This is a genomic window from Pseudoalteromonas sp. APAL1 (genome assembly GCF_021532475.1).
GTDB classification, from domain to species: domain Bacteria; phylum Pseudomonadota; class Gammaproteobacteria; order Enterobacterales; family Alteromonadaceae; genus Pseudoalteromonas; species Pseudoalteromonas lipolytica_C.
Window position 1 is genome coordinate 1 of record NZ_JAKGAW010000009.1, and the last position, 56,373, is coordinate 56,373.

The 56,373-nt window shown below is 41.7% G+C and carries 60 protein-coding genes and 1 pseudogene (1 of these 61 only partly in view); 36 read left to right on the forward strand and 25 right to left on the reverse strand.

The features are described from left to right. Positions 1-88, forward strand: a pseudogene (locus tag L1264_RS06080) (elongation factor Tu); the annotation flags it as partial. A 393-nt stretch (positions 89-481) separates the two neighbouring features. Here L1264_RS06080 and L1264_RS06085 read toward each other — a convergent pair. The 7 genes from L1264_RS06085 to L1264_RS06115 form a co-directional block, all read right to left on the reverse strand. Next, complete coding sequence (locus L1264_RS06085) at positions 482-1,390, reverse strand: hypothetical protein (protein ID WP_199527087.1); 909 nt, start codon at positions 1,388-1,390, stop codon at positions 482-484. 121 nt (positions 1,391-1,511) lie between these two features. After that, positions 1,512-2,705: a dipeptidase gene (locus L1264_RS06090; RefSeq protein ID WP_199527088.1), complete on the reverse strand. Its 1,194-nt coding sequence runs from the start codon at positions 2,703-2,705 to the stop codon at positions 1,512-1,514. A gap of 58 nt (positions 2,706-2,763) precedes the next feature. Beyond that, positions 2,764-3,021 carry a YheU family protein gene (locus L1264_RS06095; protein ID WP_135922943.1) on the reverse strand — a complete coding sequence of 86 codons (258 nt, stop codon included), beginning with the start codon at positions 3,019-3,021 and terminating at the stop codon, positions 2,764-2,766. Further along, complete coding sequence (locus L1264_RS06100) at positions 3,018-3,998, reverse strand: hydrolase (protein WP_199527130.1); 981 nt, start codon at positions 3,996-3,998, stop codon at positions 3,018-3,020. The genes L1264_RS06095 and L1264_RS06100 overlap by 4 nt, the downstream gene beginning before the upstream one ends. 146 nt (positions 3,999-4,144) lie before the next feature. Beyond that, entirely contained in the window at positions 4,145-4,285 is a 141-nt protein-coding gene (locus L1264_RS06105; protein WP_074989877.1) for a DUF3149 domain-containing protein, read from the reverse strand. A gap of 233 nt (positions 4,286-4,518) precedes the next feature. Next, the gene (locus tag L1264_RS06110) at positions 4,519-4,950 is read right to left on the reverse strand and encodes a TIGR02444 family protein (RefSeq protein ID WP_199527089.1); all 432 of its coding nucleotides are present in this window, start codon (positions 4,948-4,950) and stop codon (positions 4,519-4,521) included. After that, on the reverse strand, positions 4,937-6,856 hold the full coding sequence (locus L1264_RS06115) for an ATP-binding cassette domain-containing protein (protein ID WP_199527090.1): 1,920 nt from the start codon (positions 6,854-6,856) through the stop codon (positions 4,937-4,939). The genes L1264_RS06110 and L1264_RS06115 overlap by 14 nt, the downstream gene beginning before the upstream one ends. Positions 6,857-6,985: 129 nt before the next feature. Here L1264_RS06115 and L1264_RS06120 point away from each other — a divergent pair, with 129 nt between their 5' ends. Beyond that, entirely contained in the window at positions 6,986-7,189 is a 204-nt protein-coding gene (locus tag L1264_RS06120; protein WP_135922940.1) for a YheV family putative zinc ribbon protein, read from the forward strand. Between the two features lie 22 nt (positions 7,190-7,211). On the opposite strand, the gene L1264_RS06125 is transcribed toward L1264_RS06120, so the two are convergent. Both L1264_RS06125 and L1264_RS06130 read right to left on the reverse strand, forming a co-directional pair. Beyond that, the gene (locus tag L1264_RS06125) at positions 7,212-7,424 is read right to left on the reverse strand and encodes a SlyX family protein (protein ID WP_135922939.1); all 213 of its coding nucleotides are present in this window, start codon (positions 7,422-7,424) and stop codon (positions 7,212-7,214) included. Next, the gene (locus L1264_RS06130; RefSeq protein ID WP_135922938.1) at positions 7,411-8,409 is read right to left on the reverse strand and encodes a WD40 repeat domain-containing protein; all 999 of its coding nucleotides are present in this window, start codon (positions 8,407-8,409) and stop codon (positions 7,411-7,413) included. Before L1264_RS06130 ends, L1264_RS06125 begins: the two co-directional genes overlap by 14 nt. A 202-nt stretch (positions 8,410-8,611) precedes the next feature. Here L1264_RS06130 and fkpA point away from each other — a divergent pair, with 202 nt between their 5' ends. Next, a complete protein-coding gene (gene fkpA / locus L1264_RS06135) occupies positions 8,612-9,367 on the forward strand; it encodes an FKBP-type peptidyl-prolyl cis-trans isomerase (RefSeq protein WP_135922937.1) in 756 nt (251 codons plus the stop codon). A gap of 55 nt (positions 9,368-9,422) precedes the next feature. On the opposite strand, the gene L1264_RS06140 is transcribed toward fkpA, so the two are convergent. Beyond that, entirely contained in the window at positions 9,423-10,469 is a 1,047-nt protein-coding gene (locus L1264_RS06140; protein WP_199527091.1) for a S66 peptidase family protein, read from the reverse strand. A gap of 209 nt (positions 10,470-10,678) precedes the next feature. Continuing rightward, positions 10,679-11,149 carry a sigma D regulator gene (rsd, locus tag L1264_RS06145; protein ID WP_135922935.1) on the reverse strand — a complete coding sequence of 157 codons (471 nt, stop codon included), beginning with the start codon at positions 11,147-11,149 and terminating at the stop codon, positions 10,679-10,681. 607 nt (positions 11,150-11,756) lie between these two features. On the opposite strand from rsd, the gene hemE reads away from it, so the two are divergent. Beyond that, positions 11,757-12,821: a uroporphyrinogen decarboxylase gene (gene hemE, locus L1264_RS06150; RefSeq protein ID WP_054562901.1), complete on the forward strand. Its 1,065-nt coding sequence runs from the start codon at positions 11,757-11,759 to the stop codon at positions 12,819-12,821. A gap of 46 nt (positions 12,822-12,867) precedes the next feature. Here the strand turns inward: hemE and sthA are convergent, their stop codons facing one another. Both sthA and L1264_RS06160 read right to left on the reverse strand, forming a co-directional pair. After that, positions 12,868-14,298 (reverse strand): Si-specific NAD(P)(+) transhydrogenase, encoded by a 1,431-nt coding sequence (gene sthA / locus L1264_RS06155; RefSeq protein WP_135922934.1) that lies wholly within the window; start codon positions 14,296-14,298, stop codon positions 12,868-12,870. Between the two features lie 13 nt (positions 14,299-14,311). Then, positions 14,312-15,445, reverse strand: a complete 1,134-nt coding sequence (locus L1264_RS06160) for an acyl-CoA desaturase (RefSeq protein ID WP_199527092.1) — start codon at positions 15,443-15,445, stop codon at positions 14,312-14,314. Between the two features lie 115 nt (positions 15,446-15,560). Between L1264_RS06160 and fabR the strand changes: the two genes are divergently transcribed. The 6 genes from fabR to L1264_RS06190 all read left to right on the forward strand — a co-directional run bounded on the left by fabR (position 15,561) and on the right by L1264_RS06190 (position 22,222). Further along, positions 15,561-16,178, forward strand: coding sequence for an HTH-type transcriptional repressor FabR (fabR, locus tag L1264_RS06165; RefSeq protein WP_135922932.1), 618 nt, complete (start codon positions 15,561-15,563; stop codon positions 16,176-16,178). A gap of 371 nt (positions 16,179-16,549) precedes the next feature. Further along, entirely contained in the window at positions 16,550-18,097 is a 1,548-nt protein-coding gene (gene leuA, locus L1264_RS06170; protein ID WP_063702502.1) for a 2-isopropylmalate synthase, read from the forward strand. Further along, positions 18,094-19,170 carry a 3-isopropylmalate dehydrogenase gene (gene leuB / locus L1264_RS06175; protein ID WP_062568366.1) on the forward strand — a complete coding sequence of 359 codons (1,077 nt, stop codon included), beginning with the start codon at positions 18,094-18,096 and terminating at the stop codon, positions 19,168-19,170. The genes leuA and leuB overlap by 4 nt, the downstream gene beginning before the upstream one ends. A gap of 58 nt (positions 19,171-19,228) precedes the next feature. Continuing rightward, positions 19,229-20,629: a 3-isopropylmalate dehydratase large subunit gene (gene leuC / locus L1264_RS06180; RefSeq protein ID WP_063702498.1), complete on the forward strand. Its 1,401-nt coding sequence runs from the start codon at positions 19,229-19,231 to the stop codon at positions 20,627-20,629. After that, positions 20,629-21,228: a 3-isopropylmalate dehydratase small subunit gene (leuD, locus tag L1264_RS06185; RefSeq protein ID WP_135922929.1), complete on the forward strand. Its 600-nt coding sequence runs from the start codon at positions 20,629-20,631 to the stop codon at positions 21,226-21,228. Before leuC ends, leuD begins: the two co-directional genes overlap by 1 nt. Before the next feature lie 400 nt (positions 21,229-21,628). Continuing rightward, positions 21,629-22,222, forward strand: a complete 594-nt coding sequence (locus L1264_RS06190; RefSeq protein WP_199527093.1) for a hypothetical protein — start codon at positions 21,629-21,631, stop codon at positions 22,220-22,222. A gap of 2 nt (positions 22,223-22,224) precedes the next feature. On the opposite strand, the gene L1264_RS06195 is transcribed toward L1264_RS06190, so the two are convergent. Further along, on the reverse strand, positions 22,225-22,590 hold the full coding sequence (locus L1264_RS06195; protein ID WP_199527094.1) for a hypothetical protein: 366 nt from the start codon (positions 22,588-22,590) through the stop codon (positions 22,225-22,227). Between the two features lie 127 nt (positions 22,591-22,717). Here L1264_RS06195 and L1264_RS06200 point away from each other — a divergent pair, with 127 nt between their 5' ends. Next, positions 22,718-23,164, forward strand: coding sequence for a tellurite resistance TerB family protein (locus L1264_RS06200; protein WP_235403802.1), 447 nt, complete (start codon positions 22,718-22,720; stop codon positions 23,162-23,164). 3 nt (positions 23,165-23,167) lie between these two features. On the opposite strand, the gene L1264_RS06205 is transcribed toward L1264_RS06200, so the two are convergent. Further along, positions 23,168-23,737 carry an NADPH-dependent FMN reductase gene (locus L1264_RS06205; protein WP_199527096.1) on the reverse strand — a complete coding sequence of 190 codons (570 nt, stop codon included), beginning with the start codon at positions 23,735-23,737 and terminating at the stop codon, positions 23,168-23,170. A gap of 115 nt (positions 23,738-23,852) precedes the next feature. Between L1264_RS06205 and L1264_RS06210 the strand changes: the two genes are divergently transcribed. Next, positions 23,853-24,746, forward strand: a complete 894-nt coding sequence (locus tag L1264_RS06210; RefSeq protein ID WP_138558513.1) for a LysR family transcriptional regulator — start codon at positions 23,853-23,855, stop codon at positions 24,744-24,746. Here L1264_RS06210 and norR read toward each other — a convergent pair. Further along, positions 24,743-26,305 carry a nitric oxide reductase transcriptional regulator NorR gene (gene norR, locus L1264_RS06215; RefSeq protein WP_199527097.1) on the reverse strand — a complete coding sequence of 521 codons (1,563 nt, stop codon included), beginning with the start codon at positions 26,303-26,305 and terminating at the stop codon, positions 24,743-24,745. The genes L1264_RS06210 and norR overlap by 4 nt on opposite strands. 156 nt (positions 26,306-26,461) lie before the next feature. Between norR and L1264_RS06220 the strand changes: the two genes are divergently transcribed. Beyond that, positions 26,462-27,694, forward strand: coding sequence for an NnrS family protein (locus tag L1264_RS06220; protein ID WP_199527098.1), 1,233 nt, complete (start codon positions 26,462-26,464; stop codon positions 27,692-27,694). Positions 27,695-27,714: 20 nt separating this feature from the next. Beyond that, a complete protein-coding gene (gene hmpA, locus L1264_RS06225; protein ID WP_235403804.1) occupies positions 27,715-28,878 on the forward strand; it encodes an NO-inducible flavohemoprotein in 1,164 nt (387 codons plus the stop codon). A 39-nt stretch (positions 28,879-28,917) separates the two neighbouring features. Here the strand turns inward: hmpA and L1264_RS06230 are convergent, their stop codons facing one another. The 3 genes from L1264_RS06230 to L1264_RS06240 form a co-directional block, all read right to left on the reverse strand. Next, positions 28,918-29,292, reverse strand: a complete 375-nt coding sequence (locus L1264_RS06230; RefSeq protein WP_138558517.1) for a hypothetical protein — start codon at positions 29,290-29,292, stop codon at positions 28,918-28,920. Further along, positions 29,282-30,907 carry a S41 family peptidase gene (locus tag L1264_RS06235; RefSeq protein WP_138558518.1) on the reverse strand — a complete coding sequence of 542 codons (1,626 nt, stop codon included), beginning with the start codon at positions 30,905-30,907 and terminating at the stop codon, positions 29,282-29,284. Before L1264_RS06235 ends, L1264_RS06230 begins: the two co-directional genes overlap by 11 nt. Before the next feature lie 100 nt (positions 30,908-31,007). After that, the gene (locus L1264_RS06240; RefSeq protein WP_199527100.1) at positions 31,008-31,661 is read right to left on the reverse strand and encodes an endonuclease; all 654 of its coding nucleotides are present in this window, start codon (positions 31,659-31,661) and stop codon (positions 31,008-31,010) included. 115 nt (positions 31,662-31,776) lie between these two features. Here L1264_RS06240 and L1264_RS06245 point away from each other — a divergent pair, with 115 nt between their 5' ends. Then, positions 31,777-32,130 carry a VOC family protein gene (locus L1264_RS06245; RefSeq protein ID WP_135922917.1) on the forward strand — a complete coding sequence of 118 codons (354 nt, stop codon included), beginning with the start codon at positions 31,777-31,779 and terminating at the stop codon, positions 32,128-32,130. On the opposite strand, the gene L1264_RS06250 is transcribed toward L1264_RS06245, so the two are convergent. Next, positions 32,047-32,829, reverse strand: coding sequence for a hypothetical protein (locus L1264_RS06250; protein ID WP_235403805.1), 783 nt, complete (start codon positions 32,827-32,829; stop codon positions 32,047-32,049). The genes L1264_RS06245 and L1264_RS06250 overlap by 84 nt on opposite strands. Before the next feature lie 158 nt (positions 32,830-32,987). On the opposite strand from L1264_RS06250, the gene L1264_RS06255 reads away from it, so the two are divergent. Continuing rightward, the gene (locus L1264_RS06255) at positions 32,988-33,368 is read left to right on the forward strand and encodes a hypothetical protein (protein WP_135922915.1); all 381 of its coding nucleotides are present in this window, start codon (positions 32,988-32,990) and stop codon (positions 33,366-33,368) included. A gap of 7 nt (positions 33,369-33,375) precedes the next feature. Here the strand turns inward: L1264_RS06255 and L1264_RS06260 are convergent, their stop codons facing one another. Further along, positions 33,376-33,813: a PaaI family thioesterase gene (locus tag L1264_RS06260; protein ID WP_135922914.1), complete on the reverse strand. Its 438-nt coding sequence runs from the start codon at positions 33,811-33,813 to the stop codon at positions 33,376-33,378. Between the two features lie 160 nt (positions 33,814-33,973). Between L1264_RS06260 and lexA the strand changes: the two genes are divergently transcribed. From lexA to L1264_RS06285, 5 genes are all read left to right on the forward strand, one after another. Continuing rightward, positions 33,974-34,591 carry a transcriptional repressor LexA gene (gene lexA / locus L1264_RS06265; protein ID WP_063702469.1) on the forward strand — a complete coding sequence of 206 codons (618 nt, stop codon included), beginning with the start codon at positions 33,974-33,976 and terminating at the stop codon, positions 34,589-34,591. A 437-nt stretch (positions 34,592-35,028) separates the two neighbouring features. Next, positions 35,029-36,174: a cytochrome c oxidase subunit II gene (gene coxB, locus L1264_RS06270; RefSeq protein ID WP_135922913.1), complete on the forward strand. Its 1,146-nt coding sequence runs from the start codon at positions 35,029-35,031 to the stop codon at positions 36,172-36,174. Next, a complete protein-coding gene (ctaD, locus tag L1264_RS06275) occupies positions 36,171-37,763 on the forward strand; it encodes a cytochrome c oxidase subunit I (protein WP_135922912.1) in 1,593 nt (530 codons plus the stop codon). Before coxB ends, ctaD begins: the two co-directional genes overlap by 4 nt. Continuing rightward, positions 37,763-38,293: a cytochrome c oxidase assembly protein gene (locus tag L1264_RS06280; protein WP_135922911.1), complete on the forward strand. Its 531-nt coding sequence runs from the start codon at positions 37,763-37,765 to the stop codon at positions 38,291-38,293. Before ctaD ends, L1264_RS06280 begins: the two co-directional genes overlap by 1 nt. Positions 38,294-38,328: 35 nt before the next feature. Next, positions 38,329-39,204 carry a cytochrome c oxidase subunit 3 gene (locus L1264_RS06285; protein WP_135922910.1) on the forward strand — a complete coding sequence of 292 codons (876 nt, stop codon included), beginning with the start codon at positions 38,329-38,331 and terminating at the stop codon, positions 39,202-39,204. Here L1264_RS06285 and L1264_RS21490 read toward each other — a convergent pair. After that, positions 39,104-39,415: a DUF2909 domain-containing protein gene (locus L1264_RS21490; protein ID WP_135922909.1), complete on the reverse strand. Its 312-nt coding sequence runs from the start codon at positions 39,413-39,415 to the stop codon at positions 39,104-39,106. The genes L1264_RS06285 and L1264_RS21490 overlap by 101 nt on opposite strands. Before the next feature lie 14 nt (positions 39,416-39,429). On the opposite strand from L1264_RS21490, the gene L1264_RS06295 reads away from it, so the two are divergent. From L1264_RS06295 to L1264_RS06355, 13 genes are all read left to right on the forward strand, one after another. Next, positions 39,430-40,179, forward strand: coding sequence for an SURF1 family protein (locus L1264_RS06295; RefSeq protein WP_199527102.1), 750 nt, complete (start codon positions 39,430-39,432; stop codon positions 40,177-40,179). Further along, entirely contained in the window at positions 40,160-40,654 is a 495-nt protein-coding gene (locus tag L1264_RS06300; protein WP_138558524.1) for a transmembrane cytochrome oxidase associated protein, read from the forward strand. Before L1264_RS06295 ends, L1264_RS06300 begins: the two co-directional genes overlap by 20 nt. A gap of 20 nt (positions 40,655-40,674) precedes the next feature. Next, positions 40,675-41,664, forward strand: a complete 990-nt coding sequence (locus L1264_RS06305) for a COX15/CtaA family protein (protein WP_135922906.1) — start codon at positions 40,675-40,677, stop codon at positions 41,662-41,664. 9 nt (positions 41,665-41,673) lie between these two features. Further along, positions 41,674-42,582, forward strand: coding sequence for a heme o synthase (gene cyoE, locus L1264_RS06310; RefSeq protein ID WP_199527103.1), 909 nt, complete (start codon positions 41,674-41,676; stop codon positions 42,580-42,582). Continuing rightward, positions 42,579-43,196, forward strand: a complete 618-nt coding sequence (locus L1264_RS06315) for an SCO family protein (RefSeq protein ID WP_199527104.1) — start codon at positions 42,579-42,581, stop codon at positions 43,194-43,196. The genes cyoE and L1264_RS06315 overlap by 4 nt, the downstream gene beginning before the upstream one ends. Positions 43,197-43,364: 168 nt before the next feature. Then, positions 43,365-43,637, forward strand: coding sequence for an STAS domain-containing protein (locus L1264_RS06320; protein WP_135922903.1), 273 nt, complete (start codon positions 43,365-43,367; stop codon positions 43,635-43,637). Between the two features lie 9 nt (positions 43,638-43,646). Further along, complete coding sequence (locus L1264_RS06325; protein WP_135922902.1) at positions 43,647-44,009, forward strand: response regulator; 363 nt, start codon at positions 43,647-43,649, stop codon at positions 44,007-44,009. A 15-nt stretch (positions 44,010-44,024) separates the two neighbouring features. Continuing rightward, positions 44,025-46,103: a chemotaxis protein CheA gene (locus L1264_RS06330; protein WP_235403806.1), complete on the forward strand. Its 2,079-nt coding sequence runs from the start codon at positions 44,025-44,027 to the stop codon at positions 46,101-46,103. Next, positions 46,100-46,585, forward strand: a complete 486-nt coding sequence (locus L1264_RS06335; protein WP_135922900.1) for a chemotaxis protein CheW — start codon at positions 46,100-46,102, stop codon at positions 46,583-46,585. The genes L1264_RS06330 and L1264_RS06335 overlap by 4 nt, the downstream gene beginning before the upstream one ends. Before the next feature lie 29 nt (positions 46,586-46,614). Further along, positions 46,615-48,942 (forward strand): methyl-accepting chemotaxis protein, encoded by a 2,328-nt coding sequence (locus tag L1264_RS06340; protein WP_199527106.1) that lies wholly within the window; start codon positions 46,615-46,617, stop codon positions 48,940-48,942. Between the two features lie 72 nt (positions 48,943-49,014). Then, positions 49,015-49,833 carry a CheR family methyltransferase gene (locus tag L1264_RS06345; protein ID WP_199527107.1) on the forward strand — a complete coding sequence of 273 codons (819 nt, stop codon included), beginning with the start codon at positions 49,015-49,017 and terminating at the stop codon, positions 49,831-49,833. After that, positions 49,830-50,447 carry a chemoreceptor glutamine deamidase CheD gene (gene cheD / locus L1264_RS06350; RefSeq protein ID WP_135922897.1) on the forward strand — a complete coding sequence of 206 codons (618 nt, stop codon included), beginning with the start codon at positions 49,830-49,832 and terminating at the stop codon, positions 50,445-50,447. Before L1264_RS06345 ends, cheD begins: the two co-directional genes overlap by 4 nt. 8 nt (positions 50,448-50,455) lie before the next feature. Next, a complete protein-coding gene (locus L1264_RS06355; protein ID WP_235403807.1) occupies positions 50,456-51,487 on the forward strand; it encodes a protein-glutamate methylesterase/protein-glutamine glutaminase in 1,032 nt (343 codons plus the stop codon). On the opposite strand, the gene L1264_RS06360 is transcribed toward L1264_RS06355, so the two are convergent. Beyond that, the gene (locus L1264_RS06360) at positions 51,477-52,508 is read right to left on the reverse strand and encodes a polysaccharide deacetylase family protein (RefSeq protein WP_235403808.1); all 1,032 of its coding nucleotides are present in this window, start codon (positions 52,506-52,508) and stop codon (positions 51,477-51,479) included. The genes L1264_RS06355 and L1264_RS06360 overlap by 11 nt on opposite strands. Here L1264_RS06360 and dinF point away from each other — a divergent pair. Continuing rightward, positions 52,485-53,819 carry an MATE family efflux transporter DinF gene (gene dinF / locus L1264_RS06365; protein WP_135922895.1) on the forward strand — a complete coding sequence of 445 codons (1,335 nt, stop codon included), beginning with the start codon at positions 52,485-52,487 and terminating at the stop codon, positions 53,817-53,819. The two genes, L1264_RS06360 and dinF, sit on opposite strands and share 24 nt — an antisense overlap. A 1-nt stretch (position 53,820) precedes the next feature. Here dinF and L1264_RS06370 read toward each other — a convergent pair whose 3' ends face one another. Together L1264_RS06370 and nfuA are read right to left on the reverse strand one after the other, a co-directional pair. Beyond that, positions 53,821-54,090: a hypothetical protein gene (locus L1264_RS06370; protein ID WP_199527108.1), complete on the reverse strand. Its 270-nt coding sequence runs from the start codon at positions 54,088-54,090 to the stop codon at positions 53,821-53,823. Between the two features lie 14 nt (positions 54,091-54,104). Next, positions 54,105-54,680 carry a Fe-S biogenesis protein NfuA gene (gene nfuA, locus L1264_RS06375; RefSeq protein ID WP_063702428.1) on the reverse strand — a complete coding sequence of 192 codons (576 nt, stop codon included), beginning with the start codon at positions 54,678-54,680 and terminating at the stop codon, positions 54,105-54,107. Between the two features lie 144 nt (positions 54,681-54,824). On the opposite strand from nfuA, the gene L1264_RS06380 reads away from it, so the two are divergent. After that, positions 54,825-56,373, forward strand: partial view of a M14 metallopeptidase family protein gene (locus L1264_RS06380; RefSeq protein ID WP_199527109.1) — the 5' portion only. Its footprint extends 1,001 nt past the window's final position; the window shows 1,549 of its 2,550 coding nt (coding positions 1-1,549); the start codon lies at positions 54,825-54,827; the stop codon falls past the right edge of the window.

Consider the following 56,373-nt stretch of genomic DNA (forward strand, 5'->3'; position numbering starts at 1 on the left):
AATCGCGATGGACGAAGGTTTACGCTTCGCTATCCGTGAAGGTGGCCGTACAGTTGGTGCTGGTGTTGTTGCATCTATCGTTGAGTAATATCAACAGATAGAGCTTCACAGCTTATAAAAAGGTCGCTCTAGGCGGCCTTTTTTAATGCCTGTAGAAAAGCTGAAAGCTTTAAGCTGTATAGAGCGAAAGGTTAATCTGCCGCCTTCAAACTCCCAATGGGCGAAGGTTTACGCTTCGCTCTCCGTGAAGGCTGAAAGCGGGGTGTTCGGGAGTGAAACTCCCGCCGCTTGAAGGCAAAGAGCTCTGCGATGAGCCGGAGGCCGTACAGTTGGTGCTGGTGTTGTTGCATCTATCGTTGAATAATCAACTATAGTGATGCATTAAGCATTGAGAAAAACCCGAGCTTAGTCTCGGGTTTTTTTATGGGTGAAAAAGCTGGAAGCTTTGTGAAGTATAGAGTGAAAGGTTAATCTGCCGCCTTTACTCGCCTGCTGATTTCTTTAACTCATCGAGCATATTCGGGTCACCAATCATTTCATCAATAATGCTTTTTACACTCTCGTTTATAGGGTGCCTATAAATAGTTAAAATTTGCTGCGCCAGTTGTTGGCTATTATCAGCTTGCTCATTTCTTGCTATGAAATATTGCGATAGTATCCCTTGTGCTGCTAAGCGGCGTATATATTCGTTGTCATCGCGTTCGAGTATTTGTGTATATTGTTGAGTTAATCTTGAGTCTAAAATAGGAGATTGTGAAACTAACTCAATCGCTTGAACGCGCAGTTTATTATCTTGGCTATTGGCCGCGATATTTAGCATGCTATTAGCAATATCGTAGTCATATTCTGGCAGCGTTTGCTTGCCAAGCATAAACATATTCATTTGTAATTGAGCCATGGCTTTGAGGCGGTCTTTGTCTGATTGGTATGGATCAATAATTTGCTCACGTAGTTGTTTGTTTAGACTGTCAGCATAATCGGGTTCCGATTTTAATCTCAATTCGTAGTCATCAGGTAGGCTATTATAAAAACCATAAATCGGGTTATTCTGCTCGGCTTTTTCAAGCGCTTGTTGCTCTTTCTCTGCGAGGATTGCGAGTACAGATTCTTTTAGATCTGGGGTGATAGTTTGGTGCGATGCGCTACCTTGCCTGAGCTCGGCAACTTGTTTTTTTAGTGAAATAATACTTTTATTCAACCTTGCTAAGGTTTGCCCATCATCATGCTCAACATCATCAAAATCACTGCTGGCTAAGTTGTATTGTTGCTCTGAGTCGGTCGCTAACTGATTTATTTGTGGCTGCTTGGTTTGAAAAAAGGCGCCGTAGCAAGAGATTACAAGAGCTGCTCCAGCTAAGCAAAGTGATATGTTTCCTTTACTAAATAGCATAGTTAAATCCTTCCTAAAAAAGGTAATTTAACCTTTTCCAATAAAAAATACCAATAGCTATAAAGTAGAAGTTGTAGTCGCCAATAAGCACATAAAAATAAGCGCTTATTGGCGGTAAGAATTAGTGATTAGCTGCGTATTGCTCAGCTTGCTTCCAAACACGAAGCATATTGCCACTTAAAATCTTTTTAATATCTGCATCACTGTAACCGCGATCCATAAGCCCTTGTACTAGGTTCGGGTAGCTCGATACGTCTTTTAAGCCTACAGGTAGTGAATCCCCTACGCCATCGTAGTCAGAACCAATACCAACATAATCAATGCCAATTAGTTCAACTACATGGTCAATGTGATCAAGAACTTGTTCTAGGCTTGCAAATGGAAATGGATTTTTTGCGCGATAAGCTGCATCAAAATCTTTGCTTAGCTTAGTGCCTTCTTTTTTCTTATCTGCTTTCGCTGCTTTGAGCTGGTTATACCAAGAGCCGGCTTGCGATGTAACAAAGCTTGAGCCAAAATTTATTTGAATAACGCCGCCATTCTTTTTTAGGGCTAATAACATGTCGTCATTCATATTACGCTCAAAGCCCGGTGTATATTTACGCAGTGATGAGTGCGAAGCAATCACAGGTACTTTTGAGATTTCCATTACTTGATAAAACGCGTCATCAGAAATATGCGAAACGTCGACAAGCATGCCAATATTGTTCATTTCTTTAACTAGCTCTTTACCAAATGGACTAAGGCCTTTCCATTTACGGCGAAGGTCATATGAAGAGTCAGAAATATGGTTGCTTTGAGAATGAGCTAGCGTGATGTAACGAATACCACGGTCATAAAAATGCTTAAGGTTTTTAATCTCGCCTTCAATCGGTGAGCCGTTTTCCATACCCATTGCAATAGACATTTTGCCTTGCTGAAACTGTGCTTTTACATCGTCTGTTGAGTCGGCAATCGCAAACTTTTCTGGTGCACGCTGTACAACGGCTTCCATACTGTCGATTAACTGATTTGCAAGCTGGTAGCTCTTACCTTTGCCTTCAAATTCAAGATTTGCAGGAATATAAATCGACATAAAAGGCACATTTAAGCCACCTTTTACGGCTCGAGGGTAATCAAAATCGCCATCGCTAGTCGCTTTAGTAACATCTGCCCATTTATCATGAATGCGGTACGGAACGTCGATATGGGTATCAATTAAAATAGTCTCTTTAGTAAGCTTGATAGCTTTTGCTGAGGCTGTTACTTCCTCGGCATGGGCTTGCCCAATTAAGGCAAGCGAAACAGCGGCAAATAAGGAGCTTAGTTTTTTCATTTTAATGGCTCTTTAAGTTAAAAAGCCATTGTGAAGGGTTGCGATAAAAGTTACAAGTTTAGTCGTTGAATGACGCTTGGTACTCGGGATCAGCTTGTAGGGCGATGAACTCTGCTTTTGAAATAATTGTCACAGACTCATGTAACTCAGAAAAGAACACCATGGCTTCTCCCGATTTTAATTGCTGCTGAACTTGGGCTACCTTACTTTCAATGCTGAACTCTTGTTCACCGTAATCAGTGCCTTCACGCAATACATAGCTTTCGATTAAATTGTAAAGGGTTTCTTTATCGAGGCGTTCGTGTGGAATGATCATAACTGCTCTTTTGTTACTAACTGTTGAAAATAGTCAGGTACAACACGCTCAAGCCAGTAAATAGGTTTAAACGGGTTATTGCCACTAATAAAACCAACATGGCCACCTTTTTCGGAGATACGCAGCGTAACATACTCGCTTACATCAGTGCTATTTGGTACAGCTTTAATTGATAGCATTGGGTCATCTTTGGCGTGTACAATAAGTGTAGGCGTAGCAATCGCTTTTAAAAACGGTTTGGCACTTGCTTGCTGATAATAATCTTCAGCATCGGCAAAGCCATGCAGAGGTGCAGTCAGCATGTTGTCGAATTGCCATAAATCATCAATTGCCATCAGCTTTTCTGGTGTTAGGCTAATTTGCTGTTCGATTTGTGGCAGCTTTCTATGCATTGATTTTTTCATACGATCGAGCAAATACTTTTGATAAATTTTACCTAAGCTTTTGCGGATCACTTGGCAAGAGGATGACAAATCAAATGGTGCAGACACAACCGCAGCGCCATTTAAATTTGATTTACTACCTTGCTCACCTAAATACTTTGCCAGTACATTACCGCCCAATGAAAAGCCGACAGCAAATAAAGGACGCTTAGGAAATTTACTTTTCAGATAGTTGATAAAAAAGCGTAAATCTTCGGTCTCACCACTATGATAAGCGCGAGCTAAACGGTTTGCTTCGCGTGAGCAGTTTCGAAAATGCATTAACACCACAGCAAAGCCTTGCTGCTTGAGTTTTTTCATCATGCCTTTGGCATAAAAACTATTAATATTGCCCTCAAGGCCATGCAATACAATGGCTAAAGGAGCCTGTTCGTTGTGAGGCGTTGCCCATGCCAGTTCTAAAAAGTCACCATCAGGCGTGTTAATTGTTGATAAGTCGTAGCGAGTATTATGAAAAGGGCGAAAGAAGCGCGGCATTATGGTTTGTAAATGGCGATTGCGCATCCACCACGCAGGCTTAAACTCAGGTAACATAGCTAACACTTTAAAGACAATACAGGCCGCTATTGTAGCAAGTTTTTGCATTTTTAGAACACTTTAGCAGATTTTGCTTATCTGCTGAAAATAAAAAGCCCCTAAACAATAAATTGGATAGGGGCTTTGTGCGTCGTGCTTAATTCTTACTTAGGAACTTCTGCGTCGTGAACTTTTTTAATAAAGTAACCAACATAGAAAAGGCATAAAACGATAACAACTGCCAATATGCCGAATGACATAAATAAAACTGGGTCGCTAAAAAAATCTCTAAAGAATACGTTCATGGTTGTGCCTCCTAATGTCTATGGGTTAATCATAGGCTGGCTTTGCATACCCTGACATGATCCAGATCAAGCATTTTTCCTGATGTGAAATAAGGCGATTTAATAGTTGATTTGGATCAAGTTTATTAAGGTAGGTTGGTTTGAGCGCAGCGAAACCCAACATAAATAGAAGTGCCGAATTAGAACCGTCCTTACAATTAGGCTTTATCTCGACTCTTTAAACTTTACCCCAGCTAACTCGCTAGCTCGCTACCAACATAAAGCCTTATATTTTTAGTATTTGTGTGCTGAGTGAATATCATGGTATTCGCTGTGTCTATTAGTAATTGTTGTTGTTGTTTTTCGAGTTTTATTTCTGCGCTAAGTAGCTCTTTTCGAATGGTGGGGTAGTCTGAAATTTCGGTTTGAATGGTTTTAAGATAGGCGCGTGTGGCTCGTAGGGGCTTTAAAGCCTGTTGATCAAACTCGGCAATGCACGACTCAAGTTCACTCAGTTGAGAGAGTGTTACAGCCAGCTCTAAAGAATCAAGATAATAGAGCAGCAGGCAAAGGTTAACATTTTTACCTTGCTGGTTTTGATAGCCTAATAGCTTTGCTTGCATGCCATCTTCGCTATAAAGATGGCATGCAAACTGCCAAAATTCCTCGCTATTAAGCGGTTTCATCGGCAAAGGCCTGCTCTTTTTCTTCAAGCTCTTCAAGTGCCATGAGCAGCTCTTCCTCAACGTCATTAAGCTTTGGAGTTAAGCTTGCTTGCTTAGCGAGTAGCTCGGTTAGCTTGGCTTTATTCTCATCACTGTATAAGTCATTATCGGCAAGCGCGCTTTCGATTTCCCCAAGCTCTGTTGAGTACTTATCAAGTTGCTTTTCAAGCTTGTCGATTTGCTTTTTCAACGGCTGCACTGATTTTCTGAATTCGGCTTCTAAGCGTTTTTGCTCTTTGCGGTTAACGCTTGAATGGGCTTTAGGGGCATTGTCTTCGTTGCTTTTAGCTGCTTCTTTGTTGGCGTTGAGTAGCCATTGGTAATAGGCATCAAGGTCATAACCAAATTGCGTTACTTCGCCGTTATCAACGAGATAATACTCATCAGCGGTATTTTTTAACATATGACGGTCATGCGATACAGTAACCATTGCACCTTCAAAACCTTGTAGCGCCATCACTAGGGCATGGCGCATTTCTAAATCTAGGTGGTTAGTTGGCTCATCGAGTAACAGTAGATTTGGCTTTTGATACACTAACATGGCTAACACTAAGCGGGCCTTTTCACCGCCAGAAAACGGTGCAACTGGCTCAAGCGCTTTATCGCCAAAGAATGCAAAACCACCTAAAAAGTCGCGTAATGACTGCTCTGTTGCCTGCGGATTTAAGCGTTGTAAATGTGTTACTGCGCTAGCTTTTAGATCGAGTGACTCCAGCTGATGCTGCGCAAAGTAACCAATGTTTAAGCCCTGATGCTGAAATACTTCTCCAGCTTGTGGTTGTAATTCGCCAGCTAATAATTTGATTAATGTCGATTTACCTGCACCATTTCGGCCAAGCAGCGCAATACGGCTACCCGGAACTAGGTTTAGCTTAATGCTATGCAAAATAGTGGTATCGCCGTAGCCAGCTTTAGCTTGGTCGAGCGTCATTAATGGATTTGGCAGGGCTGTAGGCTCAGCAAACTCAAAATCAAAGGGTGAATCAGCATGGGCTGGGGCCAACTTTTCCATGCGTTCTAAGGCTTTTACTCGGCTTTGTGCCTGCTTAGCCTTACTGGCTTTTGCTTTAAAACGCGTAATAAACTTTTCTAGATGAGCAATTTGTTCTTGCTGCTTTTCGAACATGGCTTGCTGTTGTAATAAACGCTCTGCTTTTTGGCGTTCGAATTGCGAGTAATTGCCTTTATAAACATTTATTTTTTGTGCGTCTATGTGCCAAATTTGGTCAACGACGGCATCTAAGAATTCGCGGTCATGAGAAATCAGTACTAGGGTACCTGTGTAGGCACGTAAGAATCGTTCTAGCCAATAAACAGCATCAAGATCTAAGTGGTTGGTTGGCTCATCCAGCAGTAATAAATCGGCATCACGAATAAGTGCTTGTGCTAAGTTTAAACGCATACGCCAACCACCTGAAAAGGCACTCACCGGGTTGTCTATTTGCTCATTACTAAAACCTAAACCGTGTAATAGTTCACCCGCTTTTGCTTCAATGCTGTAGCCTTGAATATGTTCTAGACCAATATGTGCTTTTGCTTGCGCATCACCATCGTTATTTTGCTCGGCTTCACGGAGTGCGATTCTTAATGTGTAGTACTCAGGGTGACCTTGTAATACGTAATCTATGGCGCTTATTTCAAGGGCTGGTGTTTCTTGTTTAACAGAGGCTATTGACCAATCTTTTGGTATTTGGCATTCACCAGCATCAAGCTGTAACTCAGACTTTAATAGCGCGAACAAGGTTGATTTACCACAACCATTGGCGCCCACAAGGCCAACCTTATGTTCTGGGAATAAGGTTGCAGAGGCACCTTTTAATAAGGCGTTGCCACCTCGTAGTAGCTCGATGTCTGAAATTTGGATCATGAAAGTTTACTTGCACTGCATAGATTAAATTTTGCTTATCATAACACGGATCACATTAGGCTTCGCAATCGTATCAAACAAAGAATTATTAGGCTAAAATAGCCGCCTACATGCCACGGGAGATCATTTATGAGACAAAAGAAACGCTTTATCGCCGGTGCATCATGCCCTGAGTGTAAAGCTATGGATACTATGATGCTATACAAAGAGCACGATGTTGAAAAAGTAGAATGCGTACAGTGTGGCCATAAAATGACGCAACCAGAGAAAGCGGTGCAAGCGTCAACCCGCCAGTTTGAGCAAGTAATTGGTGTATTTAAGCCGGGCGAATAACACCCGGCTTGTAACCCTCACATTAATAGTGTGGCGGAGGCGGCTCTTGCATCTGCGACATCAATGAAGGCTGTTGTGCTTCTTTGATTTTTTCTGCCAGCAACTCAGTCTGGCGTTTCATTTTTGCCAGCTGCTGTTGGTGTGCTTTAAGCTCATCATTCAATATTTCAATTGTTTCATCTTGAAAAGCGACTTTCGCTTCAAGTTCCATTAGACGATTTTCAATTGTGTTCATTCGATTCTCTTAAATTAAAACTTTCAGCAAATCCGCTGGAGCTTTCGGTTAATAACGCTTGGCTGTTATCAGTAAACGCAACATCTAACACCACGGCCGATTTTGGGCGACTTCCCTCACGAGGAATGACCTGCCACGTTTGTAACTTTTTACCTGAGTTTAGCTGCCATAATTCGACGAGTCTATTTGGTGACCCAGTTGCAATTAAACTGCCTTCATCATTAAAGCGAGCTGCGGTAAAAATTTTCTGACGCGCAATATACTGCAGTTTGCTAACAAGATCACCTGTAGTCAGTTGCCATACATTTGCTTGCTTCATACTGTCTGCTGTAAATGCATAACGACCTTGTGGGTCAAGGGCAACTTGCGTGACGCGAGTCGGGTGATTAAAGCGGTGAATGACTTGCCCTGTACGGGTATCCCAAAAGTAGGCCACATAGTCATTAGAGCCACTAATGGCGAAATGGCCGTTAGGGGATAAATCAACAACATTTACTTTTTCTTGGTGACCAAGGAACTCTATACGACGTCCGGTCTCTAAGTTCAGGTATACAACAACACCATCGGCGCGACCATATAAAACACTCTGGCCTTGATTACTAATTGCGATATCTCTGATTGTTGAGGCGTGTATTTTGTAATAACCTGAGTTTTCACCTGTGGCGATGTCCCATACAGCAAAGGTTGATTTTTCTGCGGTAACAGCATGGCTGTTGTCATAGGAAATTGCCACGGTATGAACAAGGCTATCTTGGTTTTGCTGTTGGAACCATTGGTATTTTAATACGTGCTGTTGATTATCCCACAGCGCGACCCCATGGTGTATTGATGAGATTAAGCTGTATTTACCATCGTGCGAAAGTGCAGAGGCAAATGCTCCTTGTGCAGCATGCTCGTAGCGTGCTGTAGATTGCTCATGTTGTTCTGAGCAAGCAACAACCAAGCCAAGGCTCAGTAGATACAAAAAAGTACGAAATATCGACATATTACGGGTATTTCCCCTTAACTCTTAGTGATTGAGAGGTTAGACTAGGTCTCATGGAAGGCCTAGGTTGTTAGTCTAATCACTAGCTTATGCATTTGCATGACGTTTAGTTATTAGACAAGCAGCCTACCACGTAGGTCGTAACTCTTTAACTAGTAATAATACAATAATTGACAACTGCAAAGTGTGTCGGAGATATAAAATGAGAAAGACGATTAAATTGTCATTGATTGCAGCGTCAGTTTTAGCGCTTACAGCCTGTAATCAGGAAGCAAAAAAAGAGCAGCAAGCTGAGGTTAAACTAGAGACTGAAGCACAACAACAAGCATACGGTATTGGTGCATCTGTTGGTAACTTCTTAAACCAAGACCTAGCAGAAAAGAAAGAATTAGGTGTTGAGCTTGATGAAGCGCTACTTAAGCGCGGCTTCGAAGACGCACTTGCAGGTAATGCTAAGCTTGATGATGAAAAAATTCGTGAAGTGTTAACTGCGCTTGATCAAAGCATTCGCACTAAACAACAAGAAAAAGCGAAAGTAGAAGCTGAAAAGAGCAAAGCTGAAGGCGAAAAATTCTTAGCTGAAAACGCGAAGAAAGAAGGCGTTACAGTAACTGAGTCTGGCCTACAGTACGAAGTGATCACACAAGGTGAAGGTGAAAAGCCAGTAGCAACTGACGTTGTTAAAGTACACTACAAAGGTACTTTACTAGACGGCACTGAGTTCGATAGCTCTTACTCACGTAATGAACCAACTACGTTCCCACTTAACCGTGTGATCCCAGGTTGGACTGAAGGTTTACAATTAATGCCAGTTGGCTCTAAGTACAAGTTCACTATTCCATCTGAACTTGCATACGGTGAGCGTGATCTTGGTAAGATCCCTGCTAACTCAACGCTTGTTTTCGAAGTAGAATTACTTGAAATCCAAAGCGATGAAAAAGCAGTACCAGCTGAGTAATATTTAACTCAATAAAAAAGGGCCGAATGGCCCTTTTTTTATGCGCGAATTGGTACTAACTAAATGCCGTTTCTGTCATTTTTAATGTGCCACCATCTGCATCAAGCTCAACCAAAGTGCCAACAGGCAAGATAAATTGGCGCTTAATATGGCCAATCATAGCCCCACGATAAGCAGGAATCCCCAGCGGTTTAATATAGTCTGCAAAAATATCATCTAGGGTTAATGAACCATAACCACGACCTGGCCTACAGTCATTACAATCGCCAAATACAAAGCCTGCAATCTTATCAAGTGCGCCCATAAGTTTTAGTGTGCTCATCATTCTGTCAATTCGATAGGGCGCTTCATCAATATCTTCTAAAAATAAAATTGCGCCGTCAAAATCGGGTAAATAGCTTGATCCCGCAAGTGCGGTCAGTACCGTTAAATTACCTCCAATTAACTGTCCTGTAGCCTTTCCTGAAGTAATTGTTTGGATCAGGTATTGTGTGTTAACGAGCTCATCATCGGCTTTCGGCAAATTTTGAAAATGCATTAGTTTACGCGCTTCGAACATGTCTTTAAATTGCGCGACATGAAACGGATTCCAATCACTCGATGCATTGGGACCATGAAAGCTGATCAGCCCTGCTTTAGAGAGTAACGCGTTATGCAATGCTGTAATATCCGAATAGCCCATCAATGGCTTAGGATTGTTACGGATCATTGCGTAGTCGAGTAAAGGTAAAATACGGGCAGCCCCTGAGCCGCCGCGTAAACACAAAATAGCATCAACATCGTTATCACTAAATAAACTGTTTAAATCGCCGGCTCGCATCGCATCAGTGCCTGCTAAATGCCCTCGTCTTGCCAAAATGTTTGGTGCAAGCTTAGCTTTGTAACCCAGTGCCTCTATAACGCCTTTTGCTAGTATGATATCAGCCTGTTCAGCAGTGGCAGCTGACGGGCTACACACACCAATTGTGCCGCCTTTAGGAAGAGCTTTTGGCTTAATTAATGTTTGGGTACTGCTATTCTGAGCAGCCATTAAGGGAGCGGATGTTAGACTTGCGCCAGCGGCAAGGATTGAAAGTGACTTTAAAAATGACCGTTTGTTCATAGCGAACCTCATGTTTTTATAATATGAGTATCGCATTGAAAGAATTATTTCAAATTTTTGTTACGAAATGGAATAGTTGATTCTTTTGGAGGATGAAGTTTTACCACCAATCAAGCCGTTTTTAGACTTATATGGCGCAAGGTATTTATGGTTGGGTGCAAATTACTAGTACTTTCAGCAGAGAAATGCTTCTCTGCTGTCATCGCAAATTAGCTTGTATGATTCGAATAAAGGTTATCGATTAACTCATCTTCTAATTCAAAGCGTAACTCAAGTGCCTCACCTAATGTAGACAAGTCTTTATCAAACTCATCAAGTAAGTCATCTTTGTCAACTTCAGCATATTTATCATTAAAGTCGAGAGCGACGTCAGTTGTTTCTGAAATACGCGGGTAAAGAGCATTTGCTAGGTTTTGGCTTTCAGGGCCTTTCTCTTTGCAGGCTTTTGCGATGTCGTCATATATTTCAAAGTGACCAGCAGAAAGATAATCCATTAGAATTTGGCAAAAATTCTGAATTTGCAGTTGATCCGGTAGGGCGTGATCTTTCTTCTCGTACGGTGAAAAGCCAGCAATACGACAGAATAACACCAATAATTCTTGGCGCTCTGTTAGCCATTTGTCTATTACAGAGTGACTGCCACCCCATTTTTGTTGAGCTTTTTCCAAACGCGTCAGCATATTTCATCTCCTCGCTGAGTAGGTTTTCCTTTGTATATATAAAAAGGAAATATGACACAAAGATCAACTAAATTCTTAGTGTCTAATTGCAACAGATTGTAAAAGCCATCCTAAGCACGTAATTTTTTACAATGAAATTGCAACGCAACGACACCTGAGGCTAGCTTTTATGCTCTAACAGCAGTGTATGGGAAATAAATCAAAACTACTAGTGTTAATTTTGCATTACTTATCTAATGGGAGAAGGGGGTAATATGCTGATTCTAAAAAGAAAAAACCACCTATAAAGGTGGTTTAATTCTTTTTCTATGACTTGTTAAAACAAGCGTTCTTATTGTTATGGGAAGATTATTGTTCTTCTTGTTATAAGATTTTTATTGTTGTTATTGTTAACGCGGGATAAGTTATACCAAGCTTTTTGGTATGTTGCAAATTTATTAATGAAAAGTTTTAAAATTATTTTATTTTCGCTCAAAAAACGCACTATAGGCTTAGGCTGACCTAAAAAACATGATCTATATCTAGCCATGATTATCTATCCATAGTGAGACGTGTAATATGGTGGTACAATCTGCACAATTTCATTCAGTTCTAGGATTCTATACGCATGAGCGAATTAAAAAACGATCGTTATTTACGTGCACTACAAAAGCAACCTGTTGATGTCACACCGGTATGGATGATGCGCCAAGCTGGCCGTTATTTACCTGAGTACCGCGCTACACGTGCCCAAGCAGGCGACTTTATGAGTTTATGTAAAAATGCTGAACTTGCTTGTGAAGTAACGTTACAGCCATTACGTCGTTATCCGCTCGATGCTGCTATTCTATTCAGTGATATTTTAACTATTCCTGATGCTATGGGCTTAGGTCTTTACTTTGAAACAGGTGAAGGTCCGAAATTTGAACGTCCGATTTCTTCATTAGCAGATGTTAAAAAAATCCCAAATATCGATCCAACTGATGAGCTTGGTTATGTGATGAATGCGGTAAGTACGATTCGTCGCGAATTAAAAGGTGAAGTACCGCTAATTGGCTTCTCTGGTTCACCTTGGACACTTGCCACTTATATGGTTGAAGGTGGCAGCAGCAAAACATTCGGTAAAATCAAAAAAATGGCCTTTGCTGAGCCACAAACACTGCACTTACTACTTGATAAATTAGCTGACTCAGTTATTGACTATTTAAACGCGCAAGTTAAAGCGGGCGCGCAATCGTTAATGGTATTTGACTCATGGGGCGGTGTATTAAGCCCACGTGACTACAATGAATTTTCATTACAGTACATGCACAAGATTGTTGATGGCTTAATTCGCGAACACGATGGTCGTAAAGTGCCAGTGACGTTATTTACTAAAAATGGTGGTCAGTGGATTGAAGCAATTGCAGCAACAGGCTGTGATGCAGTAGGTCTGGACTGGACTATTAACATCGGTGATGCAAAACGTCGTGTTGGCGATAAAGTAGCGCTGCAAGGCAACATGGACCCAGCAATGCTGCATGGCACGCCTGAGCGTATTCGCCAAGAAGTTGCCACTATCCTAGAAGACTTTGGTACAGGCTCTGGCCATGTATTTAATCTAGGTCATGGTATTACACCAGATGTTGATCCAGAAAACGCAGGTGTATTTATTAACGCCGTTCATGAGTTCAGCGGTAAATACCACAAATAAGCAACAGCTAATCGTAAAAAAGCCCGCATTAAGCGGGCTTTTTTATTTATTTAAACAAACGATTTAAACCATTTAATGCGGCTACGCGATAGGCTTCGGCCATGGTCGGGTAGTTGAACGTGGTATTTACAAAGTAATCAATGTTATTGCCGCCGTTCTTTTGTTCCATAATTGCTTGCCCGATATGAACGATTTCAGAGGCACGCTCACCGAAGCAATGCACACCCAGTACTTCTTTGGTATCAACATGGAATAGAATCTTTAAGCTACCTACCTCGGTGCCAGCTATTTGCGCACGCGCTAAATGCTTAAATTGAGCACGGCCTACCTCATAAGGGATTTTTGCTGCAGTTAGCTCTTGCTCTGTTTTACCCACTGAGCTCATTTCAGGAATTGTATAAATACCTGCTGGAATATCAATGATCAGCTTCTCATCGCAATTACCACATGCAATCGCATCGGCAGCAATACGGCCTTGGTCAAATGCTGCACTTGCAAGGCTTGGGTAACCAATTACATCACCTACAGCATAAATATTATCGACTTCTGTTTGGTATGTTTCATTTACTCTAAGCTGGCCACGACCATCCGCTTTTAGGCCCACAGCCTCAAGGTTTAACGTATCTGTATTACCAGTACGACCATTAGCAAATAAAATACAGTCAGCTTTTACTCGCTTGCCTGATTTTAAGTGCATCACCACACAATCATCACGGGTTTCTACTCTATCAAACTCTTCGTTATGACGAATAACAATGCCGCTATTCCAAAAGTGATAGCTCAGAGCATCTGAGATTTCTGCATCCATAAAGGCAAGCAGGCGGTCGCGGGTATTCACTAGATCAACTTTTGCACCTAAACCTTTAAAGATAGAGGCGTACTCACAACCAATTACACCTGCACCATAAATTAGTACGCGATGAGGGTCATGCTCAAGGCCTAAAATTGTATCACTGTCGTAAATGCGTGGGTGGGCAAAGTCTACACCAGGTGGACGGTAAGGGCGCGAGCCAGTAGCAATAACGATTGTTTGTGCGGTGATAGTTTCAAATGAACCGTCTAAGTGAGTCACCTTAATGGTGTGTTTATCAATAAACTCAGCATCGCCTTGATACATATGAATGCGATTACGCTCATAAAAGCTGCTACGTAAATTAGATTGCTTTGAGATGACGTTACTTGCATGGTGCAAAATATCAGGGAAAGTTAAGCGGTTAGGACGCTCGCTGATATTAAATAGCGGGTTTGCTTTATATTCAATGTAACGGCTTACTGAATGACGTAATGCTTTAGACGGGATAGTACCCCAGTGCACACAGCCGCCACCGACCGCTTCTTGACGCTCAATAACAGCCACTTTCTTGTTACTTTTAGACAGGTTCATGGCGGTACCTTCACCGCCAGGACCTGTGCCTATGATGATCGCATCATATTGATAAGATGGAGTATCTTTTTGCTTTACTTGTTGTTTGGCCACAGCCGCTCCTATGTTAACTAAAAGAGGCTTTTAACAACCTCGCATTTAGTGCAAGCCAAGCCTGCTTTTGGTTTTCCCAAGCGGCTTCAAGCTCGTGATATTGTGTCATTAATGCTGATTTTTCGCATTGTTTCATCATTTTGCTTTTCTTGATGTCTAACACGCGTTTTTGCAAGGCACAAAAATGCTGCAACTTCTTCAGCAATAAATCATATTCAGATTGTAGTAATGTAAGCTTATCTTGCGCTAAAGGCAATTTTGCAAGGCGAACTTGGGTTTTATTCATTAAGGTTTCGGCTTTGGCTTTTTCAATACGTTCCACAGGGGTGCGTTTTAGTTTTGAAGCCAGGCCTAGCGCTGCTAATGAGCGGATCATCCACTTTGTAGGATCATAGTGATACCACTTAATGCCATTGCGATAGTCACTAGCAAAAATATGGTGGAAGTTATGGTAGCCTTCACCGTAGGTGAATAATGCTAAAAAGCCATTATCACGTGCCGTGTTTTTTTCGGTGTAAGGGCGAGAACCCCAAATATGCGCAACTGAGTTAATGAAAAAAGTAAAGTGCTGGCTTAATACTAAACGCAGTAAACCGGCTAGTAATAACATACCCCATACATCGCCAAGCATTAAACCTAGCAATAAAGGAATACCAAAATTAGTCGCAATAACTAATTTCATATAATGACGATGTTGCCACATTACTATTTTATTTTTTTGTAAGTCACGGCAGTTGTTGTAGTTACTGTATTCTTCACCTTGATAATCGCGCAGCATCCAACCAATGTGGCTATACCAAAAGCCATTTGTTGCAGCGTAAGGGTCTTTGATTGGATCATCAACTTGACCATGGTGAATACGGTGATCGCTACTCCAGTGCAACGCACTGTTTTGTAATGCAAATGCGCCACCAAAGGCAAAAATCACTTCAATAACTGGGTGAACATCATATGCTTTGTGCGCCCATAAGCGGTGATAACCTGCAGTAATCGATAGTCCTGCATAAAACATACAGCCAACAAATGCGATCCAGTGTGTACTGGTAAAACCGTAAGTCAGACCATACCAAGGTACAAGAGTGATCGCGGCTAAAAATGTCAGGCTAAAAAAGAGGACGTTAGTCCAAATAATAGGTGGTTTTTTCATCTAAATTAATCTCGGCGTACAACTGTACGCTAAAATAGTATTTCAAACTCTTCGCGTCAAGTATTAGACTGTCTCATTAACCGAAAATCATTAAAAGTTCACGCTGGGAGTTTCCATGTCGGGTGTTAGGGCACAACAGAAACAAAAAACACGACAAGCACTAATTGAAGCTGCATTTAATCAACTAAGTGCAGATCATAGTTTTTCAAACCTAAGCTTACGTGAAGTTGCCCGTGAAGCAGGGATAGCGCCAACCTCTTTTTATCGCCACTTTAAAGATATGAATGAACTTGGTTTAACCATGGTTGATGAAGCCGGATTAACGTTACGTCAACTAATGCGTCAAGCTCGTCGCCGAATCGCCAGTGGTGGCAGCGTTATAAGTACTTCCATAGTGACTTTTATGGAGTTTATAGATAATTCAAGTAACCAATTTAGGCTGTTATTACGTGAGCGCTCTGGCACTTCAAAAGCATTTCGTGCTGCAGTAGCACGCGAAATTAAACACTTTATTTTAGAGCTTGCCCATTATCTTGAAAGCGAAACTCCTTGCGATGCGACTCATGCTTATATTCAAGCAGAAGCCATGGTTACGCTCGTTTTTAATGCAGGTGCTGAAGCGTTAGATATCGAAGGCCAGCAACGTGAAGAATTAGTAGAGCGACTGATCTGGCAATTACGTTATATTGCCCGCGGTGCAACTTTGTATGTACGTGATAACCATCAATCTTAAAAGTTAATCTAAACAATACAGTGATTGCTGAACGAATATTTAAACGCCGTTCTCATTAGTTTTGGATATTATATTCATTTTCAATGATTCTTTAGGTTTGTTTTTTCTATTTTGTGTAAATAAAAATGTGATTTTTGAAAAAATTATGCTTGCAAGCTGGTTTTTTGAATGTTAAAAATACAGCTCACTGAACACACATTTAGATAAATACAATGCAAATGATTCGTTTAATTACATTAAAACTAAACCTCTTACTGCTTAAATCAGTGAGCGGGGCTTAGTGTATTTGCATTTGTAGAACATTAAAAAACCCCGCAAACGCGGGGTTTTTTTTATCTCGCTAATGGGTCATTGGGAACGAGGACAGTTTTATGAAAGATAAGGTTTGGATTTTTGACACAACGTTACGTGATGGTGAGCAAGCATTAAAAGCAAGCCTAACCGAAGACGACAAAATTCAACTTGCGCATACCATTAGCCGCTTAAATGTGGATGTAATGGAAGTAGGTTTTCCGGTATCAAGCCCGGCAGATTTTCGCTCTGTACAGCGAATTGCGACTGAAGTGAAAGGGCCAATTATTTGTGGTTTAGCTCGCGCTGTAGCAAAAGACATAGAAGCCTGTGGTGAAGCACTTCGCCCGGCAGAGCAAGGCCGTATCCATACTTTTATCGCAACCAGCCCATTACACCTTGAACACAAATTACGTATGAGCTTAGACGATGCAACAGCGATGGCTGTTAAGTCGATTAAACTTGCGCGTAACTATACGGATGACGTTGAATTTTCTTGTGAAGATGCTGGCCGCACACCGCATTGGGATTTATGTCGTATCGTTGAAAGTGCTATTGATGCGGGTGCATCAACTATCAACTTACCTGACACCGTAGGTTATGTAACGCCAGACGAATACGCTGCGATGATCCATCACTTAATGAACAATGTGCCAAATATCGACAAGGCGCGTTTAAGTGTGCATTGCCATAACGATTTAGGCTTAGCGGTTGCTAACTCAATTGCTGCGGTACAAGCCGGTGCTCGCCAAATCGAATGTACTATTAATGGTATTGGTGAGCGTGCAGGTAACTGCTCGCTTGAAGAAGTGGCGATGATCATGAAGATGCGTGAAGACCACTTAAAAGTGCATACCGATATTCGCAGTGAAGAAATATACCGTGCTTCGCGCCAAGTCGCGAAGATTTGTAATATGCCAGTGCAGCCAAACAAAGCAATTGTTGGTGAAAATGCCTTTGCACATAGCTCAGGAATCCACCAAGACGGCGTATTAAAAGCGCAAAACACTTACGAAATTATGTCGCCAGAAAGTGTCGGTGTACCAAATAACCAATTAAACATGACCTCGCGTTCAGGTCGTCATGTTATTGAGCATCGTTTAGAAGAGTTAGGCTATCAAAAATCTGATTATGATATGGATAGCTTGTATGAAAGTTTCTTAGCATTAGCAGACCAAAAAGGCACTGTGTATGACTACGACTTAGAAGCGATGATTTACTTTAATCAAATCAAAGATAAAGACGAGAAGTACCAACTTGAGTTTGTTAACTCTACGTCTAACTCGCAATCAGTGGCGAGCTCAACAATCGGCATGACAATTGATGGCGAGTCTAAGCAAGAGGCAGCAACGGGTAATGGCCCTGTTGAAGCATCATTCTTAGCAATTGAGCGCTTAACGGGTATGTCGGTCGAAATGATTGAATACAACCTAGAAGCAACAGGCCAAGGTGCCAGCTCACTAGGGCAAGTGAATATTATCGCTAAATACGATGGCCGCCCTTATCACGGCGCGGGCATTGCAGCGGATGTGGTTGAAGCGTCGGTACGCGCCATGATCCGCGTTTATAACTTAATTTATCGTGCACAAAAAGTGTCTGATTTAAAACAACAGAGGAAAGCAGGATGAGTCAATCGAATTACAGTATCGCAGTATTAGCAGGCGACGGGATTGGTCCAGAAGTTATGGCAGCAGCAGAAACCGTCTTGGATGCTGTAAGCGAAAAGTTTGGTTTTACATTGACTCGTCATCACCACGCGATTGGTGGTGCTGCCATTGATGAGTTTGGTCAGGCACTGCCGCAAAGCACTCTTAGTGCTTGTGAAAATGCCGATGCGATTTTATTTGGCTCGGTAGGTGGTCCTAAGTGGGAAAACTTACCACCGAACGAGCAACCTGAACGAGCTTCGTTGTTGCCACTTCGTAAGCACTTTGGTTTGTTCTGTAATTTACGCCCAGCACAATTATTACCAGCACTAAGTGCTGCATCACCGCTGCGTGCAGATATCAGCGCACAAGGCTTTGATATCTTATGTGTGCGCGAGTTAACCGGTGGTATTTATTTCGGTGAAAAAGGCCGCAGTGGCGAAGGGGAGCAAGAAGCCGCTTTCGATACCCAAACATACTCACGTAAAGAAATTGAGCGCATCGCCCGCTTTGCATTTGAAGCCGCTAAGCTGCGTAGCAATCACGTTACTTCGGTTGATAAAGCGAATGTGTTAGCGTCAAGTGTACTTTGGCGTGAAGTGGTCACTGAAGTGAGTAAAGACTACCCAGAAGTGAGCCTTGACTACATTTATGTTGATAACGCGGCGATGCAATTAGTAAAACAGCCAAGCCAGTTTGATGTACTACTTTGCGATAACTTATTTGGCGACATTTTGTCAGATGAGTGCGCGATGATCACAGGTTCTATGGGCTTATTACCATCAGCAAGTTTGAATCAGTCTGGCTTTGGTTTATATGAGCCAGCTGGTGGCTCAGCACCTGATATCGCAGGTAAAGGGGTAGCAAACCCTATCGCACAAATTTTAAGTGCTGCGCTTATGCTGCGCTACTCACTAGGGCAAGATGAAGCGGCTCGTACCATTGAAAAAGCGGTAGCAGAAGCAGTTGAAGCCGGTGTGGGTACGCCAGATATCTACCCAAATGCAGGGTATACCACCAGTGATGTTGCTGCGGCAATTGTGGCACGTATTTAATTAAAAATTGTTTGCGCTGAGCTCGTCACTCAGCGTAACTAAAATGAGGGAATAGCAAGTGGCCCAAACCTTATACGATAAAATCTGGCAAGCTCATGTAGTCGCCAGCATTAATGATCAAACCGATTTGCTTTATATCGACCGTCACCTAGTTCATGAAGTTACATCGCCGCAAGCCTTTGCTGGTTTACGTGAGAAAAACCGCAAAGTACGTTGCCCAGAAAAAACCTTTGCGACCATGGACCATAACGTTTCAACAAAAAGCCGCTCATTAGATGCTGCGAGTGAAGTGTCGAAAAATCAATTAATGGCACTGGATGCAAACTGTAAAGAGTTTGGTATTCAACTTTATGATTTAAATTCGATTAATCAAGGTATTGTGCATGTAATGGGGCCTGAGCAGGGCATTACTTTGCCGGGCACAACCATAGTGTGTGGTGACAGCCATACCTCTACCCATGGTGCATTTGGCGCACTAGCGCACGGTATTGGTACTTCAGAAGTTGAGCATGTTCTAGCCACTCAAACGCTACAGCAGAAAAAAGCCAAGTCGTTAAAAATTCAAATTAATGGTCGCCTGCGCCCAACCGTTACTGCTAAAGATTTAATCATGGCGGTGATTGGTAAATTAGGCACTGCGGGTGGTACTGGCTATGTTGCTGAGTTTTGTGGCGAAGGGATCGAAGCGCTGTCTATGGAAGCGCGTATGACGCTTTGTAATATGAGTATTGAAATGGGCGCAAAAGCGGGTTTAATCGCACCAGATCAAACAACTTATGATTATTTAAAAGGTCGCCCATTCGCACCACAAGGTGCTGACTTTGATAGTGCCGTTGCCTATTGGCAAACTCTAAAAACTGATGAAGGCGCAGAGTTTGATCATGTTGTTGAATTGGAGGCTGCTGACATTCAACCGCAAATTACTTGGGGTACCAGCCCTGAGCAAGTGATTGGCGTAGATGAATGCATTCCTGATCCTGAGCAAGAACCAGATCTAATCAAAGCTGATGCAATTCGTAGCGCACTAAAATATATGGGCTTAAAAGCGGGTGATAAATTATCTTCAGCGACTGTTGATACCGTATTTATTGGCTCATGTACAAATAGCCGTATTGAAGATTTACGTGCTGCCGCGCAGATTGTAGAAGGCAAGCAAGTTGCAGCGGGTGTTGAAGCTCTGATTGTTCCAGGTTCTGGCCTTGTTAAAAAACAAGCCGAAGACGAAGGCCTTGCTGATATCTTCAAAGCGGCTGGTTTTGAATGGCGTGAGCCGGGTTGTTCAATGTGCTTAGCAATGAATGATGACAGATTAGAAGCTGGTAAACGCTGTGCATCTACTTCAAATCGTAACTTTGAAGGTCGCCAAGGTCGCGGTGGACGCACGCACTTAGTGAGCCCAGCAATGGCTGCGGCAGCGGCTATTCATGGTCGTTTTGTTGATATCAGAGGAGAAGCCTAATGAGCGTATTTTTTAGTGGCTTAATGGCCCCGTTAGATAAAAACAATGTTGATACTGACCAAATAATTCCAAAGCAGTTTTTAACGTCGACCAGCCGTGATGGCTTTGATGCGGCGCTTTTTTACGATTGGCGTTATTTAGATAACGGCGAGCCAAATCCTGAGTTTATTTTGAACCGTCCTTGTTACCAAGGTGCGCAAATTCTTTTAACTCGCGACAATTTTGGTTGTGGTTCATCGCGTGAGCACGCGCCATGGGCATTAAAGCAATATGGTTTTGAAGTGATCTTAGCGGAAAGCTTTGCCGATATTTTCTTTAATAACTGCGGCAATAACCAAATGCTTGCTATCGCATTACCAGCAGAAACACTTGAGCAATTATTTGTGCTGAGTGAACAGCATGATGATATTCATATTGAAGTTGATTTAGAAAACCAACAGCTTCGTAGCGATAAGTTTGACACTATTCACTTTGATATTCGCCATGATATTAAAGAGCGCTTATTAAGCGGCTTAGACTTTATCGGTGTGACTGAAACACTTAACAGCCAAATTGATGCCTTTGAGCAGCAACTTAAAGCTGAGCGTCCTTGGCAATAAGTAGGTTTTACATGTGGAACTTAAACGCGGCGAGAGCCGCGTTTTTATTTTTGGGAACATTTTAGCCAATAATTATGTAAGGTTATGATTGATAGAAGCTTTGCTTTTGGTGATTGGCACTCTTTATTAGTCTAGTAGTCAAAATTAAATAACTCAGCTGTTTAAATTGTCTGTGCTATTTCTGCATATGATACTCATGTGTTTAAATCCTTTTAAGAATTAATGATTTAGTTGTTTTGTATGAGCGCAGTCATTTTTAGTGGTTGTTTTATATTGCAATTTGTTGGCGGTATATGAGCGTGCTCACCAGATGGTTTTAGGTTGTTTAGCTAATTTATTTCCTTTCTGCTTAGGGGCAGGCTAGGCTAGCGACATCATAATTTAAATAAAGGAACACACCATGAAATACTTAGTGGCATCGATACTCGTAGCAGCATCATCAGTAGCGGCTGCACGACCTGCGCCGTTAGTGTCAATTCCAAGCCATGACGGCTTTTTTGAAAACATTGCGGCCCATTGCGGTAAAGCTTACGAAGGTAAAGTGAGCGTTGATAACGCTGCAGGCCCTAGCTCGTTTGCGGGCAAAAAGTTAGTAATGCATGTACGTCGTTGTAACGAGCGTGAGTTACAAGTGCCATTTCATGTGGGTGATGATGCATCTCGCACTTGGATCATCACAAAAACGGGCAGTGGACTTAGTTTAAAGCATGATCATCGCCATAAAGATGGCAGCGATGACAAATCAACCATGTATGGTGGTCATACCCTTGATGCGGGTTTTGCTAATGCGCAGTCATTCCCGGCTGATCAATATTCAAAAGAATTGTTTGCAAGCCAAGGTATTCCCCAATCAATGGGTAACACGTGGCAAATGTATATTTATCCAAAGCAATTTACGTATCGCTTAGTACGTGAAGGACGTGAGTTTCGCGTTGATTTTGATTTAACTAAACCTATTACGCCGCCAAGCGCACCATGGGGATATGAAGACTAGTACTATTTAGCTTCGTCTTCACATTGCAAAACAACCGTTAAAGGTGGCTGATAGGCACGTGGTTTAGTTGGAAAACGTTCATACTCCTGCACCCCATCAGTCACTCTTAACATAAACGGTTCATCTTTACAGAGCCGACTTGCGTGACGTAATAAAAAAACGCTTTGGTTTTTGAAGTGTGCGTAATCATCCGATTGAATTTCTAGATGATAGCGGCCATCTGCTAGTTTGGTTTGATAGTAGTGCACCTTTTCGTCGAAATCGTAGAGCTTTTCTGTTTCGTCTTTTGCTGCGTGCGCATTACTGCAAACCACTAACACTAAAAAGGCGCTAATTAATAGTGCTGGTGTACTTCTCACTTCACTCATAAACACTTAACTCCATGTGATTAAAACCTTGTTTCATAATGATGTTGAACCTGAATTAGCATCCATAGTCAAACTAAGGTAACGTAATGTCTTATACGTAGTCTAACACCCATAGGGGACAAATGTGATGCTCAACAAAATAAAACAACTTTTTTCAACTATGAGTGAGTCGCAATCTAGTATCAGTGAGCATGATCTCAAAACTGCTGTTGCTGCGCTGTTAATTGAGGTTATGCGTGCCGATGATGAATTACAGGATGATGAGCAACAGACCCTGAATGAGACCTTAAAAAAATATTTTTCTTTAACAGATGAAGCTGTTGAAGAGCTTATTAATGGTGCTTCACAAAGCTTAGATGATGCTATTGATTACTTTCAGTTTTCTAAGCAAATTAATGCTCAGTGCAGTGCCGAGCAACGTATTGATATTATCGAGCTGTTGTGGCGTTTGGCCTACGCTGATGGCAATTTAGATAAGCATGAGGAACTGGTTATTCGCCGCGTCGCAAGCTTACTGTATGTAACCCATGAAGACTTTATCGCTGCTAAGCTAGCAGCGACAAAACTAAGTTAGCAATTACTTATTTAATTTGCTCGCTACGCTGACAAGTTGCTGGGCAAGGCTAGCAACTTTTTCGGCTGTATCAGCATCGCTGATGCGGCCTTGCTCATCTAATTTAGTGTGGATAGCAGCCACTGCGAGTTGATCGGCAAGCACTAAACTACCAATACCCGATAGAATATCACGTACGTGATTTAAACCACGTAAGCCACCTAAACCACCCGGCGAAGCTGCATAAAGTGCTATAACTTTATTGCGAAATGCAGGTACTGCACCTTGCTCTGTACGAGATGCCCAATCGATTGCGTTTTTAAGTGGCGCTGTAATTGAACCATTATATTCTGGGCTTGCTAGTAAAATGCCATCAGCTGCGCGAAGCTTATCTTTTAATAATTGTGCGCCAGCAGGTGTACCTTGCGCTTCAATATCTTCATCAAATAAAGGTAAGTCTAAATCACTTAATTTAATCACTTCTACTTCAGCACCACTTTCGAGGGCGAAGCGTGCAGCTTCATTAATCAGTTTTTGATTAAAGCTGTCTTTACGTAGGCTGCCTGCTAGGGCAATAATTTTTGGTGCTGTCATGATGGCTTCCTTTTTTAAGCTTCACTGTTGATATACTCACTGTAGCAAAAAACAGCTTGCAGAAAAGCCAAATAAACGCAAAACTTATGTGCGTATATGCACACAAGGAGCCGTTATGGCGATTCAATTTGATGATTGGCAAGATGTAAAAGTCGCTTATGAGGTGGCAAGGCTCGGCACGTTAACCGCTGCTGCCGAATCGTTAGGTGTTCATCACAGCACAGTGCTTAGAAGAATCAACAATTTAGAAGATAACCTTGATGCGCGGTTATTTCACCGTCATGCTCGGGGTTATACAGTGACAGAAATTGGCGCTAAGTTGTTTGCCACTGCAAAATCGATTAACGCTGAACTTGAAAAGCTTCATAACGATATTGTTGCTGCAGATAGCCAATTGCGAGGTAGTTTATTATTAACTACGGTCAGTGGTTTTATTGATGTGCTGAGCGATGTGTGTGAGCAGTTTCAAAGTTTGCACCCGCAAGTGCAACTCGAAGTTATTCTTGATCAAAACCGTTTACGTCTTGACCACGGTCAAGCGCATATTGCTGTGCGAGCGGGCCCTCGCCCTGACGAAGGTGACTATATTGCCCAGCATTTAGCTGAGCTTTCATCAGGATTTTATGCTTCTAAGAGCTATATTGAAAAGTATGGTATGCCAAAAAACCTTCAGCAGTTGCAGCAGCATAGTTTTGTATCTGGGGTGGCTGGCTATAACGGTAAAGTACCTTATTTTGCATGGGTAGATCAGCACATTGAGCCGGCGCAAATTAAGTTAAGGGTGTCTGAAACATCAGAAGCAACACGGGCGATTGTCAGAGGCTTAGGAATTGGTGGTCTACAGCATGAAGTGGCAAGCCAATACCCTGATCTGCTTCCAGTGCTTCCTAAAGAGCTAAACTGGCCAACAGACCTTTGGCTGGTGACACATCACTTGGTGCATCGCACAGCCAAAGTACAAGCATTTAGTCAGCTTTTAAAAGCGTATTTTAAAGCGTTAAAAGCTTAAACAGACTTTTTAACGCTAATGCCTAGCCGTTTGGCTAGGCGCACAAGGTTGGCTCTATCAACGCTTAAGCTGCGTGCTGTGGCTGCCCAGTTGAGGTTATTTAACTCAAGCTGTTGCATAATCAACTGATAGCTAAACGCATCGGTTGCCTCTTTCAGCGATAAGCGAGCGGTTTTTTGTTCGTTAACAGCAATTGGACTTGGTGTTGCAACCGCTGTTTTAGCAATATCACAATGCTCAGGCTCAATAGTGACAATGCTTTGTTGCCATTGCTGTTGCTTGGCTTTGAGTGCTGCGCGGCTGATCACATGTTCAAGCTCTCTCACATTGCCCGGCCAATTATATTGGCGCAGCAGTAATTGTGTATCGCTACTTAGCTTAAGTTGTTTAATCCCTAGTTTTTTAGACGTTTGTTCAACAAAAAAGCCTGCCAGTAAAATAACATCGTTGTCGCGCTCTTTTAATGGTGCAACATGCAATGGGTAGACGCTTAATCGGTGATAAAGGTCTGCACGAAAGCGTCCTGCAGCGACTTCTTGTTTTAAGTTTCGGTTGGTTGCTGCAATCACTCTAACATCGACATAACGGCTTTGGTCTTCTCCCACCGTTTGTACTTCACCACTTTGTAAAACGCGCAATAACTTACTTTGCATCGCAAGCGGAAGCTCGCCGATTTCATCTAGAAATAGCGTGCCGCCATCGGCAAGTTGAAACTTACCCTGGCGCGCAGTATGTGCGCCAGTAAACGCGCCTTTACTATGACCAAAAAATTCACTTTCGGCTAAGTTCTCTGGTAATGATGCGCAGTTTAAGTGGATCAACGGCATATCACGGCGTTTTGAGTTTAAATGGATATTGCGTGCAACCAGCTCTTTACCGACGCCTGTGTCGCCTTGTATCAATACGCTAAATTCTGAGGCAGCTACGAGCTGGATATCATTTTTAAGGGTCTGCATTGCTTGGCTATTGCCAATAATTTCGACACCTTCTCGTGTTAGCGCTTCAAGATTAAGCTGTTGTGCAACTTGATGACTGTGCTGTGCGTGTTGCATAAGATGCTGCAAGGTTAGGGCATGCTCAACATAGCCTGCTGCTAGCTGTTTTAGTTGATTGAGCTCGTTCACTGTTAAAGCATCAAAGGCATGTTCATCTAAACTATCAAAGGTTAAAACACCGAGTAATTCAGTGTTGTCTTTGCTGCTCTGCAGCGGCACACCCATGCAGGCATGAACAGGAAAGTCTCCATGCTGGCTTTGTAATAAACCATCGTAGGGATCGGGTAGGCCACAATCTTTGGCAAATTTAAGCGGCTCACTGCCACGGCATATTTCAAATAAGCGAGGATGCTCTGCTATTTTAAAGCGCCTTCCTAACGTATCGTCCGACAATCCATGCTGGGCTACGGGCTTTAACACATCACCTTGTTTCAATAACAAGGCAACGGCATCACATTCAAGCCAATCATTAATGCAACTCAACAAATAACTGAAATTGTGATCAACTCTGCTTGCTGTGGTAAGGGCAAGAGCAACATCAAGAAGAGATTTTTTGAGCGCCATGTCAATTTGACCTGAATGTGTTTTTTTGATGTTTTTAATGGTGTGTCATTTTGACTTTTTTATCAAGCGTAAAAGTTTAATTAACTGATATTTAATGGTTTTTATTTCTGGCTTGAACTGTGCAATAGCTAGGGAAATTAAACCCTGAGAGCACTAATGAAAGTCATTAATTTAACTGAACCTATGCCAACTAAAATCAAATTTTATCAACTCAGCCAGTGGCCGTTATGGGCATTAGCATTTCGGCCTTTTTTCTTGGCAGCGGGTGCCTTAGCTGTGTTTGCAATGAGTTACTGGTTTTTAGTCTTAGCGGGTTATGCACAGTGGCACCTAACAATGCCCGCAACACTTTGGCATGCCCACGAAATGCTGTTTGGCTTTGCAGGGGCCGTTGCTATGGGCTTTTTGCTCACCGCTGCACAAACTTGGACAGGTGTGGCGAGTGTAAGTGGCATAAAGCTCTGTTTGCTGAGCATAATTTGGCTTGCTGCGCGACTTAGTTTTTTTATTGATATTGCAGGGTACGAGCAGCTAAACCTTTATATTGTATGTGCATTACAACTCGTTTGGTGGCTGGCTGGAATTGTTATTTTAGCTGACATGCTGATACAGGCGAAAAGCCGCCATAACTATTTATTTATTGTCATCGCATCTTTGCTCTGTGCACTCAATGTGATTTTTTTGAGTTTAGTTGTGCTTAATAAAATGCCGCTGGCACTGGGGGTTGTTGATACTGGCGTACTTATCATGACGCTGCTGGTTGGTGTTGTCGCTGGGCGAGTTGTGCCATTTTTTACCGCGCGCGGTCTTAACTTAAGTGAACAAGTTAGAATCCCCAAGCTCGATAAATTAGTCCTATTTAGCTCATTGTTTGCCATTGCATGGTTCTTTATGAGTCAGCTATTTTTTAGCGCAATGAGTACTGGTTGGGTTTTTGCTTGGCTTGCTTGTTTACATGGTGCTCGGTGTGTTGTGTGGTGGCATAAAGGAATTTTAAAAGTGCCTTTGCTATGGTCATTACACTTGGCTTATTGGGCTTTATCGGTTGGTTTAGTGCTTATCGCGCTCAGTTATTTCAGCCCTATTATCTTATTCAAAGACGCGCTTCATCTGATCACTGTTGGCACCATCGGTTTAATGATCATCGCCATGATGGTACGTGTCTCTCATGGTCACACAGGGCGCATATTACAAGCCCCTGCGTTTATTAGTTTGGCATTTTTACTCATTGCGTTAGCTGCCATTGTACGTTCGTTACTTCCCGTTTATTTAGGTCATCACCTTGCATGGCAGTTAAGTGCGTTGCTTTGGATTGCTGGCTTTAGCTTATTTTTATTTCATTGTGCGCCCATTTTAGTCAATCGTCGTGTTGATGGTCGCCGCGGTTAATCTCTCCAATAGGAAAAACTATGTTATCTGAAAAAACGATCCAGATTGTTAAAAGTACTTTGCCTTTGCTTGCACAAGCAGGACCTCAAGTTACGGAATATTTTTATGATCGTATGTTTAGCTACAACCCAGAGCTTAAAAATATTTTTAATATGACACATCAGCAATCGGGCACTCAGCAATTCGCGTTGTTTAATGCTTTGGCGGCCTATGCTGCAAATATTGATAACTTGGCAGTGTTAAAAGGAGCGCTTGCGCGCATTAATCACAAACACACCAGCTGTCATATTTTGCCAGAGCATTACCCTATTGTTGGTGGGCATTTGATTGCGACTTTAAAAGAGTTACTGCCTGAGCAATTTACCCCTGAAGTCGAGTACGCATGGCGTGAAGCTTGTTCTTTATTAGCGGATGTATGTATTAATGAGGAGATGGCGTTATACCAAACGACCAAAAAGGCGCCGGGAGGCTGGTTCGGTACCCGTACTTTCACCATTACAGAAAAACGGATGGAATCAGCGCAAATATGTAGCTTTACATTAACACCTGTCGATGCAAAACCTGTTGTGGCGTATTTACCGGGTCAATATTTAGGGATAAAAGTAACGCCAGCAAACAGCGACTTAACTCAAGTTAGGCAATACTCACTGTCGCAACAAAGTAACGGTCGAAATTATCGAATTAGCGTGAAAAAAGAAGGCTTAGTATCTAATTACTTACATAGCTTAACAGAGGGAGATGAGGTAGAGATTTACCCACCTGCTGGAGACTTTGTGCTTCGCGAAATTGATTTTCCTGTCGTGTTGATTTCGGCAGGTGTTGGTCAAACCCCAATGATGGCCATGCTCGAGACATTATTAAGTAATCAACATAACCAGCCAATTCATTACCTGCATGCTTGTGACAGTGAGACGCAGTTTGCCTTTAAAGAGTATTTATTAAAACAACAGCAAGCGCACGCTTCATTACATTGTGTTACTTGGTTTAAAGATGGCAAGGGGGGAGATTTTGCGGGTTTGATGGATATAAATCACATTGCTGCTAGCTTACCAATTAGTAAAGGTGATTTTTACCTGTGTGGTCCAATCGCATTTATGGCAATGATAAAAGAGCAGCTACTTAGTTTAGGGGTTGCAAGTGAGCGAATTCATTATGAGGTGTTTGGCCCTCATCAACAGTTATAAAACAACGAAAGGCGCAGTGTGTTACTGCGCCTTTATTGTCTATTCTGCTTCACATTCTACATTCGGTAGTGGTACTCGCAGCTCTTTTTTTGGGTAATAGAGCAAACACTGTTCACCCATTTTTTGCAGCACAAATTTTTCTGAAGGGATACTATGCGCCCCCATAATTGGCAATCCATCGGGCCCTTTATTTGTTCCATGATCTATCAATAGTTCAGCACTTTTAGTAAACACGTTATCAGCTAAAGTAACCAATGGGCCCCCTTTAGCTGATTGAATCGCTTGTTGTATTTCAGTGATTACGCCAGGATTTACGCGCGTTAACGTGGCGTTTTGTGGCTCCTCTGCTTGGGTGCTTTTACAGCCCGTTAAACTCACTAATAGTGCGCAAGTGAAAAGTGCTTTATTGTTCATTGTTGTCGTCCTTAGCCGGTGATGGACGTGTTAAGTCCATGTTTTCCTTATAAAGCGGTTGTTTATAAGAAAGTGGGATTCCACTGGCTTGTTCTGCTTGAGAGGCATAGCTTGGTTGTTTGATGCTATTTGTTTGTACAACAATTGGACAGCTGCCATTCTCAATATGATGTATTGCTGTTGAAAATAAGCGTTCTTGTGTATCACCTAGTTTGTTATCAAAATCATCAGCAACTACACAGCCTTTAACATCTGCATCAAACTGAGGTGAAGGAGTTGGTTTAAAACCGTCAGCATATTCCCCAAAGCCTTTATCATTAGCTCCAGAGAATTGGATAGTGTAGTAAGTGGTGGCGCAATTATGAGTGGGTGTAAAGCCATAAGGCTTGCCGCAGGTCGTATCACCAATAAGTATGACTTCTGCATCTATACCTTTTAAACCATTTATAAACGCTTCTGACGCAGAACAAGTTCCTGCTGTACTTAGTACATATACTTTAGATAAGTTGAGATCAGGAAGTCGGCTATTGGTTGTTTGAAATGTAGAGTAATCTATTTCACGGTCAATAAATGGGTAAGGAGCCTCTTGTGGTTGCTTGTCGTTTTTGATGGTTTGATAGTAGTAATAGTCATCAGTATTAGCTGGGCCGGCAACCATATAAGCTAGCTGAGATGATAACGCTAATAAGCCGCCACCATTATACCTAAAGTCAATTACTAGCTCGTCAATGTTATCGCTTTTAAACTTATTAACAGCGCTTATTAGCTCTGGTTGAGCAATACTAATAAAACTATTAAATTGCATATAGCCGACTTTTGTACCATTGGCGGTAGTGATGGTATTAACATTCTGAACAGGTGTTTGCGCGATATTGCCCGCTACAAGTGTGAATGATTTTTCACTGCCATCGTTACTGCGCACAACAAAGTTATGCGAATCACCCGCTGTTGGTCCAAAAAGCGCTTCATTTAAAATATCTACGCCTTCTTGGGTATTAGTGTTAATACTAACGCCATCGACCATTAAAATAGTATCACCGCGCTGTAATCCGACATTTTTAGCTGGTGAATCATCTTCTAAATAAGCAATACGTAATTCACGAGGGGGGACATTGCTTAAAAATGCCCAGTTAATACCGTAGCCAGAAACCACGCCTGATTGTGCTTCTTTATAGTACTCTTCGGTTGGGCGACTGAAGTGGAAGTTATCTTTATATGCCCCTGAGTCAGTTGTTTGATATGTTTTTAATTGCGCAAAATAAGCGGCGACAGAGTTGAAGTTGTCTGGGTCGTTATCTTCAATCTCATCGTACCAAAGGTAAGTTTCATCACTCCATGAACGTAACCACATTTTTTCTGTAAACTCACTGCCAGCAGTATCTGGGTAAGGTCTATTATTATTGTAAGGGTCATTGCCTGTTCGAGGAACCGCACATTGGTTTTTAAATTCACTTGATGGGGCGAAAACTCCTGCCGTCCAAGATGGCTCAGAAGTTGTTGGCGGTGGCGGATTAGTTGTACTATCAGACGAGCCACTTCCTCCTCCGCATCCTGTTAATGAGAAGCCAGACACTGCCAAAAACACCGCTAGAGCAAGTTTATTACAATTAAACATATGAATTACTTTCCTGTAAATATTTGCTTAAAACGTATCAATAACTATAGTCCATAGCAATAGATAGCCGCCCCTTTTTTATGAACATTATTGCTCTAAACTAGAGTGCTTTACGGTCATTTACTTGAGCCACTTCAAGTCGTTGCCATGCCTCGAATAGCTGTCGTTGTTTATCTGAAATTTTTAATCCGTAGGTTTGCTGCATGTAGAAATAGGCATCAGCAATACGTTTTCGTGCATAAATAGGAGGCTCAAACACCCGTTGCTTAAAATCTATTTTAATAGGACAAGCACCGTATTTAGGACTATGGGATGTGACCATTCCATAGCGAAAATTAGAGCGATCAGCGTTGATTTCACCTATTGCAGGTGCCAGATTATTGATATCAGCTTCCATTTTACGGAACTTTTCGCTGACTTTTCGGCAATTTTTGCGTCCGCCGTTTTGCCAACATTGTAACTGATGGCCGAATTCCCACGCAGGTACTATGTGCTCCCACTCAATTCGTTTTGCGCGAACATTTTCTTTGCCTGAACGTGTCATTGCATTTCGAGGTATATAGCCACATCCACTAGGATCTGGTACAAGTTTCTTACCTTGGCGTTTTATGTCACATCCACAGTAAAGGCTTTTACTATTGTCTGGTAGGGTTTTTATTAAGTGCTTTTTGGCACTAGAAAAGCTTGAAAATTGCTCTGCATTTACAGAGAAATTGATTATTAGACAAAGGGTAAAGTAGAGGAACAAACGCATATCCATCACATCAGTGAACTACAGGAAAGCTCATTTTAGAGTGACTATTCTAAAAGGAAAAGTTTTTCAACTCAGCTATAGTTGTTAGGCCGTTTTCATTAAAGGAATTACTACTATGTTACTAGGTGCTTTTTCTGTGAGTTTAAATGTAAAAGATATCCATGCCTCTAAGCTGTTTTATGAAAAGCTGGGTTTTAAAGAGTTTGCCGGCGAAATAGAGCAGCATTGGCTAATTATGAAAAACGGTGAACATTTAATTGGTTTGTTTCAAGGAATGTTTGATAAAACCATGCTGACCTTTAACCCCGGTTGGGATCAAAATGCTAAAACGTTGGCTGAGTTTGCTACTTTTGAGCAATTAGCTCTGCATTTTCAGCAGCAAGGTTTAGCAATACAAAAGGCCGGTGAAGCGAGCTTTATTATCACCGACCCAGATGGCAATCCTATTTTGATAGACCAACACGTGTAGCTGGTTTTTACGCTTTATACGAACGTTTTGCAGTAACAAAACAATTCCGGTAATACAAAACAGCACGCTGGTGGCTGAGAAGCTGATAAGCAGTGGGTTATTAAAGTTTTCTCGCTCGTCGTAATCCATAATATGCAGCATCCAGAAAAAGTCGAAAATACGCCACAGGGTGCTGCGCACAGTGATGACTTTACCGTTTTGGCTGTCTAAATATATGGTTGTCGCAAGCCAATCATCGAAACGAACTTGCCATATGTTTTGTTTATGGGCAGCTTCGCGGGGTCCTTGTTTTAATTGCTGTACTTGCAAAACATTGGCATCAATCAGTAAGTGTGCTTTGGCGTTCGCGATAATTTCAGCCTCACTGGGTTTTGCCATGGGAGCTCCAGTATGACCATTAAAGCTGACAGTGCTTTGCTCAGTAGTAACTTCAATGATTGGTGCATTTAAAAAGTGACTATAGTTAATCGCTTTTATTTGTTGAAATTGGGCGGTTATCCGATCAACTGATGCTGTGTAATCAGCCATCATAAATGGATTATCTAAACTGCGTTTTGCTAAATGTTTACCATGGACTTTTTCGAGGGGGAGTGAACTCATTACTAAGCCTCCCGATAGCCATAGAAGTAGCTGAATGGCTAGCAGATAGCCAAGCCATTTATGCCCTTTGCGAGCATATTTGAACATGCGTTTATTCATCATTACTCCGTTATTATTGTTGTATGGGAGCTATTTTAGGTTGTTTAACTGTATTGCCAATGCGGCATAATGTCGCATTAACTGTATTCTAGATTTGGTATATATACAAAACTGAGTTAAAGTTTCAGTCGATATCAATAGAGGGTAAAAACGAGAGTATGTCGGAAATTCAATTTTTAAATGTGGATCTGGAGCTTGAATCAAAGCACGATATTAGTGCACTTGTTGCTGATTTAAAGAAAAATGCCATGGTTTTACATTACGACCAAGATGAATACCGTCAACTAGCGCGTATTGAGGCTGCTGCTGATATCAGTACACCAGACAAAGCGATTAATCAGTTGTGTGAATTAATTGAATCGTGTTCACGAAATGCTCTTAAGCAGTGGTTGTCGTGCTCTAAACGTACATTTGATATTGGCTTTGAATCAGGCGTTTCACCAAAATGTTTTAATCAAGCCCTGCATGCTGATACCTTGTTGCGTATTTCAGCGATTGGCGCAGGGGTTGAAATTACGATTTATCCAGTCGAAAAATAGCCTGAGCTTAGCGCTCTACAACAGCTGCGGTCATTCTTGATACGCAGCAAAGCTCTCCTGCGGCATTGGTAATTTTAATATCCCACACTGAAGTGCGCTTACCTAAATGAAGAGGCTTTGCTGTAGCCGTTAATACACCCTTACGAGATGCTTTCATATGGTTGGCATTAATTTCTTGGCCAACAGCATAAAATTTATTGAAATCAACCACAAAGTTAGCCGCATAGCTTGCCACTGTCTCGGCTAACACAACGTTCGCTCCGCCATGTACCATGCCCATAGGGTTATGATGCTCAGGAATGGCAGGCATAGTCGCCACTAAATAATCATCACCAATTTCAGTCACCTCAATGCCCATGGTTTTCATTAAAGTACCTTGCCCGGTGATCCCTTGCTCTAAACTTTTACAAAGCTCTAGTGTGATTGGTTGATGCCAAATACTCATTGTATTTCCTTGCCTGCAAATTAAAAATAATACCTTATGGCATCTTTATACCTGGTTCAATGTTAGTTTTGTAGCAATATGATGGCGTTAATTTAAATTTGCGATTTTCAGATAACTGTATATACTCACAGTTAAATGTACTGTATGGAAAACCAGTTGTATGCGCCCATTAACAAAACGCCAATCGCAAATTTTAGAACTAATTAAAGTCTTTATTAAAGATACAGGCATGCCACCTACGCGTGCTGAAATAGCTCAAACATTGGGTTTTAAAAGTGCCAATGCTGCCGAAGAGCATCTAAAAGCACTGGCAAAAAAAGGCATGATCAAAATGAAGCCTGGGGCGAGTCGTGGTATTCAATTAATTGAAGAAGACGAACCTGAGCAATTAGGTTTACCTTTAATTGGACGAGTTGCAGCGGGTGAGCCCATTTTGGCGCAAGAACATGTTGAAAGTCATTGTCAGGTTGATCCTTCACTATTTAAACCTGCGGCTGACTTTTTACTGCGTGTAAATGGTATGAGTATGAAAGACATTGGCATCATGGATGGTGATTTACTCGCAGTACATAGAACGCAAGTTGCTGAAAATGGTCAGGTTGTTGTTGCTCGTGTTGATGAAGATGTAACTGTTAAGCGTCTTGAAAAAGCTGGGCGTAAAGTATTTTTACATGCTGAAAACGAAGAATTTTCGCCAATTGAAGTTGATCTTGAGCATGAATCTTTCAATATTGAAGGGTTAGCGGTGGGTGTTATTCGTAATGCCGACTGGATGTAACTGTTTCTAGAATAGTGCACCAAATTGCTGTAATTTGGTGCGTTGCTTGTTTTTTATTATTTAGCATTGATTTGTAAACCCTTACTCTTTGTATAAAGCCTTATATGGCGCAGTTTTTCACTCTTTTTTTACTCTCACTCTGCCTCTCATTTTAAAATAACGCGCTGATTATAGTTGTTATTTTTGCACCAAAATAAACATTTATTACTACTAAAACTTGCTTATTGCTCATTTTTTAACTAATTGGTTAATACAGTGTATTAACACCTGATTAATAAAAATACACTCAAATGTGCTAGGTGTTAAACATAGGGTTGGTATCATCGCTGGGTCAAAATGATACGTAGTCGCTCTGAACAATAAAAAAAACGAATGGGCACCTTGTTGTATCGCCTTTTCGCTTTGCGTCTTGCAATAGCATTAAAAGGAGCCGTCACATGGGTAAACTGCGTTATGCCTTGTGGCTTATATTACTCTCACCTGTGCAGTTAGCATTGGCAAATAGCCAATTTAATATGCGTAAAGGGGTGACTGATATAAGTAATAGTGTTTATGAATTACACATGACGATATTTATTATCTGTTGTGTGATAGGCATCATCGTTTTTGCGGTGATGTTTTGGGCTTTGATCCATCATCGAAAGTCGAAAGGAGCCAAGCCTGCGCAATTCCACGAAAGTACCAAGGTTGAAATTCTTTGGACTGCCATACCATTTGTGATCTTAATCGCCATGGCAATTCCAGCTACAAAAACACTGATAGCGATGGAAGATGCTTCTAAAGCCGATATTACAATTAAAGTAACGGGCTCACAGTGGAAATGGCATTACGAGTACATGGGCGAGGAAATTGCTTATTACTCAATTCTATCTACTCCAAAAGACCAAATAGATAACCAAGCTGACAAAACAGAACATTACTTACTTGAGGTTGATAAGCCTTTAGTACTTCCTATCAATAAAAAAGTTCGTTTTCTAATGACCTCAGATGATGTTATTCACTCATGGTGGGTGCCTGACTTTGCGGTTAAAAAAGATGCAAACCCGGGTTTTATCAATGAGGCATGGACACGCATAAATGAGCCAGGCATCTACCGGGGTCAGTGTGCTGAGTTGTGTGGTAAAGATCATGGTTTCATGCCTGTTGTTGTGCAAGCGTTGCCTGAAGACGAATTTGCTAACTGGCTAGCAGAGGCTAAGCAAGAAAAGGCCAATGCTGCAGCAGCTGATGCGGCTTTATTAGATCAAACATTACCGAAAGAAGAATTAATGGTTCTTGGGGAGCAAGTTTATATGGCAAGTTGTGCGGCTTGTCATCAGCCTACAGGAATGGGCTTGCCGGGAGTGTTTCCTGCTCTTAAGGGGAGTCCAATTGTGCTTGGAGATGTAAAAGACCACATCGACATCGTATTACATGGTAAGCCGGGTACAGCGATGCAAGCATTTGATAAACAGCTTTCAATTAAGCAACTTGCTGCGGTTATCACATATAAGCGAAATGCATGGGGTAACGACACAGGCGATGTGATTCAACCAAGTCAAATTCAAGCAGCTATCGATGCAGCAACGGAGGCGAAAGAATGAGCAACGTTATTAATGAACAAGCCACTGAGCATGCGCATCATGACCATCATCCTGCAAAAGGTTTCAAACGTTGGCTTTACACCACCAATCATAAAGATATTGGCAGTTTATACCTGATATTTTCGCTCACTATGTTTTTAATTGGTGGCGCGATGGCAATGGTGATCCGCGCTGAATTGTTTCAACCTGGTTTACAACTAGTCGATCCACACTTTTTTAACCAAATGACCACAGTGCATGGTTTGATAATGGTATTTGGTGCGGTAATGCCGGCATTTACAGGGCTTGCTAACTGGATGGTGCCTATGATGATCGGTGCACCCGATATGGCGCTACCACGGATGAATAACTGGAGTTTTTGGATTTTACCATTCGCGTTTTTAATCTTGTTGGCTTCGTTACTTATGCCGGGTGGTGGCCCTGCATTTGGTTGGACTTTTTATGCGCCACTTTCAACGACCTATAGTAACGATAATACAGCCTTGTTTGTGTTTGCTATACATATCATGGGTATTAGTTCAATCATGGGCGCGATTAACGTTATTGTGACTATCGTTAATATGCGAGCGCCCGGCATGACATGGATGAAGTTACCACTGTTTGTGTGGACTTGGCTTATTACGGCATTTTTGTTGATTGCTGTGATGCCTGTTTTAGCTGGGGCGGTCACTATGGTGTTGACCGATAAATACTTTGCAACCAGCTTTTTTGATGCGGCGGGGGGCGGTGACCCTGTGATGTTCCAGCACATCTTTTGGTTTTTCGGTCACCCTGAAGTGTACATCATGATTTTGCCGGCATTTGGTATTATTTCAACCATCGTGCCGACCTTCTCACGCAAGAAGTTATTTGGCTACGCTTCTATGGTGTATGCGACCTCGTCGATTGCACTTTTGAGCTTTATTGTATGGGCACACCACATGTTCACCACAGGGATGCCTGTAGCCGGTGAGCTGTTCTTCATGTATGCAACCATGCTCATTTCGGTACCAACTGGGGTTAAAGTGTTTAACTGGGTTGCAACCATGTGGCGAGGCTCGATTAGCTTTGAAATTCCGATGATGTTTGCCATTGCCTTTATTGTGCTGTTCACCTTAGGTGGGTTCTCTGGCTTGATGCTGGCGATTACACCGGCAGATTTCCAGTATCACGATACTTACTTTGTGGTTGCGCATTTCCATTATGTATTAGTGACCGGGGCTGTGTTCTCAATTATGGCAGGAGCCTACTACTGGCTACCTAAATGGACTGGCAACATGTACAACGAAACACTTGCGAAATGGCATTTCTGGCTATCGCTGATCAGTGTCAACGTGTTGTTCTTCCCTATGCACTTTGTTGGCCTTGCGGGTATGCCGCGCCGTATTCCTGATTACGCCCTTCAATTTGCTGACTTTAACGCCATTATCAGTATTGGTGGTTTTGCCTTCGGTTTATCACAGCTACTGTTCGTGCTTGTTGTTTTTAAATGCGCACGAGGCGGCGAAAAAGCACCTGCTAAGGTATGGGACGGTGCAGAAGGTTTAGAGTGGGAAGTTGATTCGCCCGCACCGTATCACACCTTTGAAACACCGCCGGAGATCAAATAATGAACCATGCACCTTTGCTCAAAAAGCTGTTGTTAGCATGCTTAGGTATGTTTGCATTCGCCTTTGCATTGGTGCCACTTTACGATGTGTTTTGTGATGTCACAGGCTTAAATGGTAAGCCATCACTCGAACAAGCAAAAGAGAGTGAAACGGTAAGCATAGACCGTCAAGTTGATGTGAGTTTTACAACGCATGCGCAAAGTGGTGCGCCTTTTGATGTGCAATCAACTCAGTACAGTGTGGTTGTTCAACCAGGAGCGATGCGAGAAGTAAAGTTTACAGCCAAAAACACCAGTAATAACGACAAAGTGATGCAGGCTATTCCGTCTGTATCACCGGGAAAAGCAGCAAAATACTTACATAAAATCGCGTGTTTTTGTTTTGATCAACAACCACTAAAAGCGGGCGAAGAAGTTGAGTTTACCTTGTTGTTTTATGTTGATACGGAATTACCCGACGATGTAGAAGAGCTGACATTGTCCTATACCGTGTTTGATATTAGCGGGCAAGTTGTGGCTAAAAACGATTAAGCCGCCAAGCTAATTGCTAATTGGGAGCAAACAAAATGAGTCAAAATTACGAAAAATATTATGTTCCGGCCCAGAGCCCATGGCCAATAGTGGGTGCGATTGCAATGTTCTTAATTGCTGTCGGGGCAGGCCTGACAGTGATGCAAGTAAGCGCAGAAGCTAGCAGTGGTCAATATGTGTTGTATTTAGGCATTGCGATACTATGTTACATGCTGTTTAGCTGGTTTAAAAACGTCATCGAAGAATCACACAGTGGTTTATATTCAGCGCAAATGGATCGTTCATTTAGACAAGGAATGAGCTGGTTTATTTTTTCTGAAGTTATGTTTTTTATGGCATTTTTTGGTGCTCTGTTTTATGCCCGCATGATTTCAGTACCTTGGCTTGGTGGTGCTGGAAATAATGCCATGACCAATGAGGTACTCTGGCCAACGTTTGAAGCAGTATGGCCGCTGTTAACTACGCCTGCAGGTGATACAACTCAAGCAATGGGGTGGCAAGGTCTACCTCTTATTAATACGCTCATCCTACTCACCTCATCAGTCACTATCCACTTTGCTCACGTTGCAATGGAAAACAATAAGCGGGGTGCTTTAAAAGCATTTTTATCACTTACCGTGCTATTAGGCGCAATCTTTTTGGGTTTGCAAGTGTATGAATATATGCATGCTTACCAAGATTTAGGTTTAACACTGGATGCTGGCGTTTATGGAAATACCTTCTTTTTATTGACGGGTTTTCATGGCATGCATGTGACGCTTGGGACCATTATTTTATTTGTCGTACTGCTAAGAATTTTTAAAGGCCACTTTACGAGCGAAAAGCATTTTGCATTTCAAGCGGCTGCTTGGTATTGGCACTTTGTAGATGTGGTGTGGTTGTGTTTATTTGTATTTGTGTACGTGCTGTAGCTTTGTGAAGCGGCGACGGATTGGTGTGAATAAAGCCCAATTTCATTGCGGCAATAATGAGGAGCAGCACAATACCTGAAAACAGCACCCGACGACCTAAGTAATGCGACATGGGTTTCGAGTGCTCTTTTGCTGACATCATCACAAACAGCGCTCTAAATAGGTTGAACAGAATATAAAGTAATAACAAAACAATAATGATTTTAATCATATTAGGTATTCCAAATGCAGTTAATTTTATGGCGTAAACAAAAGCTTAGCTCAATTATCGCAATTTGCGTTGTGGTTATTGCAATGCTTATTTGTTTACGACTAAGCGTTTGGCAATACCAGCGAGGCGAGCAAAAACAGCAGCAACTAAGCCAGTTAGCCGTTTCGAAAGAGCAAGGAGTTTTGAGCTGGCAAGAGCTGCAAAATTTACCTAGAGAGCTGAATAAAACGGGCTTGCAAGTCAAGGTCTCTGGCGAGGTAAATAAAGAGCAGTACTGGTTACTTGATAATCAAATTTATCAGGGGCAAGTGGGCTATGACTTACTAGTCGCGATGACAATTGCAGGTGAAACCGCACCTTTAATCGTTAACTTTGGTTGGCTAAAAGCTCCAACAAACCGTAACCAGTTGCCAACCGTTGTGTGGCCAGAATCAACAAGGCTTACGGCCACAGTGCAATTGAAACAAGGCAACTTACAAGGTTTTACACTTGCCGATGATATTGGTGCAGAGCAAGGCTGGCCCAAGCGCATTCAAGGCATCGATTTAGCAATTTTTAGTGCTCAATTAGCAAAGCCCTTACAAGGCTTTATTGGTTATCGCAATGAAGCAGATGGTATAGCAACCCCGCATTATCAGAGTGTTGTGATGGGACCAGATAAACATTACGCCTATGCCGTGCAGTGGTTATTAATTGGCTTGGCTTGTGTGGTTATTGCTTTTTTTGCGATGAGAAGGAGAGGTTATGAAAATAAACCCGCTTAGTTTATTCGTTTTATGCTGCTTTGTGCCGCTGGCACTTGCTTATGCAGCATTAAAGCTTGAGTGGTTACCGAGTGGTTCGAGTAATCATGGTGAGCTTTTAAGTGAAGAAGTGAAACTAGCTGATTGGCAACAAGGCGAGCCTAAACAATGGACTATTGCGCTCAATTATCCAAAAGAGTGCAGTGAAGTGTGTGAAAACCAATTAGCAAGTTTAGACAACCTATACGTCGCTTTAGGGAAAAATCAGCAAAAAGTAGATGTGGCGGTACTGACGAATCAACAGCAGGTATCGGCTAATTGGCGTCAATTAGCAGTAAGTCCAGCGCTCAAAGCGGGAGACTTATATTTGGTTGATCACATGGGCTTGGTGGTTTTGCATTACCCCTATACGGCTGAGCCCGAACAAAACAGACTTATTCAAAAAGGCTTACTTAAAGATTTAAAAAAACTACTTAACTATGCGCGTTCAAGTTAAACCTCATTAAGGGGATAAAGATGTATAAAAATTATAAATATTTAGTCTTAATTACGGTTTTCTTTTCTATTTTGGTTGTTGGGCTCGGTGCTTATACACGGCTTAGTGATGCAGGGCTTGGTTGTCCTGATTGGCCAGGGTGCTATGGGTTTTTGACTGTACCAAAACATGAAACTGCTCTGTTACATGTTGAACAAAACTACCCTGATATGATGTTTGAGGCAGCAAAAGCCTGGAAAGAGATGATCCATCGCTATTTTGCTGGTGCCCTTGGTCTACTGATTCTAGCTTTGTTTGTTTTTGCATGGTTAAAACGTCAATATCCAAATACGCCAGTTAAACTGCCATTAGCGCTATTACTGCTGGTGATTTTCCAGGCTGCATTAGGCATGTGGACAGTCACCATGAATTTACAACCCTTGGTCGTAATGGGGCATTTGCTAGGCGGCTTTAGTATTCTATCCTTGCTTTTTCTTCTTTATTTACGGCTAACAACAAAGCCGATCGCAGGAGGTGATGCAGGAGCAAGACCATATTATCGCTTAGCGCTTGTTGGTTTAGTGGTTTTGGTTTTACAAATCGCATTAGGCGGTTGGTTGGCTGCAAACTATGCAGCTCCTCATTGTAATGGCTTACCTTTATGTAGCTACGGACAACCGTTTTCGTTAAAGAGTGTGTTTCAGCTTCCACTTGAACATAGCACTTACGAGTATGGTGTGCTGTCACAACAGGCTCGTATGTCGATTCACTTACTGCATCGCATTTGGGCGTTAGTCACTTGTGTGGTGCTAGCGCTTATTATGTGGCGTATATATTCACAGAGTTTTTCCAGAAAAATTAAGCATTGTACAGTAACAGTATTAGTCGCCTTATTGTGCCAAATCTGTCTCGGCCTTGCTGTTGTGCATTGGCACTTTCCATTAAGTGTAGCGCTTGCTCATAACCTGATGGCTGCACTGTTATTGTTGAGCATGGTACGTCTGTGCTTTCATTTAAAAGCAAGAACTTAGGAGGCTATTATGGCGATATTATTAAGCACAGAGAAGTCGTTAATAAGTCAATCAACAGAGCGATTGAAGGATTATCTTGCCATTAGTAAGTTTAAAGTTGTTGCTATGCTCGTTTTAACAGCATGGGTCGGTTTAGCGCTTGCCCCTGATATGGGGCGAGGGTTGTTTGTTCAATTAGCCAGTTTGCTTGGAATTGGCCTGTTATCTGCGGCAGCAGCGGTGATAAATCATGTTGTAGATAGTGAAATTGATAGCAAAATGGCACGAACCCGTCATCGCCCTGTTGCTAAAGGACGTTTAAGTAAGCAGCATGCGCTGAGTTTTGCTGCGATAATTGGCTCACTTGGTTTCACTATGCTCATAGTCTGGGCAAATACATTAACTGCCGTGCTAACTTTATTTGCACTGGTTGGTTATGCCTTTATTTATACCTCTTTTTTAAAGCGAGCAACACCGCAGAATATTGTGATTGGTGGCTTAGCTGGCGCGATGCCACCGTTATTGGGCTGGGTGTCTGAAACAGGTCACATGGCAGCAGCGCCTTGGCTGTTGGTAATGATTATTTTTACTTGGACACCGCCGCACTTTTGGGCACTCGCGATTGCTCGAAAAAGCGATTATGAACGGGCAAAAATTCCAATGCTGCCTGTGACTCATGGTATTGAATTTTGTAAAACCTGCGTTGTAGCTTATTCAATATTGTTAGCCTTGGTCTGCGTATTACCATACTTGATTGGAATGTCGGGAGTAATTTACTTACTTGCGGCATGTGGCTTGAATACGGTGTTTATTTACAAAGCGCTGAAACTAAAAATTGCCCCTAAAGATGACACCGCAATGGATTTATTTCGTTTTTCAATTGTCCATTTAATGCTACTCTTCATCGCCTTATTTATTGATAAATGGTTAGTTTTATGACTCGAATAGGCGTTTTTTTGTGTTTGAGTGCGGTATTGTTTGTAACCGGTTGTGGTAAAAGCAACACCGCTCCTGAGGTCGAAGCACTGGTGTATGAGCAAGCAAAGCCGATTAGTCCGTTTTTATTAACCGATCAACATGGTGAGCCCGCTGATAACAGCCAGTTTATGGGACATTGGAATTTAGTCTTTTTAGGCTACACCAGTTGCCCAGATATTTGCCCAATGACATTGGCAAAGTTAACAGCAGTACAAAAGCAGTTAAGCCAAGATTACCAAGTGCAAGTGTGGTTTGTAGCTGTTGATCCAAAGCGCGATACCACTGAAAAACGAAAAGCCTATATTGATTATTTTAACCCTGAGTTTCTTGCTGTATCAGGCCCCCATAAGCAACTTTTCCCATTTGTTAGGGAGCTTGGATTAATTTACGCAATTAATGATAGTGATGAGCAGGAATATGCAGTTGACCACAGTGCCTCTGTGGTGATGGTTGATGCAAACGGCGCCGTTCGGGCTATTTTTAAGCCTGAGTTTAAGGCTGGTAGTGTGCCATTAATCAACGCCACGACATTGACTGAAGAGTTCCGAAAAATTGCAGATTATTACGTAAATTGATTTTTTTAATATTTTGTAAAAGTTTGCTCGAAAGAAAAGCTTTATTTTTTGCAATAAATGTCTAAGCTACTAAAAAATTTTACTATTTTTTGATTCAAATTATGGCATTTTCATTAACTAGGACTAAGCTTTTGTTATGAGTTGCTTTGAACGGGGAAAGTATTAAGAATGTTAAAGCTCCCTACAGAATTAGCTATTACTCAGGTCGAGTCATTACATCAAGATTTACTGCATGAATTATCTGCAAACGATGATATCTGTCTTGATATTAGTGAGGTTACTCGGGCTGACACGGCGTCGGTTCAGCTGTTATGTGCGTTACAAAAACATTTACTCTCTGTGCATCATAAAATTATATGGGTGGGCGAGAGCGAGCCATTGCAGCAGGCAATAAATAGTTTGGGTTTAGGCCATTATCTTGTGCTTGAAAATGCCAATTAAGAGGTTTATATGAAAAGAATTTTAGCAGTTGATGATTCAGCATCTATGCGCCAAATGGTTGGCTTTACGCTTAAAAAGGCAGGGTTTGATGTAACGGAAGCAAAAGATGGTAGTGAGGCATTAAGTATTGCCAAACAGCAAGGCTTTGATGCTGTTATTTCCGACGTTAACATGCCGGTAATGGATGGTATTACACTGATTCGCGAGTTACGTAGCTTACCTAACTATAAGTTTACGCCATTGCTAATGCTCACCACTGAGTCAGGTTTAGACAAAAAAACAGAAGGTAAAGCAGCGGGTGCTACTGGGTGGATTGTTAAACCTTTTAACCCAGAGCAATTGTTAGCGGTATTGAAAAAAGTGATTCGCTAACAATAGGAGCGAGGCATGAGTATAGATCTAAGCCAATTTTTTGAAGTGTTCTTCGAAGAAAGCTTTGAAGGACTTGATGCGATGGAAGCTGAGTTATTAAACTTGGTTCCCGGCGAAGAAGATCAGGAAACTATAAATACCATTTTCCGTGCCGCGCATTCAATTAAAGGAGGTAGTGGTACTTTTGGTTTTAGTGCTGTTGCAGATTTTACTCATGTCCTAGAAACTCTGTTAGATCAAATACGTGAAGGTACACGAGACTTAACAGCGGAACATGTTAATTTACTCCTAAAGTCAGTCGATTGTTTACGTGCATTACTCAGAGCCTTACAAGCTGAACAACAACCAGATTTAGCGGAAGCGGATGAACTTCGAATAAAATTTGAAGAAATCCTTGGTATGCGTGCAGCGAGTCAGGCATCGGAACAAGTCGAAGAAACAGTTGCCGAAAGTAGCTTTAATACTTACCAAATCGACTTTAAACCTCATCATCATTTATTCAAAACGGGTAATGAACCTCTTTATATGATCAGCGAGTTAGCTGAACTTGGTGAGCTTGAAACACATGCTTTTCAAGATGGTATCCCCGATATTACTAATTACGCACCAGAAGATTGCTTTTTAGCCTGGCGATTCTTTTTAACCACAGACAAAGAGCGAAGCAGTATTGAAGAAATCTTTGAGTGGGTCGAAGATGATGCCGATATCACTATTACACTGTGCGGGGGCTTGTTTGGTGCTGAGGTAGAGCCATCATCAGCAAGTGAGCCGGCAAAGGAAACGAACACCAACACAGTTGAACCGATTGCTAAAGCAAGTACTGATGCTAAAAAAGCGGCGCCAGTAAAAACGGCGACTGCAAATGCAGAGTCAACGTCTATACGGGTTGGTATCGACAAAGTTGATTCACTCATCAATATGGTGGGTGAGTTAGTAATCACACAAGCTATGTTAAGCCAGCTTGGTGAGCAGGAGATAACCGAAGCAACGATCGCCTCGTTGCAAGAAGGTTTGGCTCAATTGGCACATAACACACGTGATTTACAAGAAAACGTCATGCGTATTCGCATGTTACCGATTAGTTTTGTATTTAGTCGCTTTCCGCGCTTGGTTCGAGATATCTCACAAAAGCTTGATAAACAGGTTGAATTGAAATTACTTGGTGAACAAACCGAGCTTGATAAAACAGTGATGGAAAAGCTGTCTGATCCTATGGTCCACCTCGTAAGAAACTCTCTTGATCATGGCTTAGAAACCGTAGATAAACGTGTTGCGGCAGGTAAGGATCCTGTTGGTACAGTGACACTTAATGCGTTTCATCAAGGTGGTAATATTGTGATTGAGATTATGGATGATGGACAAGGCCTAAATACTACCAAAATACGTGAAAAAGCGATTAAAAATGGTCTGATCTCAGAATCAGATGATTTATCTGACAATGAAGTTAATGAGCTTATATTTTTACCTGGCTTTTCCACCGCAGATCAAGTGAGTGATTTGTCTGGCCGTGGTGTGGGTATGGATGTTGTACGTCGCAATATTGAAGCACTGAGTGGCTCTGTTGAAGTGTCATCTGCCCCAGGTGTTGGTTCAACCTTTACAATTCGCTTGCCATTGACGTTAGCAATTCTCGATGGGCAATTAGTACGTGTTGCCGAGCACACTTATATTATTCCGCTGATTTCGATTATCGAGTCACTGCAAATAGATATCACAAAAGTTAGCCGAGTTGGGAAAGATCTCGACGTATTGCGCTTACGTGATGAATACATTCCTATTTTACGGTTGTACAACATATTTAATCACCAAGGAGCGATTGAAACGTTGGATAAGACCTTGCTGGTGGTTGTAGAAAGCGATAACCAAAAAGTGGGCTTGTTAGTTGATGACTTATTGTCGCAACAACAAGTCGTTATAAAAAGTTTAGAGGCTAATTATCAAAAAGTAGATGGTGTCTCAGGGGCAACAATTTTGGGCGATGGTCGAGTTTCATTAATTGTGGATATTAGTGGCTTAATTAAATTGTCAGGACTGAGAAAACCTGGCAGCCAAGAATTAATCATCGAGTCAAAAGCGAATTTGGAGGCATCATGATAGCACAGCACGATGACCTGCATAACAAGCTTAATTTAGAACAAAATCAAGATGTAAAACAGTTTCTAACTTTCTTTATGGCTGAAGAAGAGTACGGAGTTGATATTTTAACGGTGCAAGAAATTCGCAGTTGGGAAGAGATCACTGTAATCCCTAATTCCCCTGATTTTGTTAAAGGGGTAATCAATTTGCGCGGCACCATAGTGCCTATTATCGATTTGCGACTTCGTTTTGGTATTCCAGCCATTGAGTATGGGCCATTGACTGTTGTTATTGTTTTAAAAGTAAAGTTAGAAAACGCGAGTAAAATTATGGGCATCGTTGTCGATGCTGTTTCGGATGTCTATAGCATTGCTGAGCATGAAGCTAAAGCGGTGCCGCATTTGTCAGACTCAGATAATGCGCAATATGTTGCGGGTTTGGTCAATGTGGGTGAGAAAATGGTTGCGCTATTGGACCTACAAAAAACAATGGACATTTAACTGGGTAGATTAACAAGAAGGTGAAGGGTATGGGTTGGTTTAGCAGTCCTAAAAATGTTGAGTCGAGCAATGATTTAATTGTTACGGCACTAAACAAGTCGCTTGCAGTAATTGAATTTCAGCCGACAGGATCGATTATCACAGCCAATGCTAATTTTTTAAGCGTAATGGGCTATCGACTTGAAGAAATTCAGGGACAACATCATGCTATATTTGTCGCTGATGATGAATCAAAAAGCCCTGAGTACCAGCAGTTTTGGCAGCGCTTACGAAACGGTGAATTTATTTCTGACGAATTCAAACGTTTTGGTAAAGGTGGCAAAGAAATCTGGATTCAAGCCACATATAACCCGATTATTGATGGTAACGGCAATGTCATCAAAGTCATCAAATTTGCAACCGATATCTCCGCACAGAAAGAGTTAGAAAAACAATCGAAACGTGATGCTGATCTGTCTAATGCATTACGAGTATGCCAAGCGAATGTGATGATTGCCGATAACGATCTAAAAATTATATTCGTGAATGAGCAAGTAAAACAAATGCTACAAGCACGCGAGTCGACCTTACAGACAGTGCTGCCAAGCTTTTCAGTGGCTAACTTAATCGGTACATGTGTTGACGATTTTCATAAACAGCCAAGCCATCAACGTGAGTTATTGAAATCATTAAAAGAACCTTATAAAACAACGTTACGTTTGGCTGGTCTTATTTTTAGCCTGATTGCAACGCCTTGGTTAAGTGCATCAGGTAAGCGTTTAGGAACAATTGTTGAATGGCAAGATATCACTGATCGAGTGAATAAAGCCGAAGCTGAAAAACGTGAAGCGGAAGAGAATTTGCGCGTACGTCGTGCACTTGACCGTGTAGCTACTAACACTATGATTGCAGACTCTGGGAATAACATCATTTATATGAACGAGGCCGTTCTTAATATGATGAAAATCGCAGAAAGTGATTTACGGAAAGACTTGCCGAATTTCAACAGCAATAATTTGATTGGTCAAAATATTGATGTATTTCACAAAAGTCCGGCACATCAACGCAACATGCTAGCTAAATTAAGCAGTACTTACAGTACGGAAATTCAAGTCGGTGGTCGCACCTTTGGTTTGGTTGCGAACCCTATTTTCACTCCTGAAAATGAGCGTATTGGTACTGTTGTTGAGTGGGAAGATAGAACGGCTGAAGTCGCGATTGAAAAAGAGATTGCGGGTCTTGTTTCTGCTGCAGGTAAAGGTGACTTAGAAGCTCGTGTTGAAGAGACGGGTAAACAAGGCTTCTTCTTACGGTTAGCGCAAGGTTTAAATAGCCTTGTAAGCATTGTTGATGATGCAGTTAAAGATACAGGCAATATGCTTGATGCCATGGCGAATGGTGACTTATCAAAACGTATTGAGCAAGACTATCAAGGTTCATTTGAGAAGTTAAAACGTGATGCAAATGCCACGGCTGATAAGCTTACTGAAGTGATTAATCGCATTAATACCTCAGCAACTCTGGTTGCAAGTGGCGCAGAAGAAATCTCACAAGGTAATGCTGATTTAAGTCAACGAACTGAAGAGCAAGCTTCATCACTTGAAGAAACAGCATCTAGTATGGAAGAGATGACCAGTACGGTTCGCCAAAATGCGGATAACGCAAAAGAAGTGAACGAGCTGGCAGAAGAAACACGCACGAAAGCACAAAAAGGCGGTGAAGTTGTAAACCGTGCTGTAGTGAGTATGTCTGCAATTAACGAATCAAGTAAGAAAATTGCAGATATCATTAGTGTTATTGATGAAATCGCTTTCCAAACAAATTTACTCGCATTGAATGCTGCTGTTGAAGCTGCACGTGCAGGTGAGCAAGGTCGAGGCTTCGCAGTTGTTGCAGGTGAAGTTCGTAATCTAGCGCAGCGCTCTGCAGCGGCTGCAAAAGAAATTAAAGAATTGATCCGAGACAGTGTTGGAAAAGTTGAAGACGGTACATTACTCGTTAATGAGTCAGGTTCAACATTACAAGAAATTGTTACAGCGGTGCAACGAGTGACTGCGATGATTTCTGATATTGCTCAAGCATCAGAAGAGCAAAGCTCTGGCATTGAGCAAGTTAATAAAGCAATTACACAAATGGACGAGATGACTCAGCAAAATGCTGCTTTAGTTGAGCAAGCATCTGCGGCAGGGGAATCAATGGCAGAACAAGCAAATGACATGCGACGCTTATTAAACTTCTTCTCGTTATCAAAAGAAGAGGTAGATGTCTCGAGTCGAGTAAGTGCAGCACCTGCGGCTAAGCAATCGAACTCGCCTGTACGTCCAGCACCGAAAGGCAATAACTTTGTTGACCCTAGCGATGAGTGGGAAGAGTTCTAATACTCTTCCCTATTAACAGAAAAAAACTAGGTTATGTAGTGTATCTAATGTCTAGGCTGCAGGGTCAAAAACATGAAAGAGTTTTTATTAACAGATAGTGACTTTAAAGCTATTTCGTCGCAAGTTTATGATGCTTGTGGCATTGTTTTGGCCGAACATAAGCGCGAGATGGTTTACTCGCGCTTAGCCAGACGAATTCGACATCATAAACTAAAAAGCTTTAAAGAATATTTAGACTTTCTTGAAGAAAATAAAGAACGAGAGTTTAGCGAGTTTATTAATGCGATAACTACTAATCTAACGTCTTTTTTTCGTGAGCCTCATCACTTTAACTACTTAAAAAACACCATTGTTCCAAAACTACTTGTGAGTAATGCTAAGCATAAACGTGTACGTGTTTGGTCTGCTGGGTGTTCAACGGGGGAAGAGCCATACACTATTGCAATGACATTAAGTGGTTTGTTTCCTTCTGATTGGGATGTGAAAATACTAGCCACTGATCTTGACTCGAACGTATTAGCCAAAGCTCAAGCGGGAACATACACAGCGTCGAATGTTAATGGTTTAGAGAAAGCTCAACTAAAGCGCTGGTTTTTAAAAAGTCATGATGGGCAGTTATACAAAGTTAAGCCAGAGCTAAAAAAAAACATATTTTTCAAAAGGTTAAATTTACTTCAAGGTTGGCCAATGAAGGGACCATTTGATGTTATTTTTTGCCGAAACGTGGTTATCTATTTTGATAAACCAACAAAAGATACGCTGTTCAAGCGTTATTATGACCTACTGACCGACTCAGGCCATTTATTCCTGGGGCATTCGGAAACACTGGGTAAGGATCACAAAGAGTTTAAGAATTTAGGCCAGACGATTTATCTAAAAGGTGGTCTATGAGCAATCATTTTAAACCTGTGTTACCTGGTTTCGAGCATGTTAAACGATTTTGGGATAACCAGAGACAAAAAGTGGTCGCAAAGGTTTTGCCTGGCGAGTTTTATGTATCAAAAACAGATGAACTGATTACCACGGTGCTTGGTTCATGTATTGCCGCATGTATTTATGATGAAGGACTCGGCATAGGTGGCATGAATCACTTTATGTTGCCAATGGAAAAAGGGGTCGACCCAGCGAATGCACATAGCTTAAATTGTCGCTATGGTAACTGGGCAATGGAGTATCTGATCAATGAAATCTTGAAAAATGGTGCTTCAAAACGTAATTTAAAAGTCAAACTGTTCGGTGGCGGTAAAATTATTCGCTCAATGACAGACATAGGAGTAGGCAATATTCGTTTTGCAAATGCCTATATACTTGAGGAAGGATTAGATTTAGTATCTCATGATGTGGGTGGCCCTTGGCCTCGAAAAGTATTATTTAATCCACAAACAGGTTCAGCGCAGGTGAAAAAAATGCGTGAATTACATTCTGATAAGCTTGAAAAACGTGAAATTAAATACTTACACGATATTGAGCATCAAGATGCTGAAACGAATATTGAATTATTTTAGGAGCGCATATGATCAAAGTACTCATTGTTGATGATTCTGCTTTGATCCGTGGTTTGCTCAAGGAAGTACTGGAACAAGCCGATGATATTCAGGTTGTTGGTGTTGCAGAAGATCCTTATCAGGCACGAGATTCTATTAAACGGCTAAATCCTGATGTATTAACACTTGATATAGAAATGCCAAAAATGGATGGGTTGAGTTTTTTAAAAAACTTAATGCGCCTACGTCCTATGCCTGTTGTGATGATCTCTACCCTAACTCAAAAAGGCTCGCCAATTACACTTGAAGCACTAGAGATTGGTGCGGTCGACTTTATTGCAAAACCAACTGCAAATGTATCAGAAAATATTCAACGCTACGCTCACTTATTACACCAAAAAGTACGCACAGCGGCTTCTGCCAGAGTACGTACCTTTAAAGCGCAAAAGGTGGAAGATGATAAATCTTTAACTTCTTTGCAGTTTAAACAGAATGCTGTTTTGGCAATTGGCGCTTCAACAGGGGGAACCGAAGCAATTAAAGAAGTGTTGGTTCGTATGCCAGAAAATTGCCCACCCATAGTGATCACTCAGCATATTCCGCCGGTATTTAGTACCTCATTTGCGATGCGTATGGATCGAACGTGTAAAATTAACGTCAAAGAAGCTGAACAGGGTGATAAATTAAAGCCGGGTTGGGCTTATATTGCACCGGGCGATCAGCATTTAAGTGTTGTTAAAAAAGGCAGCGCTCTATATTGCCAACTCGATGCTAATGAGCTGGTAAATCGCCATCGTCCAGCTGTCGATGTGTTGTTTAATTCACTTGTTATAGCTTGCCCTAAAGTAACTGTTGCAGCATTGCTAACCGGTATGGGAAGTGATGGCGCTCAAGGCTTACTGGCGTTAAAACAAGCGGGTGCTTATACAATTGCACAAGATGAATTGTCGTCAGTGGTGTGGGGAATGCCAAAAGCCGCAGTGGAGCTCAATGCGGCTCATGAAGTTGTGCGCCTTGATAAAGTGACGGCACAAATGCTGAAACAGGCTATTACTGCGTGATAACCCAAGGTTGTGAGAACCAATAATAGCTGCTTTTTTTCGCGATTGAAGGGGCTGTGCAGTTAAAGCGAGAGCGACCTTTTTTCAGTTTTTCAGGTGAGGTGATCTTAACCGTATCTTTGCTAAGCCAAGCTAAATCTGCTTGGCCAATACCTGAAACATAACAAGCAAACTGACTTTTATGAAAATCTTGCATATCAAATTGCATCGTTAAACTAGGTGGGTTTTCGTCTGTCACACTATCTGAGTAGGTAAGCTGTTTGATAGTGAATGCTTGCGAGTCGAGTTTAGTGGCAAGCGTATCAAGCTTTGAATAAAAACCTGATGCCGGAAAACGTGGTAATCGAGTAAAGTCAGAATGGATCCCTACAGCACCCGAATGCTGACCTATACCAACAAACCCGAGTGATTTAACTAACTGCTGTAATGAATTATTAAACTCGCCATAAGGGTAAGCAAGGTATTTATAATCATGACCAATTTCTTCTTTTATGCGCTGCTGGGCAGATAGAATGTCGTTCTTAGTACGCGCAAGCCATGCTTGCTCAGTTTCGTCTGGCTGTTTGCGATGCAAGTAATTATGAGTTTGCGTGTGGTTGCTAATTAAGGCGCCTTTACTTGATAGCTCTTTTAGCTGTTGCCACGTCATCACATAGCTTTTGCCTTCATCAATAAGTTCAGGGTTTACGAAAATAGTATACGGATAGTCAAACTTTTCTAAGATAGGAGCAGCTTCTTCGTAATTGTTTTTATAGCCATCATCGAAGGTAATCGCGACAGTTTTATCTGTTAAAGGGTGTCCCGCTTGTAACGAGGTGATGAGGTCATTTAATGGAATAACTTTGAAGTTATTGTCTTTTAAATATTGCATGTGTTCAGTGAATGTTTCGCTGCTGACACTGGTTACCGCAGGAAGGCTTTCACTGACGTGATGATACTGTAGAATGACTGCGCCATGGGCACGCAAAGATAAACCTAACAGGACTGCAAATACTACATGAAACATTTTCTTAAACGTCATAAGGCACACCATAAAAGTTTACTGTTATTAGCCGGTCCGATGATTTTATCAAATATTACCGTGCCAATGTTAGGTTTAGTTGATACTGCTGTAATCGGTCATCTAGGAAGCGCTCACTATTTGGCTGGTATAGCACTCGGTTCAGCAGTTATCTCGTTATTATTTTGGCTAGCAGGCTTTTTACGCATGAGTACCACAGGTTTGGTTGCACAGGCCTATGGAAAACACGATCACAGCTTACTTGCTGAGCTATTAAAGCGCAGCTTGCTACTAGCAACAGCGGTTGCGCTGCTATTAATAGCGCTGAGTATACCTATTCAATCCTTAATGGCATATTTATCAAATGCCAATGAAGCTGTTTTAGAACAAGCAAATAGCTATTTTTCGATTCGTATTTTTAGTGCACCTGCCGCCTTATGTAATTTGGTGTTACTTGGTTGGATGTTAGGAGTGCATTATGGCCGGGGGCCATTTTATTTATTACTTATTACCAACATAACCAATATCGTGCTTGATATTTATTTTGTAGTGTTTCTTGATTGGGGCGTTGCAGGAGCTGCGTGGGCATCTTTAATTGCTGATTATATTGCACTTGCTTTTGCACTTATGTTAGTTGCACAACTAGCTAAAAAACAAGGTGTTAACCTTGCTGTGAAAGACTGGTTAAGTGTTGCTAAGTTACTTGATTTAGTAAGCTTAAATCGCGATATTTTTATTCGCTCATTAGCACTCCAGCTATGTTTTAGCTTTATGACTTTTTATGGCGCACGGATCGGCGAAACAACCTTAGCGGCTAATGCCGTATTGCTAAACTTTTTAATGTTGGTGAGCTTTGCACTAGATGGTATTGCTTATGCGAGTGAGGCAAAGGTCGGCAAGGCTAAAGGTGAGCACAGCGCTAAGCAGATTCAATTATGGGTTAACTTGAGCTTGTTTTGGGGCGGGTTATTTGCGCTGTTTTATAGCCTTATATTTTTACTATTTGGCGAGGCTATTATTCGCTTACTTACCGATGTTCCAGAAGTTATTGAAATGGCAACCGATTACTTGCCTTGGGTAATTATATTGCCTATTGCGGCGATGGGGTGTTTCTTATTTGATGGCGTATTTGTGGGGTTAACCCGTGCCAAAGACATGCGTAACACTATGCTATTTAGTGCTGTAGTGGGCTTTTTCGGGCTGTTTTGGTTAGTGAGTAGCTGGCAAAATCATGGTTTATGGTTTGCGATGACCAGCTTCATGCTAATGCGCGGATTAACTCTTTGGTTTCGCTACCGTAAAATTGTCAACAACCAGCAATTATTAGAGTAAATTATTTCCACAAATCGGGGTCATGATCTTTTGGGGATGAGCGTTCTAAAACTTGCGCAAACCGGTTGGCAAAAATGCCTAGGTAACCCCAACCAGCAAAGAATAAAGCTATTGCTAATACGACTAAGCCGATTAATTGAAAAAATGCGGGTCCATAGTAGCCTATGACAATAAAAATCACGGCTAGCACAAAGAGTGCTAGGCCGCGAAGAAAGCGTTTTAAGCTTAACTTGGGGTCGCTACCTAAGCGAAATACCCACTTTTTAAGCATGCTTTAGAGACCGGTTAGTAGTAAGAATGCTCACCAGATTGGTGATCAGTGATGTCTCTTACACCATTTATTTCATCAAACTTGGCAATCATTTCTTTTTCGATGCCTTCTTTTAGTGTGACATCAATCATTGAACAACCGTTACAGCCACCGCCAAATTGCAGTACTGCAATGCCATCAGCAGTAATTTCTACTAGGCTAACTTGGCCGCCGTGGTTAGCGAGCTGTGGGTTCACTTCAGTTTCAAGCATGTGTTGTACACGCTCTTGTAATGACGCATCATCGCTAAGTTTACGTGCTTTTGCATTTGGTGCTTTAAGTGTTAACTGAGTACCCATTTTGTCAGTTACAAAATCGATTTCAGCTTCTTCTAAGAAAGGGGCACTTTCAGCATCAACAATGGCATCAAAACCATTAAATGGTAGACGAATATCAGTCGCTTCAACGGCGTCTTCAGGGCAGTAAGAAACACCACACTCAGCCTGCGAAGTACCTGGATTTACAACAAAAACACGAATGTTAGTTTGTTCAGCTTGGTCTGCTAAAAGTTTAGCAAAATGAGATTGTGCAGATTCAGAAATAGAGATCATAAAACGGACTATACTTGACTAAATTACTCGGATACTGCCTATCATACTCCGCTCATCGTGTTGTCGCCAGTGTTGAGCGTAAAAAGTTGCATCTATTTTATCGAATGGTAGCGTTAAAACATCAAATAATTATGGGTGCTATCTATGCGTTTTATAATAACAATATTAACTATGCTAGTGAGCGTTAGCGCATTAGCAAAACCTCTTTCTTATTACTTTGAACAAGATGTGAAATTTGACCCAAATATTCCTACCCCTGAGCAGGTACTAGGTTATGAGGTGGGTGAGTGGCATGTGCGACATGATCAGCTTGTGCAATATATGCAAATTCTGGCCGAAAAAAGTGACCGAATGAACTTTAAAGTAATTGGTCGCACTCACGAGCAACGTCCGCTGGTAATGTTAACGATTACTGCACCAGACAAGCTAGGCCAAGTTGAATCTATTCGTAAAGCTCATTTAGCGCGTTTAAATGGTGGTGCTACAGACTCAAGCAAACAGCCTGCGGTTGTTTGGATGGGTTACAGCGTACATGGCAATGAATCATCAGGTAGCAATGCATCGCTATTGGTTGCCTATTACTTGGCCGCTGCACAAGGGCCAGAAATTGACACCTTACTGAATAACACGGTTATTTTGCTCGACCCATCATTAAACCCTGATGGCTTAGCGCGTTTTGCAAATTGGGCAAACAGCAACCGTGGTATGAAGTTGTCATCAGATCCACAAACTCGCGAGCATATTGAAAGCTGGCCAAGCAGTCGTACTAACCATTACTTGTTTGATTTAAACCGTGATTGGTTATTGCTGCAACACCCTGAATCACGTGCACGTATCGCACAATTTCACCAGTGGAAGCCAAATATTCTGACTGACTTCCACGAAATGGGCCCGAATAGCACGTATTTTTTTCAGCCAGGGATCCCAACTCGTAAACACCCAATCACGCCTGAAGAAAACGTTACGCTGACTAAAGCAATTGCAAATTATCATGCAAAGACACTTGATGAGCATAATGCGCTTTACTTCACTGAAGAAAGCTTTGATGACTTTTACTATGGTAAAGGCTCAACTTACCCAGACGTAAATGGCGGTGTAGGTATTTTATTTGAACAAGCAAGCTCACGTGGTCACTTACAAGAAACCATCAACGGCCCGTTAAGTTTTCCGTTTACGATTAAAAATCAGTTATTAACTAGCTTGTCGACGTTCCAAGCGGCGATTGATAACCGTACTGACTTACTTGATTATCAAGCCAAATTTTACAACAAAGCGATAGATCTTGCTGGCGATGAAGACTTCAAAGGTTATGTTGTTAAAGGTGGTGCTGATACGAGTCGCATGCAGTACTTCCTTGATTTATTGAAGCAGCATCAAATTAATGCGTATGTGCTCGAAGAGCCGTTAAAAGTAAATGGTCAAAGCTTTTCTGAAAAAAGTTACTATGTGCCATTAGCACAGCCGCAATTTCGTTTAATTAAAGCGATTTTTAGTGAGCAACAGCGTTTTGTCGATAACACGTTTTATGATGTATCTGGCTGGACTCTTGCGCATGCTTTCAATCTAGAGTTTGCAAAAGTAAGCAGCAATTGGGGCTTAAATGTTGCTAAAGAGCCTTGGCAACAGCCTGTAAAATCAAGCTATGCAGCATTACCACAAAGCTATGCTTATGCATTCAAATGGGATGATTATT

Excerpts from the sequence above, each read along its gene's own strand:
- L1264_RS06210 (WP_138558513.1), top strand. The coding sequence starts at position 23,853 with ATGGCGATTCAATTTGATGATTGGCAAGATGTAAAAGTCGCTTATGAG.
- cheD (WP_135922897.1), top strand. The coding sequence starts at position 49,830 with ATGAGCAATCATTTTAAACCTGTGTTACCTGGTTTCGAGCATGTTAAA.
- L1264_RS06340 (WP_199527106.1), top strand. The coding sequence starts at position 46,615 with ATGGGTTGGTTTAGCAGTCCTAAAAATGTTGAGTCGAGCAATGATTTA.
- L1264_RS06325 (WP_135922902.1), top strand. The coding sequence starts at position 43,647 with ATGAAAAGAATTTTAGCAGTTGATGATTCAGCATCTATGCGCCAAATG.
- L1264_RS06160 (WP_199527092.1), bottom strand. The coding sequence starts at position 15,445 with ATGAAAAAACCACCTATTATTTGGACTAACGTCCTCTTTTTTAGCCTG.
- L1264_RS06315 (WP_199527104.1), top strand. The coding sequence starts at position 42,579 with ATGACTCGAATAGGCGTTTTTTTGTGTTTGAGTGCGGTATTGTTTGTA.
- L1264_RS06355 (WP_235403807.1), top strand. The coding sequence starts at position 50,456 with ATGATCAAAGTACTCATTGTTGATGATTCTGCTTTGATCCGTGGTTTG.
- hemE (WP_054562901.1), top strand. The coding sequence starts at position 11,757 with ATGAGCGAATTAAAAAACGATCGTTATTTACGTGCACTACAAAAGCAA.
- L1264_RS06205 (WP_199527096.1), bottom strand. The coding sequence starts at position 23,737 with ATGACAGCACCAAAAATTATTGCCCTAGCAGGCAGCCTACGTAAAGAC.
- L1264_RS06220 (WP_199527098.1), top strand. The coding sequence starts at position 26,462 with ATGAAAGTCATTAATTTAACTGAACCTATGCCAACTAAAATCAAATTT.
- L1264_RS06235 (WP_138558518.1), bottom strand. The coding sequence starts at position 30,907 with ATGTTTAATTGTAATAAACTTGCTCTAGCGGTGTTTTTGGCAGTGTCT.
- L1264_RS06115 (WP_199527090.1), bottom strand. The coding sequence starts at position 6,856 with ATGATCCAAATTTCAGACATCGAGCTACTACGAGGTGGCAACGCCTTA.
- L1264_RS06200 (WP_235403802.1), top strand. The coding sequence starts at position 22,718 with ATGCTCAACAAAATAAAACAACTTTTTTCAACTATGAGTGAGTCGCAA.
- L1264_RS06260 (WP_135922914.1), bottom strand. The coding sequence starts at position 33,813 with ATGAGTATTTGGCATCAACCAATCACACTAGAGCTTTGTAAAAGTTTA.
- fkpA (WP_135922937.1), top strand. The coding sequence starts at position 8,612 with ATGAGAAAGACGATTAAATTGTCATTGATTGCAGCGTCAGTTTTAGCG.
- L1264_RS06140 (WP_199527091.1), bottom strand. The coding sequence starts at position 10,469 with ATGAACAAACGGTCATTTTTAAAGTCACTTTCAATCCTTGCCGCTGGC.
- leuD (WP_135922929.1), top strand. The coding sequence starts at position 20,629 with ATGAGCGTATTTTTTAGTGGCTTAATGGCCCCGTTAGATAAAAACAAT.
- cyoE (WP_199527103.1), top strand. The coding sequence starts at position 41,674 with ATGGCGATATTATTAAGCACAGAGAAGTCGTTAATAAGTCAATCAACA.
- L1264_RS06305 (WP_135922906.1), top strand. The coding sequence starts at position 40,675 with ATGTATAAAAATTATAAATATTTAGTCTTAATTACGGTTTTCTTTTCT.
- coxB (WP_135922913.1), top strand. The coding sequence starts at position 35,029 with ATGGGTAAACTGCGTTATGCCTTGTGGCTTATATTACTCTCACCTGTG.
- L1264_RS06250 (WP_235403805.1), bottom strand. The coding sequence starts at position 32,829 with ATGAATAAACGCATGTTCAAATATGCTCGCAAAGGGCATAAATGGCTT.
- L1264_RS06100 (WP_199527130.1), bottom strand. The coding sequence starts at position 3,998 with ATGTTACCTGAGTTTAAGCCTGCGTGGTGGATGCGCAATCGCCATTTA.
- L1264_RS06345 (WP_199527107.1), top strand. The coding sequence starts at position 49,015 with ATGAAAGAGTTTTTATTAACAGATAGTGACTTTAAAGCTATTTCGTCG.
- L1264_RS06105 (WP_074989877.1), bottom strand. The coding sequence starts at position 4,285 with ATGAACGTATTCTTTAGAGATTTTTTTAGCGACCCAGTTTTATTTATG.
- L1264_RS06090 (WP_199527088.1), bottom strand. The coding sequence starts at position 2,705 with ATGAAAAAACTAAGCTCCTTATTTGCCGCTGTTTCGCTTGCCTTAATT.
- L1264_RS06125 (WP_135922939.1), bottom strand. The coding sequence starts at position 7,424 with ATGAACACAATTGAAAATCGTCTAATGGAACTTGAAGCGAAAGTCGCT.
- leuB (WP_062568366.1), top strand. The coding sequence starts at position 18,094 with ATGAGTCAATCGAATTACAGTATCGCAGTATTAGCAGGCGACGGGATT.
- L1264_RS06295 (WP_199527102.1), top strand. The coding sequence starts at position 39,430 with ATGCAGTTAATTTTATGGCGTAAACAAAAGCTTAGCTCAATTATCGCA.
- L1264_RS06190 (WP_199527093.1), top strand. The coding sequence starts at position 21,629 with ATGAAATACTTAGTGGCATCGATACTCGTAGCAGCATCATCAGTAGCG.
- dinF (WP_135922895.1), top strand. The coding sequence starts at position 52,485 with ATGAAACATTTTCTTAAACGTCATAAGGCACACCATAAAAGTTTACTG.
- hmpA (WP_235403804.1), top strand. The coding sequence starts at position 27,715 with ATGTTATCTGAAAAAACGATCCAGATTGTTAAAAGTACTTTGCCTTTG.
- L1264_RS06120 (WP_135922940.1), top strand. The coding sequence starts at position 6,986 with ATGAGACAAAAGAAACGCTTTATCGCCGGTGCATCATGCCCTGAGTGT.
- rsd (WP_135922935.1), bottom strand. The coding sequence starts at position 11,149 with ATGCTGACGCGTTTGGAAAAAGCTCAACAAAAATGGGGTGGCAGTCAC.
- L1264_RS06085 (WP_199527087.1), bottom strand. The coding sequence starts at position 1,390 with ATGCTATTTAGTAAAGGAAACATATCACTTTGCTTAGCTGGAGCAGCT.
- L1264_RS06335 (WP_135922900.1), top strand. The coding sequence starts at position 46,100 with ATGATAGCACAGCACGATGACCTGCATAACAAGCTTAATTTAGAACAA.
- L1264_RS06320 (WP_135922903.1), top strand. The coding sequence starts at position 43,365 with ATGTTAAAGCTCCCTACAGAATTAGCTATTACTCAGGTCGAGTCATTA.
- fabR (WP_135922932.1), top strand. The coding sequence starts at position 15,561 with ATGTCGGGTGTTAGGGCACAACAGAAACAAAAAACACGACAAGCACTA.
- L1264_RS06280 (WP_135922911.1), top strand. The coding sequence starts at position 37,763 with ATGAACCATGCACCTTTGCTCAAAAAGCTGTTGTTAGCATGCTTAGGT.
- L1264_RS06240 (WP_199527100.1), bottom strand. The coding sequence starts at position 31,661 with ATGCGTTTGTTCCTCTACTTTACCCTTTGTCTAATAATCAATTTCTCT.
- L1264_RS21490 (WP_135922909.1), bottom strand. The coding sequence starts at position 39,415 with ATGATTAAAATCATTATTGTTTTGTTATTACTTTATATTCTGTTCAAC.
- leuA (WP_063702502.1), top strand. The coding sequence starts at position 16,550 with ATGAAAGATAAGGTTTGGATTTTTGACACAACGTTACGTGATGGTGAG.
- L1264_RS06255 (WP_135922915.1), top strand. The coding sequence starts at position 32,988 with ATGTCGGAAATTCAATTTTTAAATGTGGATCTGGAGCTTGAATCAAAG.
- L1264_RS06300 (WP_138558524.1), top strand. The coding sequence starts at position 40,160 with ATGAAAATAAACCCGCTTAGTTTATTCGTTTTATGCTGCTTTGTGCCG.
- L1264_RS06095 (WP_135922943.1), bottom strand. The coding sequence starts at position 3,021 with ATGATCATTCCACACGAACGCCTCGATAAAGAAACCCTTTACAATTTA.
- L1264_RS06110 (WP_199527089.1), bottom strand. The coding sequence starts at position 4,950 with ATGAAACCGCTTAATAGCGAGGAATTTTGGCAGTTTGCATGCCATCTT.
- L1264_RS06230 (WP_138558517.1), bottom strand. The coding sequence starts at position 29,292 with ATGAACAATAAAGCACTTTTCACTTGCGCACTATTAGTGAGTTTAACG.
- L1264_RS06370 (WP_199527108.1), bottom strand. The coding sequence starts at position 54,090 with ATGCTTAAAAAGTGGGTATTTCGCTTAGGTAGCGACCCCAAGTTAAGC.
- L1264_RS06245 (WP_135922917.1), top strand. The coding sequence starts at position 31,777 with ATGTTACTAGGTGCTTTTTCTGTGAGTTTAAATGTAAAAGATATCCAT.
- ctaD (WP_135922912.1), top strand. The coding sequence starts at position 36,171 with ATGAGCAACGTTATTAATGAACAAGCCACTGAGCATGCGCATCATGAC.
- L1264_RS06285 (WP_135922910.1), top strand. The coding sequence starts at position 38,329 with ATGAGTCAAAATTACGAAAAATATTATGTTCCGGCCCAGAGCCCATGG.
- L1264_RS06195 (WP_199527094.1), bottom strand. The coding sequence starts at position 22,590 with ATGAGTGAAGTGAGAAGTACACCAGCACTATTAATTAGCGCCTTTTTA.
- L1264_RS06360 (WP_235403808.1), bottom strand. The coding sequence starts at position 52,508 with ATGACGTTTAAGAAAATGTTTCATGTAGTATTTGCAGTCCTGTTAGGT.
- L1264_RS06130 (WP_135922938.1), bottom strand. The coding sequence starts at position 8,409 with ATGTCGATATTTCGTACTTTTTTGTATCTACTGAGCCTTGGCTTGGTT.
- lexA (WP_063702469.1), top strand. The coding sequence starts at position 33,974 with ATGCGCCCATTAACAAAACGCCAATCGCAAATTTTAGAACTAATTAAA.
- nfuA (WP_063702428.1), bottom strand. The coding sequence starts at position 54,680 with ATGATCTCTATTTCTGAATCTGCACAATCTCATTTTGCTAAACTTTTA.
- norR (WP_199527097.1), bottom strand. The coding sequence starts at position 26,305 with ATGGCGCTCAAAAAATCTCTTCTTGATGTTGCTCTTGCCCTTACCACA.
- L1264_RS06330 (WP_235403806.1), top strand. The coding sequence starts at position 44,025 with ATGAGTATAGATCTAAGCCAATTTTTTGAAGTGTTCTTCGAAGAAAGC.